Below are 57,671 nucleotides of genomic sequence, written 5' to 3'. Positions count from 1 at the left end.
CCAGGCGAGCTCCGCGTCCTCGAAGCCTGTGAAACCTCCGAGCGACGGCGAGATCGCCTTGTAGAGACTTTCCTTGAGGGAGAAGACCAGCGTCGCCCCCTCCTCGAAGGAGGTTCCCGCAAGGCTGGCAATCCCTCGCCGGTCGGCCGGGCGGAGCACGAGGTCGGATATCTCTTCCGCGGCCGCGCCCGTCATGACGATTTCGTAATCGAGCCCGATCCCCCGGCAGGCGGCGGCGCGGATCGCGGCGGCGGCGGCCGTCCTGCCCGCATGGGTGATCGAACCCCGAAATCCGGCCGGCCAGACCGGCGCGCCCGAACGGTCCCGCCCAACCAGAGATTCGCCCGCTCCTGCCGCACGCAGCGCCTCCCGGGCACAGACCCGCCCGGCGAGATGGGCCGCACGGCGCATCGGGACGGCCTCGACCAGATCCTCCGGCATCGGAATGCCGGCGGCAGCGAAATCGCCCGGCTCGGAGATGCGATGCTCGAAGACCGCCTCGGCCATGGCCACCTGCAGCCCCAACTCCGGGAAAGGCCAGGATGCCGAGGGCGCTGGAATACCGGGCATACCTTCCCCTCCATTCGCTTTCGGTAGCGACACCTTGTCGCAAAATATTCTGACAACCTAGCGCATCGCCTGCTAAACTTCTGCAATTCTTGAGTTTTACATCGATCAACTCCGGGGATAGACGAACATCCCGAAGGAGGCCGGGTGCCAGCGAAGATCATCACCTTCGTCACCATGAAAGGCGGAAGCGGCAAGAGCACGTCCGCGATGTGCCTCGGCGCCTATTGGCACAAGCAAGGCGCAAAGGTCGCGCTGATCGATGCCGATCCGGCCGGAACGCTCGTGCGCTGGATCGAGGCGGGCGAGGATCTGGCCGATCTGGCCGCAGCCACCGCCGGCCCCGGCACGGTCGAGAAACAGATCGATGCCTTTCTCAAGGACGGGTTCGACACCATCATCATCGACACGCCCGGTTTCCAGTCCGAAGCGACGGACGCCGCGATCCGCCGGGCGGATCTGCTGCTGATCCCGATGCGTCCCTCGCCGATTGACTATCAGGTGGCCGCCGACACGGCGGAGCATGTGGCGCGGCTCAGCACCGCGCCGGTGCGCTTCGTCCTCAGCCAGACGACACGGGGCAGTGTGATCGCGCGCCACATGCGCGCGCAGATGGAAGACGCCGGGCTTCAACCCATGAATGTGGAATTTCCGGCCCGAGTCGCTTATGGTGAAGCCGCTCTGGCGGGAACCACACCGAGCTATTACCAGCCGCGCGGCGCAGCCGCTGCGGAAATCGCGGAATTCGCGGCCGAGACCGACAAACTGCTGTCCCGCCGCCGCGCCAAGGCAGGAAAAGCGAGCGAGACGGTATGAGCAAGAAACTCCCGGAACTGCGCCGTACGCAACGGCCCGGCACCTCGTCCCGAACCGCCGGACGCACGACAGCCCGGCCTGCAGCCGCCACGCAGGGAACAGCAAAGAGCGCCGCGAAATCCGGGGCCAAGAAACCCGCCGCTGCGAAGAAATCCGCTGCGGCGGCCGCCTCCGGAGCCGCGACGCGGAGCACGGCTGCGAAGCGCAGCGCACAGCCATCTACCAGAACCACCGACAAGCGGCCGGAAAAGGCCGCGGCCTCTTCGTCATCAACGTCACAAACAACCACAGCAGGTATTGCCATGACTGCAGAAACCGAAGCCGTCGCTTCCGAACCCGTCGTCGCCAATGTCGCCGCCAAGCGCCAGCAGGCCCAGGCCATCGTCTCCAAATATGCCGCCTGGTCCTCGGCCTTCGGCGTGCTGCCGATCCCGTTTGCCGACATTGCCGGGATCTCCGGCACCCAGGTCGCCATGGTGGTGGCGCTCTGCAAACTCTACGGCGTGAAATTCTCCGAAAGCTGGGTCCGCACCATTCTCAGCGCCATCGCCGGCGGTGTCGCGCCCTGGGCCGTCACCAGCGGTGTCGTGACCACGTTCCTCAAGTCCGTTCCGGGCTGGGGTCTCGGCGTCGGCTTCGTCGGCATGGCCGGGCTCTCCAACCTCGCGACCCGGACCATCGGTAAGTTGTTCATCGAGCACTTCGAAGCCGGCGGCACCCTCTCGGATGTCGACACGGACGCGATGAAGGCATCTCTGTCCGACGAGATGAGCAAGAAAAAGAACTGAGCCGTCTTTCCAGGCTCAGGCAAAAAGCCGCGGCACCCGCCGCGGCTTTTTCATATCCGGCCGCCCGATCCGGTCAGAAGGTAAGACCGAGCGCCGCGTTCTCCGCCCGGCCCTTGGAGCCGGCGAAGCTGTGCAGTCCGGCATCGAGATCGTGCCGCGTGCCTTCCATGACCAGCGACATCACCCGACCGCGCTCCTCGAACAGCAGCCCCAGCTCCTGCAGATAGGCGAGACTGTCGGCATTCATCTCGCGTGCCTTGGTGAGCGCCTGCGGCGTCTCCAGTGCGCGCAGCAGTTCGACGTCTGGATCGTCGAGCTCGTGCTCGACCTTGTGGCCGGTGCGCTGATCCTCGACCAGCCAGCCATAATCGTCCTCGATCAGGCGCAGACGCGGCGCGCCCGCCTCCGATTCCCAGCGCGCGCGCCATTTCGTCACCGCCTCGCGCAGATGCGCCAGATGCTCGGCGAGGTCGACCTGGTAGGGCGCGTCGATGTTCCGGTCGCGGAAATAGTAGGCCATGTTCCAGACCACCTCTTCCGGGAAGGGATAGTTCAGCTCGTGATAATCGAGCGGTTCGAGGTCGAGCCCAAAGCTGTCCGCTTGGGTGAAATAGGGGCTGAAACGGTCGAACCGCACCGGGAAGACGCCGGAGGGCGGCGGCAGGTGGGTCAGCCGCGGCAGGTTCTTGCGGTACATCTCGAAGGTCTCGGCGGACTCGCCCGGAAAGCCGACCAGCAGGTTCCAGACCGGCTTCACCCCCTCGGCCGCGCAATCGGCGAGGAAGCGGATATTGTTGAAGGCGGTGGTGCCCTTGCGCATCAGCTTCAGGGTTTCGGTCGCGATGGACTCGACTCCCGGCTGCACCTCGACCACGCGCGCCTTTGCAAGAGTCTTCAGCTGCTCGCGGGATAGATCCGCCTTCACCTCGTAGAACAGGGTCACGTGGCCCGGCACCTTCAGTTCCGGCAGCAGGTCGTCGGTGTAGGATTTCGGGATGATGTTGTCGACGCTGGCGAAGCGCGTCACGCGATCCGCGTATTTGTCGACCATCTCCTGGATCGTCTTGCGGGCGAGATCGACGCCCATCTCGCGGAACTTCATCGTCGCGCCATTGAGTCCGCAAAAGGTGCAATGCGCCTTCTCGCCCCACCAGCAACCGCGCGAGGTCTCGAACAGCAGCTCGACTTCGTCGGCGCGATAGTCGCCGAAATGGCGCTTATAGGACTCGAGATAGACCTCGTAATCGAGCGGCACGTCGCTGTTGAGCGAGCGCTCCGGTCCGTCCACCTTGATGCCGTCCACCTGCAGCTCCGGCTTGGCATCGCTCGGCCGCTTCGCCTTCACCGACGGATCGAGCGCCGTGATGGAACGGCTGTTGGTCCGGCTGAAGATCCCGTCGATCCTCGACATCACCTCGGTCTCGCCGGCCCGGAAGGCCTCGAGAAACTTCGGGAAATTGACCAGCGCATGGCCAGAGAAGACATAGTCGAGCCAAGGTACGTTATTGACGATCTCGATGCCCATATTGCCTTCGCAATTGGCCCCGCCCATCAGCACCAGCGCCTTCGAGCCGGTTTCCTTCAGCCGACGCGCCAGAGCAAAGCTCGGCATGTTCTGGAAGAACATCGAGGTGAGACCGACGATATCCGCATCGGCCAGCCCGTGGGTCTCGATCATCTCGTCGAGGATGCGCGGAAGGTCGGCGCGAACCGGCGCCAGCTCGCGGTGATAGCGCTCGACCTGCTCTTTTCCGAAATGGTGCAGGTAGCGGGCGAAATAGGCCTCGGTATTGTCGCCATGCTCCGGGAAGGCGGCATGGCGGAACAACCATTCGCCGAAGCCGCAGGTATGGCCGGCGAGACTCTCCGAGATCCAGGCGTAGAGGTCCGGCCCGACCTGGGCGCCGAAATCATGGTTCAGGTAATGCACGCTGGTCTCGGCGTCGGCGAACTTCTCGCGGACCACGGTTTCGAGCTGATGCAGCGCGATCGAGGGGATCTGCAGCGACGAGAACGGCATGTTGACGAGCGCAATGCGCATGGACGGCCTCCCAGCCTCTTCTGTCTCGCGGCCTATTCCGCCGCGCCCGCGATCTGCTCCAGCTCGGAATGCATCCGGCCCATGCTGACCAGCACCCGGCGCGAGCCGGTGAAGGGCCGCCGGGCATGCGAGGCCAGCATATTGTCGACCAGCATGACGTCGCCCGCTTGCCAGTCGAACTGCCGGGCCTCTTTCTGAAAGGCCGCACGAACCTTCTCCAGCACCTCGCCCGGGATCGGCGCGCCGTCGCCGTAGCGCGCATCGCGCGGCAGCCCGTCCTCGCCGAAGATATCGACCAGATCCTCCAGCACGTCCTCGCCGAGTGCTGAGGCATGGAAGAGATGCGCCTGGTTGAACCAGAGCCGCTCTCCGGTCACCGGATGGCGCGCGGTGCCCTGGCAGGTCTGCGCCGTCTTCAGGTGACCGTCCGCAGTCCATTCGAAGTCGATATCGTTTTCCCGGCAGAAGCGCTCGACCTCACCCCGGTCGTCGGTCTGGAACACAGTCTTCCAGTCAAGGTCGAAGCCCTCGTGGTAGTTCCGGATGTAACGGATGCCCCGGCGCTCGACCTCGTCGAGGATCTCCTCGCCGATATCCCGCGTGACCTTGCGCACGTCGGCCACCGGCGTCTGTCCGCCCGTCTCCGCCGGTTTGATGCAGCAGAAGACCAGACGCAGTGGCCAGTCACGCTGGTAGGCGTTCTCGCAATGCATCAGGATCTCTTCGCTCGCCGGATATTCCGTCGCGGTCAGCACGCCTTCGAGCACTTCGGTACGCGGCGTCGAGCGATAGACATAGTTCGCCGGGCGGCCGACCAGAAGGTCGCGCACCGGCGGAAAGCCCTTCTCGTCGGACAGGCCGATGCCGCGCAGGACCACGACCGGATGCGTCTTCGCCAGCTCCTCGATCCCGGCGAGATTGGCCGAGACCCAGGACGCGGCGTTGCCGCTCGTGCCGTCCGCCTCGACGAGGACCGCGAAATCCTCGCCCTCGAACAATTGCCGTACGGTTCCGTCCAGCGTAGCCATCCCTATCGCTCCCCTTGCTCGTGCCAAAGCAATTCGATCAGCTTTGTCAGCTCCGCAAGGTCGCCCTCGCGCAGCAATGTCTGATGTGTCCCTGCAGCCTCTTTTACGGTCAGGCGGTCGAAGATCGCCGCCCAACCGAGCCCTTCGTCCATTCCGGGACGTTCGGTGCCTCTGGCCCTGATAAGGGCGGCCATCCCCGCCGCCGGATAGAACCGGTGCTCCGCTGCGATACGCACATTGTCCCGCGCGCGGGCCACAATCTCCGCATCCGCTCCTGCTGCGGCCGCCGCAGCCTCGATTTCCGCCGCATCGATTGCGGCATCGCCCGCCACCGGTGCGGCGGCATCCAGCAGCACCAGCCTCACATCCCGGCCCGTTTCGCGCAACCATGCTGCGACAGCGGCCGCGATGACAGCACCGAGCGACCAGCCCGCCAGCAGGATGGGCGCAGTCTCGTCCGCCGCGTGCGAGATGACGTCCGCATAAGCGTCCGCCTGGTCCGCGAGGGTCTCGAAGCCGGTTCCCTGCTCGACCGCGACGATGCGGCGCTCACCAGCCCAGGCATCGGCAAGCTTCCGATAAACCGCTCCGGACCCGTCGACCGGGTGGACAAGATAGGCCGCCGGCTCCGCACCTTCGCGCAAGGTCCGTAACAGGCACGGACCGCGCTCCTCCGGTTGCCCCATGACCAGCGCGGCAAGGCCGGCGGCCGTCGGGTTGGCAAAGACGAGCGGCAGCGGCAGTTTGCAGCCGAGCTTCTCGCCCAATCTCGCCGCCAGACGGACCGCGAGGAGCGAGTGGCCACCAAGGGTGAAGAAGTTCCGGGTTCGTCCCGGACGCTTCTCGAGCGAAAGCACCTCGCGGAAAATGTCGAGGATGTCCGCCTCTGTCCCGGAGCGCGGCGCCTCGTCCTCTTCTGCCGTGGCGGCTTGAGGCAATACCAGCGCGGTGCGGTCGATCTTGCCCGTGACGGTCCTCGGCATCGCATCGAGCACGTTGAGGAAAGCCGGCAGCATGGTCTCGGGAAGTTTCTCTCCGAGCAACTTTCGCACGTCGCTGGCGGCGGCCGGCGCAGGTCCGGTCAGCCAGGCCGCAAGCGCCGGGCGCCCGTCCGCGCCCGGAACGGTCTTCACCGCCGCCTGCGCGACGCCGGCCACATTGCGCAGCGCATGCTCGATCTCGTCGAGTTCGATGCGTACGCCGCGGATTTTGACCTGCCGGTCTTCGCGCCCGACGAACTGGATCCGTCCGTCACCGGTAACCCGCGCCATGTCCCCGGTCCGGTACATCCGCGTTCCGTCCGGTCCGTCGACGAACTTTTCCGCCGTCGCTTCGTCATCGCCGAGATAGCCGAGCCCGACGCCGATCCCGCCGATGACGATCTCCCCCACCGCTCCAGGGATCGCGGGCTGTCCATAGCGGTCTGCCATCGTAACGATCATTCCGGCAATCGGCGTACCGATATCCGGTGCGGCTCCGGCCGCGCAGAGCCCGTGCGTCGCGCAGACAGTCGTCTCGCAGGGCCCGTAGGCATTCAACAGGCGCCGTCCCGGCGCCCAGAGATCCGCGAGATCGGCCGGCAGCGGCTCGCCCGCCGCGACCATCGTCCGAAGCTTGGGAAAGTCGCTCTCGCCGAGCGCAGCCAAGGCAGACGGTGTGATAGTGACATGGCTTACCAGACGCTCCATCAGTGTTGCCGCCAACGGCGCACCTGCCTGCAGTGCCTCCCTCTCCGCCAGAACCAGCGTCCCGCCCGCGCCGAGCGTGGTGAAGACCTCCCAGACCCAGGCATCGAAGGCCGGCGCGGCCAGTTGCAACACCCGGCTGCCCGGACCGATTTCGAGATCCCGGCCGATGGTCCGGATCAGGTTGGCCAGCCCGGCGCGGCCCAGCAGCGCCGCCTTCGGCGTGCCGGTCGATCCGCTGGTGAACTGGGCATAGGCTCCGTCCGTTCCCTCCGGCACCTCGGCGAGCGTCCGGCGCATCTGTTCCCTGCGCGCTTCCGGCAGCGCAGGGTCGATCAGAGCCAACACCTTGCCCGACAGCAGAGCGGCCAAGGCTTCGACAACCCGCTGGACAGGATCGTCCATGGCGACTATCGCGACCGGGCCCGGTACCGGCGTGACGGCGCGCGCCCGCGCTTCGAGCTCGGCATAGCTGAGTGTTGTCCCGTCGAAATCGAGCGCGGGAAGATCGGCGTGCTCGGCAAGGCTCTGCGCCAGCAGCAGCTCCAGTTCGGGAAGCTCTCCCGCATCCGGGCCTTGCAGCATCGAGCGCGGCAGGTCTTCCGCGGCGACCGTGGGCAAGGTTCCGACGGATTGTCCGAGCCCACCGACCAGCCCCTCGAACAGCGTCGTGAAAGAACGCGTCCAGGCGGCGACGGTGGCCTCGTCCAGCAGGGCGCCGTCATAGATGAAGCCGCCGGTGATCCCGCCTTCCGCATCGCGGGCGAGGCTCGCGGCGAGGTCGAACGGCGCCGTCGCCACCGGCAGCGGCACCAGCTCCGCTTTCAGCGCGTCGCCGGTCGCCGCCTCGCGCCAGTCCAGCACGGTCTGCAGCAGGGGCGTGCGTCCGGAATGGCGTTCCGGATTGACCGCCTCGACGATGCGCGCCAGCGGCAGGCCCGCATGACTCAGCAGTTCCGTCATACCCTCGCGGACACGGCCGAGCAGGTCCGCGCCGGTCTCGCCGCCGTTCAGGGACAGGCGCAACGGCAGCGTGTTCAGAAAGAGTCCCGCGACCTCCTCGAACCCGTCCGGCCGGTCGCTCACCGGAATGCCGAGCACCAGATCGTCCGCCCCGGTCAGGCGATGCAGGAACAGCGCATAAGCAGAGACCAGCAAGCCCTGCAGCGTGCCGCCCTGCTCCCGCGCCAGTGTTTCTGCACGTTGCGCAAGTTCCGGATCGATCCGCAGCGTCACCGAGGCGCCGCGCGCCCGGTGCCCCGGGCGCCGGGGACGGTCCGACGGCAAGGCCAGCGGGCCCGGCGTTTCGGTCAGCTTCGCTTTCCAGAACGCTGTTTCGGTCTCTTCCGTCGCGCACACCTGATCGCCGCGCCATTTCGCATAGGCGCGGTAATCCGCCTGCGGTACGGCCGGCACCTCGCCTTTCAGCAGCGCCACGAAGTCTCTCAGCAGCAGCGCCAGGGTCGTTCCGTCAGAGACGATATGATGAAGCGAGAGCACCACCACGCCGCATCCCTTGCCATCCGCGATATAGGTGAGCCGTGCGGTCTCGCCCTCCTCGATGGCAAAGCGGGTTTCCGCATCGGCCCGCGCCGCCGCCTTGACGGAAGCGTCGAAATCATCGCCTCCCGCAAGGCATCTGATCGCCGGCCTCGGCGCTTCGGCGATCGCGACCGAGGCACCCTCCGCACCGCCCGGATAGGCCGTGCGCAAGACCGGATGCCGGTCGGCCAGCCTGACGAAAGCGGATGCGATTTCCGTTTCCGGATCTTGCAGGGCAATGCGAACCGCGGCCTGCATGACATAGGCGCTCTCATCGGCGCCGAGCGCGTGTTCGAGCCAGAGTTGGGCTTCACCGGGGGAGGCGACCGGCATTTCGCCCTTGGTCAAAGTCAGCGCCGGCCCCTTGTCCGTCGCCGTCGAATCCGTCTCACCGATCAGCTTGGCAATGCCCGCCGGGGTCAGCCCGCGATGGACGACGTCGTTCGCAACCTCGCATCCAAGTGCGCGTTTCAGCCGTGCGACGATACGGATCGCGGCAAGCGACGTACCACCCGAGCGGAAGAAATCCGCATCCGCGCCGAGATCCGGCTGCTTCAATACGATCCGGACAATCTCCAGCACCTCCGGCAGAAGCGCCGGTTCCTCTTCCTCGGCCCCGCCGAAGAGGCGCGCGGCGAGCGCCGCCGGGGTCGGGGCGGCGGCGAGATCGGCGAAACTCGTTTCGACCCCGAAGTTCCGCTTCAGACGCGCGATCAGCCGGATCGCCGCGAGTGAAGTTCCTCCGGACTTGAAGAAATCGGTTCCCGCGTCCGCTGCGTCGTTCTTCAGAACCGTCCGCCAGAGTTCGACGAGAGCCGCGCATTTCTCGGGATCGGCACCGGTCGCCCCTTCGTCTCCAGCGAGCACAGACGACTGTTCCGCCGCGAGCGCCGCGAGTTGCCGCCGGTCGATCTTGCCGCTCCCGGTCAAAGGTAGCGCGAGGTGTTTCTGGATCTGGTCCGGCACCATATGCGCGGGCAGTAGGGCCGCGAGGCGCGCCCGGCACTTTTCGGGATCGGCCTCTCCGGTCACGAACGCGACCAGCCGCTTGTCGCTGCCCTCACCGACCGCGATCACCGCCGCGTTCTGAACCCCCTCGATGGAGCGGAGACCGGCCTCGATCTCGCCCGGCTCGATCCGGAAACCGCGGACCTTTACCTGTTCGTCCGCCCGGCCGAGATAGTCGAGCGTGCCGTCGGCGCGCCAGCGCACGAGGTCACCGGTCCGGTACATCCGCGCGCCGGGTTCCGATGCGAAGGGATCGGCGAGGAAGCGCTCCGCCGTCAGGCCCGGCCGTCGCCAGTAGCCCCAGGACACGCCCGCGCCACCGACATAGAGCTCACCCGTCATGCCCGCCGGCAGCGGATCGAGATTGCGGTCGAGGACATAGAGCCTCGTATTCCAGATCGCTTTGCCAATGGGCTCCGCCGCACCGCACGACACGGCCGCCTCGTGCCAGGTGCAGCCGACCACGGTCTCGGTCGGACCGTATTCGTTCATCAACCGGATATCCGGAGCGTCGCGGCGCCAGGGCGCGGTCGAGGCCACGGCGAGCGCTTCGCCGCCGATCACGAACATCCGCGCACCCGCCTTTTGCGCCGCGACCGGCTTCAGTTCCGCCAGAAGATCGAGATGGGCCGGCGTCATCTTGACGAAGCCGTAATCTGCACCGGCGGCCAGCCGTTCGGCCAGTTCTTCGACCGCGCCTTCCTCGGGCAGGAGATGCACCGGCTTGCCCGCGACGAGCGGCAGCCAGAACGAGAGCACCGTCGCGTCAAACGCCGTCGCGGTCAGCACCGCCGTGCCGTCACCCTCGTCGACGGTGTAAGCGTCGCGCGCCCAGGCGAGGTAATTCATCACCCCGCGATGCGGCACCATCACGCCCTTGGGCCGGCCGGTGGAGCCGGAGGTATAGATCATGTAGGCGAGATCGTCCGGCCGCGCCGCGATCCGCGTTTTCGCCGGACCACCGCTGCTGACCGGCCGGAAAACGGTTCCGTCCGCTTCGAACAGGGCAACCGTGTCCGGCAGTGCCTCAGTGAGCATCGCAGCTGCGCCCGGCGCACAGATCAAGACCGAAGGCTCCGCGTCCGCGACGACATCCTTCAGCCGCTGCTCGGGGACGCCGGGATCGACCGGCACATAGGCTGCAGCGGTCCTGAGCGCGCCGAGCATCGCCGCCGGAAGGGCGAGGCCGCGCGGCAGCAGAACGAGAACCCGGTCGCCGCGCCCGGTACCTGCGGCAGCGAGCTGCCCGGCAAGTGTTTCGGCCGCAGCGACCAGCTCACCGAACGTCAGGCTGCCGTCCGGCGCGGTGACCGCGATGCCGTCCGGATCGCGTTCCGCCGCGGCGAGGACAGCACCGTCGAGTGTATCGTCCTGAACAGCCCGCACCTGCCCCGTTCCAAGCGTCTCGACCCTATGGCTTTCGCCCGTCTCAAGGAGCGGGAACTCGGAGAGCACCGGGTTCCCCGTCGCGCAGAGCCAGTCCAACGCACGCCGGAACCGGTCCGGAACCGAGCGCGCGACCTCCATCGGCAGGACGCCGAGCGCATGATCGAAGCCGGCGCGGATGCCGTCGCCGCTCCGCACCATGGACATCATCAGGTCGAACTTGGCCGTGCCCCGGTCGCAATCGAGAATCTCCGGCGTCAGCCCGGGCAGATCCGGAGGAGCTATCCCGGCATCGTCGAAATTGAAGAAACAGCGCACCGCCGGCGCCGTGTCGCCGCGCTTCTCGGCCAGACCGCGCATGATCTGCTCGAACGGGATCTCCCGCGCGTCGAGCGCATCGACCACGGCCTCCCGCATCCCGGCGAGAAAGCCATCGCGTGTGAGCGACGGCGCGAGATCGACAATGTAGGCCACCGTATTGACGAAACATCCCGCCGTACCGTGCACCTCGCTCCGGTCGCGGAGCGCCACGGGCATGCCGAGGGCGAGCCGCTCACGGTCGCACAGCCGCCCGATCACGAGGCCGTAGGCGCCGGAAAGCAGGGCATAGAGGCTGACACCGAGACGCCGCGCCGTTTGCTCGGCCCGGCCGACAGTCGCGCCGTCCAGTTCGAAGGACAGCATCTCGGCGCCGTTATCCGCCTCATCACGCAGGGCCGGACGCGGCGGAAGACCGAGATCCTCCCCGATGTCAGCGAGCCGGTCGATGGCGGCCCGGCGCAGGTTGCCCGCCTCCGGCCGAGCAAGCTTCTCCTGCTGCCAGGCGCCCCAGTCCGCATATTGCAGGTCCGGCTCCGGCAGATCCGGTGCGTCTCCGTCGAGGAAGGCACGATAGGCAAGCGACAGCTCGTCCAGCAGCAAACGCAGCGTCCAGCCGTCGACGGCGATATGATGGAAGACAAGGACGAGCGCCCCTTCGTCCGGCCCTGCTGAAATGAAGGCGGCACGCAGCGGAAGTTCAGCCTTCAGGTTGAAGACATGCCCCGCCTCCCGCCGTGCGGCAGCTCCGAGCGCCTCCGGACTTTCGACCGATGCGACCGTCAGAAGCTCCGGCACCTCCTCGGCGATGGCCTGGACGGGGCCGTCCGGACCGTCGCGATAGACCGTGCGCAGAACCTCGTGCCGCTCAGCCAACCAAGCGAGGGCCGAGCGCAGGGCCGCGAGATCGACCCGGCCGCGGACGCGAAAGGCGACAGGGACATTGTAGCGCGTGCTCCCGGGCGCCATCCATTGCTCGGCGAGGATGCCGAGCTGCATCGTCGAGAGCGGCAGGTCGGGTTCGAGGACAACATCCAGCCTGTCGCCGAGACCGTCGGGGCTCATGTCAGCTCCATGCCTTTCCTGCCGGACCGCCGCGTCCGGCGCTTGATCGGACCGTCGTCTCCGGCAGCCGCGGTTTCGCCGTCCGCCGGGCGCAGCGCGTCGACCGCCCGCGCCATGGCCCTGAGGCCAGGCTGCTCGAAGATCGCGCGCAGCGGCAGCGCGACGCCGAAACGCTCGCGGATCCCCGCGACAAGGCGGACGCCGAGCAGCGAATGGCCGCCCACATTGAAGAAACCGTCATCAGGCCGGAAGCTCCCCCCACCCAGAAGTTCGCTCCAGAGTGCGGCAAGCGCACGCTCGGTGTCCGTGGCATATGCCACCGGCCCCGCCGCCGACGGCTCGGTTCCGCCCTCAGGCACAGTGAGGGCGGATCTGTCGAGCTTGCCGTTCGGCGTCAGCGGCAGCGTGTCGAGCAGGGCGATACGCCGCGGGACCATCCAGCCCGGCAATCGTTCGGCGAGCGCATCGCGCCAGCGCCGCGTGTCCGTGCCCTCCGGCGCGACCGCCCAGCCATAGAGCGCCCGGTCGCCATCGCTTTCGCGCACATCGACGACAACCTGATCGACACCGGAAACCTCGCGCAGGGCCGCCTCGATCTCGCCCGGCTCGATGCGGAACCCCCGCAGCTTGATCTGCCGGTCGACGCGGCCGAGATACTCGACCGCCCCGTCGGCGCGGCGTCGGACGAGGTCGCCCGTCCTGTACATGCGGGCGCCGGGCTCGCCGGAATAGGGATCCGCCACAAAGGCCTCGGCGGTCTGCCCGGGCCGTCCGACATAGCCGTCCGCAAGCCCTGTGCCGCCGATATAGAGCTCGCCCGCAACGCCGCGGGGCACCGGCTCCAGATGGGCGTCGAGCACATAGAGCGCCGTCCCCCGGATCGGCCCGCCGATCGGCACGTTGCCCGCACCCTGCGGCACCCGGTCCACGGGAAAGTGAGAGGCAAAAGTGGTGGTCTCGGTCGGACCGTAGACGTTGGATATCCTGAGCCCCGGCCAGCGATCCAGCGCCGTGCGCATCGCGTCCGGATCGACCCGTTCGCCGCCGACCAGGATCTCCTCGACCCCGGCGAACACATCCGCTTCGGACGCAGCCGCACGATTGAAGACCGCCGTCGTAAGGAACATGGAATGCGGCCGCGCCGTGCCAAGTGCCGCTGCGAGCGCATCCGGATCGTAGGTCGCTTCACGTCCCACGACGACCGTGGTCGCGCCGTTCAACAGCGCGCACCAGATCTCGTAGGTCGCGGCATCGAAGGCCGTGGTCGCGATCTGCGCGACGCGCTTGCCGGGGTGGAATGTCGCGAAGCCGGGCTCGACGGCGAGCCTAAGGACCGCGCGGTGCGGCACGCGGATGCCTTTCGGCCGGCCGGTCGAGCCGCTGGTGAACATGATATAGGCCGCGTCCGCGCCAAGGGTCGCGGGACAGTCGACCTTGCCGCCCGCAACCGCGAGGCCCTCGAATCCGACGGCTTCGATCCCGCCCGGCAGCCAATCGGCCGGTGCGCCGTCTGTCACGACCAGTGCGACGCCCGCATCCTCGGCCATGTCCGCCAGCCGCGCACCAGGCTGTTCCGGGTCGAGCGGGACATAGGCCCCGCCCGCTTTCAGCACCGCGAGGAAGAGCGCGATCTGGTCGGCTCCGCGCGCCATGCTGACCCCGACCGGCGTCCCGCGGCCGACGCCGCGCGCCGCGAGACCGGCGGCCACCTCGTCCGTCAGGCGGTCCAGTTCCGCATAGCTGAGCGACCTGCCGTCCTGGCCTTCGAGTGCCGGCAGAGATCCGTGCGCCGCCGCCATGTCCGCGAAGCGGGAGACCACCGTTCCTTCAGGGGCGCCCCGCGCGTCGACGACCACGTTCCCGGAAACCTCCGCCGCTCGCTCGGACGAACCGGTCGCGAAGAGGGAGACCGCCGACAGCTCCGCGTCCGGCTCGGACACGAGATCGGAGAGCACCTTCTCGTAATAGCGGGCGAAACGGCGGGCACTCGCCTCGCTGAACAGGTCGGCGGCGTAATGCACCACGAGCCCGAGCCCCTCGCCGAGATCGTCGAAGGCGAAGGTCAGGTCGTAGCGCGCGCTGACCGCATCGACATGCAGCGGCGTCACCGTCGCACCGTCGAGCGCGAGCGCCATGCGATCGGCCGGCTGCAGAACCAACATGACGCGGAAGAGCGGCGTCCGCCCCGCAGCGCGGTCCGGGCCGAGCGCCTGCACCACCCGGTCCATCGGCAGATCCTGATAGGTGAAGCCTTCCAGCACCTCGCGCCGCGCGATCTCGATCGCCTCATCGAGCGATCCGGCGTCTTCCAGACGCAGGCGCAGCGGCACCGTATTGACGAAATAGCCGACCAGATCCTGAACCTCGCCGCGGTCGCGTCCGGAGGCCGGCGCGCCGACCACGATGTCGCCCTCTCCCGACAGTCTCTGAAGCGTGACGCCGAGCCCGGCGAGCAGCAGCATGAAAAGCGTCGCCTGCTTGTCCCGCGCCTTTCCGCGCAAGGCACGGGCGAGCTTTCCGGGCACCGGCAGATGCAGCATGGCCCCTTCGAAGCCCTGCGGATCCGCACGCTGGTAATCTTCGGGCAGGGCGAGCGTCTGAGGTGCGCCGGCCAGCCGTTTCGCCACCCTCCCGACATTCTCCGCCGTCTCCGGCGCGGCCATGCGCTCCCGCTGCCAGGCCGCCCAGTCGAAATACGCGATGGAGAGCGGCGGCAGGGCGAGCGCCCGCCCGCGGCAGCGGGCGTGATAGGCCATGGTGAGATCGCGATAGACCACCGGGGCCGAGCCGCCGTCGGTCGCGCTGTGATGCATCACCAGCGCCAGCAGGTGCCGTCCATCGGGCAACGCCGCGACCGAGGCGCGGACCGGGATATCGCGGCCGAGATCGAAAATCTCAAGCCCCTTCCGTTCGAACCAGGCGCGGATCGCCGCCTCGTCGGTGCTTTCCAACGTCTCGACCGGAACCGTAACCGGCGCAGGCGGCCGCACTTTCGCGATCAGGCGTCCGTCTTCCTCGACGAGCAGGGTGCGCAGCGCTTCGTGCCGGGCGACGATATCGGAGACCGCGCCGGACAGGGCCGACAGGTCGAGCGGCCCGTCGATGACGAAACCGTCCGGCACGTTGTAGGCATTGGAGCCTTCGAGGCTGGAGAGGAACCAGAGCTGTTCCTGGCCGAGTGACGGCAGCACGGTCTCACGCTCCACCTTCACGATCGGCTTCTCGTCCGCCCGCTTTGCGTCTCTGACATGTTTAGCGAGGTCACGTGCTGTGGGGTGTGCGAAGACGGCGTTGGCGGGCAGCTCTATGCCGAGCGCCTTGCGCAGCCGTCCGACCACTTGCACCGCCAGCAGCGAGTGACCGCCGAGCGCGAAGAAATTGTCCTCAGCCCCCACCTCCTCGCGTCCCAGCACACCCGCCAGAACCGCGCAGCACACTTCCTCCTCCGGACCCCGCGGCCGGCCGCCCAGCCCCGCCGCCGTCAGCTCCGGCGCCGGCAAGGCATTGCGGTCCAGCTTCCCGTTCGCCGTGATCGGCAGCGCCTCGAGAGTGACCCAGTCCGACGGGACCATGTGCTCCGGCAACCGCTCCCTGAGCTTCGGACCCAGATCCGCCGGAATCACATTGCCTTCCGCAACCAGATACCCCACCAGACGCGGATCGCCCTGACGGTCCTCGCGCAGAAGAACGGCAGCTTCTTTTATCGAGCCGTGGCTCATCAGCGCCGACTCGATCTCGCCCAGCTCGATCCGGAAGCCCCTGAGCTTCACCTGGAAGTCGCTTCGCCCGAGATAGACCAGCGCCCCGTCCGCGCGTCGCCTCGCGATGTCCCCTGTCCGGTACATCCGTGCGCCGGGCTTGGGTGAGTAGGGATCCGCGATGAAGGTGGTGGCCGTGAGGCCTTGCCTGCCGAGATAGCCGCGCGAGACCTGAACGCCGCCGATCCAGAGATCGCCCGCGACACCCACCGGAACAGGCTCCAGCGCACTGTCCAGCACATAGAGGCTCGTGTTCGCGATCGCATGGCCGATCGGCAGAGGATCCTCCGCCGGGCTGCCGCACCGCCAGTGCGTCACGTCGATCGCCGCTTCCGTCGGGCCGTAGAGATTATGCAGTTCCGCGTTGCCTGGCTTCAGGCTCTCGAACCGTTCCACCAGACTCGGAGAGAGCGCCTCACCGCTGCACATCACATAGCGCAGGGAGTTGCACTGATTCAGTCTGGCAGCCGAGCCGCCATGGCCGAGGAAGGCCTGCAGCATCGAGGGCACGAAATGCAGGACGGAGATCCCCTCCTCCTCCATCAGACGCGCCAGATAGTCCGGGTCCTTGTGTCCGCCCGGCTTCGCCACCACGAGACAGGCGCCGCACATCAGCGGCCAGAAGAACTCCCAGACCGAGACGTCGAAGGTATAGGGCGTCTTCTGGAGGACCTTGTCCCCGGCGCCGATACCGAAGCGCTCCTGCATCCAGAGGATACGGTTGGCGAGCCCCCCGTGCTCGTTCATCACCCCCTTGGGCAATCCGGTCGAGCCCGAGGTGTAGATCACGTAGGCGAGGTCGTTCGGGCCGAGCTCCACATCGGGATTGCCGGCATCGGCACCGCGCCGGCTGCTCCTGCCCGCATCGTCGACGCAGATCGTCCGTCCGTCATGCACCGGCAATGTCTCGAGCAGGCCCGTCCGCGTGACCACAACCGGCGCCGCCGCGTCGCCGATCATGAAGCCGAGCCGGTCCGCCGGCAGTTCCGGGTCGAGCGGCACATAGGCCCCGCCCGCCTTCATCACCGCCAAGAGCGCCACCACCAGATCGGCAGAGCGCTCGAGCGCCACACCGACGCGCACGTCCCGTCCGACGCCCGCCCGCAAGAGACGCCGCGCCAGCGCGTTCGCGCGGGCGTTCAGCTCGCCGTAGCCGAGCTCCGCGCCTTCGAACCGCAGCGCCGCACGCGACGGGTCTTCCGCCGCCACTCGCTCGAAGCCACGGATCACCGGCTCGAAGGATCCGTAATCCCGCGCAGTCGCGTTCACACCCTCCAGCAACCAAGAACGCTCCGACGCATCCACCAGCGGTACCGACGACAGACGGCCAAAACCGCCAGATGCAAACCAAGATAGAACTCGGGAATAGCGCGCGGCGAGAGACGTTGCCGTTTCCGCCGTGAAGAGATCGCTCGCGTATTCGAGCGCCCCCGTCAGGCCACCCTGCTCGCGAAGGATCTGGAGCTGCAGGTCGAACTTCGCGGTGCCGGGATGCACGTTGAGCGGGCGGCCGTCGATACCGCCGAGGCTGAGGCGCGGCTGCGCCTCCTCGTTATAGGCGATCATTGCCTGGAAGAGCGGCGTCCGACTGGTATCGCGCTTGAGGTCCATTGCCTCGATCAGCCGGTCGAGCGGCGCCGGCTCGGAAAGCGCGCGGGCCAGTTCGTCACGGACACGGAGAATGAGTTCGGAGGCCGACGGATCGTCATCCATGCGGATACGGATCGCGGCGGTATCGGCGAAGAAGCCGACAAGATTGTCCGCTTCCGCAACCTCGCGGCCGTCGAAGGGAATGCCGAGCACCAGATCGTCGGTCCCGGCGGTCCGGGCCAGCAGCACGGCATAGGCGGCGACCATCACTGCGAAAGGCGTCGCGGAGAGGCTTTGCGCCCGCCCCTTCATTGCCGTCTCAAGTGCCGGGTCGATGGCGAACGGCACAACGCCGCCCAAATGGGTACGCTGGGCCGGGCGCTGGGAGTCGGTCGGCAGATCGAGCAGCGGCGGCGCCCCATCGAGTACCTCGTGCGCCCGGGCGAGCGACGCCGCGTCTCGCGCCGATCGGGCATCGCCCTCGCGCCACGCGACCCAGTCGCCGTAGCGGAAGGAAAGCGGTTCCGGCAGTCCACCGTTGTAGAACGCCGCCAGATCGCGGAGCAGCACCGGCACCGAATGGCCGTCGACCGCGTTGTGATGCAGCACCAGCACGAGGGCGGAGCGACTGCCGGCGAAGTCGAGAAGGCTCGCGCGGAGCGGCAGATCCGAGGCGAGATGGAACGGCTCTTTCGCCAGTCCGCGCGCCATCTCTTCCGCCGTCTCGCGTGCCTCTTTGGCATCCGCCGCGGCCAACCGCTCATGCTTCAGCACCAGATCGTCGACCGGCAGAAGCACACCTTCGACCCGCTCGCCGATGCGGATCGCCGTGCGCAGGGGCTCGTGCCGCGCGGCCAGCCGGCGGAGCGCATGCTGCAGTTTCTCCGAATCGGGCACGCCCTCGAAGAGGGTGACGACCGGCACCGTGTAGGCGATGCCGGAGCCGTCGATCCGGTCCATCAGGGCAAGGCGGCGCTGCATGGCGGAAGCCGGCCGGAACTCGTCCGGCCAGTCCCGCGCGATCGGCCGGTCCTCGTCCGTGCCGCCGAGCGCGTCGATTTCCGCCGCCATCTCGGCGAGACGCGGTTTGGCAAAGATTGTCTTCAGCGGCAACGCGGCGCCGAAGCGCGCGCGGATCTGCGCCGCAAGGCGCACGCCGAGGAGGGAGTGTCCGCCGACGGAGAAGAACCCGTCCTCGGGACGGAACGTCCCGCCACCGAGAAGATCGGTCCAGATACCGGCGAGTGCCTGTTCGGTTTCGGTCGCGTATGTGACCGGCGCGTTTTCTTCGGAACCTTCATCTTCCGGCACCGCAAGGGCGCCGCGGTCCAGCTTGCCGTTCGGCGTCAGCGGCAGGGCGTCGAGCACCGCGATCCGCCGCGGCACCATCCATCCCGGCAGCCGTTCGGCGAGGGCATCGCGCCAGCTCCGTTGATCGTCTCTGTCAGCACCGGTCACCCAGCCATAGAGCGCCCGGTCGCCATCCGTCTCTCGCACGTCCACGACGGCCTGGTCGGCCCCGGAGACCTCGCGCAAGACCGCCTCGATCTCGCCCGGCTCGATGCGGAAGCCGCGCAGCTTGATCTGCCGGTCGACGCGGCCGAGATACTCGACCGCCCCGTCTGCACGGCGCCGGACGAGATCGCCCGTCCGGTACATGCGGGCGCCCGGATCGCCGGAGAAGGGATCGGCGAGGAAGACTTCCGCCGTCTGCCCGGGACGGCTGACATAACCGTCGGCGAGGCCAACGCCGCCGATATAGAGCTCGCCCGCGACGCCACGCGGTACCGGTTCCAGATGGGCATCGAGAATATAGAATGCGGTGCCCCGGATCGGGCTTCCGATCGGGATGATGCGGGCGCTCTCCGGTTCATTATTCGAGAAATGCGTCGCGGCGAAGGTCGTCGTCTCGGTCGGGCCGTAGCCGTTGACGAAGCGCACGCCGGGCCAGCGTTTCACCGCCGCGCGCACTGCGTCCGGATCCGCCGCCTCGCCGCCGAACATCACCTCCTCGAAACCGGAGAAGGCGTCAGCTTTGGCAACGGCCGCGCGGTTGAAGACCGAGGCGGTGAGGAAGGTCGAATGGACCTGCGCCCTTGCGAAGGCTTCGGCGAGTGCCTCGGCCTCGTAGGCCGCCTCGCGCCCGACGACGACTGTGGTCGCGCCATTCAGCAGCGCGCACCAGATCTCGTAGGTCGCGGCATCGAAGGCCGTGGTCGCGATCTGTGCGACGCGCTTGCCGGGGGGGAATGTCGCGAAGCCAGGCTCGATGGCAAGCCGCAGGACCGCGCGGTGCGGCACGCGGATGCCTTTCGGCCGGCCGGTCGAGCCGCTGGTGAACATGATATAGGCCGCGTCCGCGCCAAGGGTCGCGGGACAGTCGACCTTGCCGCCGGCAACCGCGAGGCCCTCGAATCCGACGGCTTCGATCCCGCCCGGCAGCCAATCGGCCGATGCGCCGTCTGTCACGACCAGTGCGACGCCCGCATCCTCCGCCATGTCCGCCAGCCGCGCACCAGGCTGTTCCGGGTCGAGCGGGACGTAGGCCCCGCCCGCTTTCAGCACCGCGAGGAAGAGCGCGATCTGTTCGGCTCCGCGCGCCATGCTGACCCCGACCGGCGTCCCGCGGCCGACGCCGCGCGCCGCGAGACCGGCGGCAAGCTCGTCCGTCAGGCGGTCCAGTTCCGCATAGCTGAGCGACCTGCCGTCCTGGCCTTCGAGTGCCGGCAGAGATCCGTGCGCCGCCGCCATGTCCGCGAAGCGGGAGACCACCGTTCCTTCGGGCGCGCCGCGCTCATCGACGATCTCGGCTCCGGAGAGTTCCGCCGACCGCTCAGGAGAGCCCGAAGCGAAGAGCGCGACGCGCCCGACCTGTTCCTCCGGCCGGTCCGCAACCGTCTCCAGGATGCGTTCCAGCGCCTCGGCGAAGCGCGCCGCACCGCCCGGCGGGAACAGGCCGGCGGCATGTTCGATGGTGATTTCCATCGCAGCGCCGTCATCGGCCACCAGCAGGACCAGATCCATCTTCGCCCGCGCCTGCGGCAGGACCCGGACCGTGACCTCCGCCTCGCCGAGCCGCAGCGCGTCCAGATGCGGCGGATGGGTGGTGAGCAGAACCCGGAAAAGCTCGTCCCGGCTGTCTCCCGAATGCGCCGTCGCGATCCGGTCTAGCGGCACCCAGGCGTCGGCGAGCCCGGCGATCAGCGTGTCGCGCGCTTGTTCGGCCAGAGCGCCGAGAGTTGTTTCGCCGTCCACGGACAGCCGGAGCGGGATCGAATTCAGCATCATGCCGACGGTGCGCGCGAAAGCCCCGTCGGCGCGCTGGCTGACTGGCGTGCCGATCACGATCTCCTCGCCGCCGCCGAAGCGGTGCAGCCCGACCGCAAGCGCCGTGTGGAGCAGCATGAAGGGCGTCAGACCGGTGTCCCGCGCCCGGGCCGCGATGCGGCGGCGCAGGCCCGGCTCAACGAAGAGTTTCTCGACGAGAGCGGGAGCTGCGGGCTGTGCTTCTTCCGCCCAGTGAAGAGCGGGGCCGCCCGCGATTCCGGCAAACCGTCCGGCCCAGCGCTCGAGCGCCGCGGCATCATCTCCGCGGGAGCCGAAATCAAGCCCGTCCTCGATGGCAAGCGGATCGAGACCCGGAGCCGGCAACCGTGCCGAGATATCGGCGGCATCGGCCTCTGGCGCCGCCAGCGCCTCGCGATAAGCCAGTTCGAGATCGCGGCCGACGAGCGCGATGGAGTCGGCATCCGCCGCGATGTGATGGAACGCGATCAACACACGCCAGAGGTCCCTGCCGAGATCGAGGATCCGGGCCCGGAACGGCAGCTCGGCATCAAGCCGGAACGGCGTTTCGGTCTCGGTACGTTCGATCTCCGCCGCGGCCCCGCTGCTCTCCAAGCGCCGGACATCGGGCGCCGAAACCAGATCGCGCCGGGGCACAACCGCGAGTTCTCCGTCCGTCTCGCGGAAGAGGCTGTGCAACAGGGGATGACGAAGCTGCACGGCCATGAGCGCGCGCGCCATCGCGGCGGCATCGAGCGCGCCGTGAATGTCGATGGCGCCGGTCATGTTGTAGGCGGTGTCGTCCAGGTCACGCTGCTGCAGCACCCAGAGCCGCGCCTCGGCGGAGCTCGCCGGACGAACAGCTTCCGGGTCCCGGCGGATAGCGGTTACGGTCGCAGTGCGCTTTGCGTCTCTGACATGTTTAGCGAGGTCTCTTGCGGTGGGGTGAGCGAAGACGGCGTTGGCGGGGAGCTCTATGCCGAGCGCCTTGCGCAGCCGTCCGACCACTTGCACCGCCAGCAGCGAGTGACCGCCGAGCGCGAAGAAATTGTCCTCAGCTCCCACCTCCTCGCGCCCCAGCACACCCGCCAGAACCGCGCAGCACACTTCCTCCTCCGGACCCCGGGGTCTGCCGCCAAGACCCGCCGCCGTCAGCTCCGGCGCCGGCAACGCCTTCCGGTCCAGCTTCCCGTTCGCCGTGATCGGCAAGGCCTCCAGCGTCACCCAGTCCGACGGGACCATGTGCTCCGGCAACCGCTCCCTGAGCTTCGGACCCAGATCCGCCGGAACCACATTGCCTTCCGCAACCAGATACCCCACCAGACGCGGATCGCCCTGACGGTCCTCACGGAGCAGCACCGCCGCCTCCTTGATGGAGCCGTGGCTCATCAGCGCGGACTCGATCTCGCCCAGCTCGATCCGGAAGCCCCGGAGCTTCACCTGGAAGTCGCTGCGGCCGAGATAGATCAGCGCCCCGTCCGCGCGCCGTCTGGCGATATCCCCCGTCCGGTACATCCGGGCGCCGGGAGTCTTCGAGTACGGGTCGGCGATGAAGGTGGTCGCCGTCAGGCCTTGCCTGCCGAGATAGCCCCGCGAGACCTGTACCCCGCCAATCCAGAGATCGCCCGCCACACCCACCGGAATAGGCTCCAGCGCGCTGTCCAGCACATAGAGACTGGTGTTCGCGATCGCATGGCCGATCGGCAGCGGATCGTCGGAGGGGGACGAACACTGCCAGTGCGTCACGTCGATCGCCGCTTCCGTCGGACCGTAGAAATTGTGCAGTTCGGCGGTGCCGGGCTTCAGGCTCTCGAACCGGTCCACCAGACCCGGGGACAGGGCCTCCCCGCTGCACATCACGTAGCGCAGGGATGTGCATTCGCTCAGCCTGGCGGCCGAGCCGCCATGGCCGAGGAAGGCCTGCAGCATAGAGGGCACGAAATGCAAGACGGAGATCCCCTCCTCCTCCATCAGACGCGCCAGATAGTCCGGGTCCTTGTGTCCGCCCGGCTTCGCCACCACGAGACACGCGCCGCACATCAGAGGCCAGAAGAACTCCCAGACCGAGACGTCGAAGGTATAGGGCGTCTTCTGAAGAACCTTGTCCCCTTCCCCGATAGCGAAGCGCTCCTGCATCCAGAGGATACGGTTCGCCAGCCCCCCGTGCTCGTTCATCACCCCCTTGGGCAGGCCCGTCGAGCCCGAGGTGTAGATCACATAGGCAAGGTCGTTCGGACCGAGCTCCACATCGGGATTGCCCGCCTCCGCACCGCGCCTGCTGCTCCTGCCCGCATCGTCGACGCAGATCGTCCGTCCGTCATGTACCGGCAATGTGTCGAGCAGGCCCGTCCGCGTGACCACAACCGGCGCCGCCGCGTCGCCGATCATGAAGCCGAGCCGGTCCGCCGGCAGTTCCGGGTCGAGCGGCACATAGGCCCCGCCCGCCTTCATCACCGCCAAGAGCGCCACCACCAGATCGGCCGAGCGCTCGAGCGCCACACCGACGCGCACGTCCCGACCGACGCCCGCCCGCAGCAACCGACGCGCCAGCGCGTTGGCCTTGTCGTTAAGTTCGCCATAGCCGAGCTCCGCGCCCTCGAACCTCAGCGCCGCACGCTCCGGATCTTCCGCCGCCACGCGCTCAAAGCCACGGATCACAGGCTCGAAGGGCCCGTAATCCCGACCCGTCGCGTTCACACCCTCCAACAGCCACAAACGCTCCGATGCATCCACCAACGGAACAGACGACAAACGACCCAAACCGCCAGATGCAAGCCAAGATAGAACTCGGCTGTAACGCGTCGCGAGGGCACGGGCTTCGTCCGGATCGAAGGCGCCGAGCGAAAGATCCAGATCGACCTCGACCTTCTCCCCGTCACCGTATTCACGCACGAATATCTCGACCGGCGTGCGCTCAACGCCGTTCAGCAGCACGCGCGGGACCCCCGCCGTCGCTTCGCCGAAGGGCAGTTCGCCGAATTCGACCCGCTCGTAGGAGATGTTGAGATCGAAGAGCTGCAACACCCGCCGGGCCGCCAGACCGAGCGTGCGGTTGATGCCGGAGAGCGGATAGCGGTGATGGCGCATCGCGCCGCGCATCGCCCTGCTCAGTTCGCCGAGGAAGGCATCGATGCCGTCCTCCGGATCGAGCCGCACCCGGGGCGCCGTGGTCAGCGAGAAAAGACCGAAGGTTTCCTTGTCGCGGGCTGTCGGGCGGTTCAGGACCGGCATCCCGAAAACCATGTCGGTCGCGCCGGACTCCTTATGGAACAGGATCAGCGCGGCGGCGATGAAGAGCTGTGCCGGGCTCGCGCCCTTTTCCGCGGCAAGCGCGCGCAGCTTCTCCATCGTTGCTGCGTCGACACCGATCCGGCAGAGCGTCGTGCCTTGCGGCGGCTTGCCCTCCAGCACGCTCGGAACCGCATCGACCAGCCGGTCAGGGAGCGTGCGGTAAAGATCGGCCCAATATTCGGCGGCCTTGGCGTACCGGCTGCTGTCGAGGAAAACCGCGTCGTTGGCAACGGCATCCTCGAAGGACGGCGCATCCGGCAGATCCGGCTCCCCGCCGCGCACGAGAGCTCCGTAGATCCCGGCCACGTCCCGCATCAGGATGCCGTTGGCCCAGGCATCCATGTTGATGTGGTGATAGCTCATCACCCAGATATGCCGCTCCGGCGCAAAGCGGATCAGATCGAAACGGAAGGTCGGCCCGCCATCGAGGGGAATCGCCCTGCGGCCGAGTTCGGCTGCCAGCTCTTCGGCCGCGGCCGCGGGATCCACCGCGCCGGAAACATCGTGCAGATTGAGAAAGCGCTCCGGCGCGCCGACCTCGATCTGGACCGGCTCCATGTCCTCGGCAAAGACCCAGGGCGTCAGCCGCAGGGCCTGATGCCGCTCCCAGACCCAGTTCAGCGCCTTTTCGAACAGCGCCACATCCAGCGGCCCCGAGAGGACACTGCGCGCGGAAACGGTGTGCACGGCCGCCGCCGGAAAAAGGGCATGCTCACGCCAGATTTCTTGCTGCGCCAATGATAGCGGAAAAGTGTGTGTATCGGTCCGATGCAACTCAACCATCATTCCACTCACACTTCATTTTTCGGATCGCCCACCCGATCCTAAACCAAATTCGAAAAGCTGTCGGCTTATGCTATTCAGCCGCCTCTTTCCAAGACGACATGACCGCCCGGAACCCATTGTGAACAAATAATTTATCCATTGCAAACGCCTTCCCGGCATTTCATAGTGGAGTTGCGTTGGATGGAAATCACCTCCTGGTTCGGACGCTGGTTTCGGGGCGGGCTCCGCGCTCCCGCGACACGCAAAAAATACGTATTCATGGTTACGGTATTTCGATGCCCTTCGCTGTCGCCCTTCTGAAACTGGCCCTGTTCGTCATGTGGGCGCACCCGACCTATAAGATGACGGTCGACATGTATGAGAGACGGGAACGCCGCCTCGGAATATTGCCGAAGGAAGAGGAGTCTCCGGACGAGGCAAATGGCCGCACGGAGGCCGGTGGCGCCGACAAGAAGCAGACGAGGAAAAAATGAGCAGCATGTCCGAGAAAACGCCCGAGCCGGCTGAAAGCGCAGCGGCCACCCATCAGGTGTTGCTCAACGCGGAAGAACAATATTGCCTCTGGCCGGCCGCGAAAGCCGTTCCGGCGGGCTGGCGGTCGGTCTTTACCGGCTCGCGCGAGTCCTGCCTCGCCCATGTCGAAGAGGTCTGGACCGACATGCGCCCGAAGAGCGTGCGCGACTGATGCACGGGCAGGCACGCCCCTTGGCGGCCGCGACGCCATGGCTGCCTGCGCAGCGGCGCGCCGGTCCCAAGGCAGGTCCAGCCCCCGTCCTGATCTGCTTTCCTCCAGCCGGCGCCGGGGCCGGGTTCTTTCGCGACTGGCCCGATGCTCTGTCTGACATACGCATCGTCCCCGTCCAGTTGCCGGGACGCGAGGAACGTTTCGGCGAACCGGCCGAAGAGGATGCTTTCGCGATCGCGCGCGAGGTCTCGGCCGCCATCGTCCGCGAGGGATGGGAGCGGCCCCTGTTGCTCGGATACAGCTATGGCGCCTTGCTTGCCTTCGAGACCGCTCTTCAGCTCGAACAGTCGGGTCACGAGGTCGCGGGCGTGATCACACTCGCCCGCGCGGCGCCGCAGACGGAGCCAAAACCTTCGGTCGCCGACCTGCCCGACGATGCGTTCCTCGACTATGTGCGCCGCCTCGGCGGGCTCCCTCCCGAATTCGACGAAATGCCGGAGCTGGCGGAACTCCTGCTGCCGGTCATGCGGGCGGATTTCCGGGCCAACGACGGATATGCGCGCTCCCCGGACATGCGCCTTAAATGTCCGATCGCAACCATTGCCGGCACCGTGGATCCGGCGACGGCGGACGGGCGGGATGCCGCCTGGGCCGGGCGATCAGAGGCGGATCACCGGCTGATCCAGATCGAGGGCGGACATTTTTTTATTCACGAGACGCCCGGCCTTGCCTTCACCCAAATCGCCGATGTGATAGTCTCCCTCAACGACGTGGGCAGGAGCGGACGAACATGAAGTGCCTGAAAGCGCTTGCCGTATTCACTCTCTTTCTCGTGGCCTCCGCCTGCCCGGCGATCGCGCAGACTTCGGGCAAAGCCGCCGCGACGACCACGGGGAACAAGCCACCGGCCTCATCGCTCGTTGACCGCGATGAGGCCTTTCCGTCGAGCGGGCTCGGCGCTCGGACGATCGGCCAGCGTGTCCTGTTGTTTCAGGACGGAACCTGGAAAATCGATCAGTACTATTCCTCGGACGCGGTAACAGCGGTCAGCGACCACGGCCGTATCATCAGCCTGACGCGCACGATCGACCCGCAGACCAAAGAGCCGGTCCTGAAGTGGGAATATACGACAGGCCATGGCGGCCCGCTCCAGATCGTCGTTTCACGCGCGATCACGACGGATCGCAGCGAGCACAGCAAGAACGACAACTGCATCCCGGTCGTCACCGTCCGAAACCTGACGAATCTCGGGCTGTTCCGGATCGTTGCCGAATTGCAGTTCGACGGCGCGAATGACGCTCATGCCGCGACCAGCGTCATGGCGGGCCCTCTCGACGACGGCGAGCAGGGAGATTACCTGTCCAGCCCGCTCTTCGTCAGCACATGCACCGGGCTGACAGCCAAATTGCACGTTCCGTTCTGCCAGTTCGATAACGGGCTGGATTGCCGGGACGTGGTGACCGCGTCCGCCTTCGGAACGATCCCGACCGTGCTCGCACCGAAACAACAGGATTCCGGGACGGTAAAATCGAACTGACCGAATAGGGGGCGTCGCCGCTGCCCATGAAGGGGATGGGCCGGCTGACCATCGGGGGGATGAGTGAATGACCGAAACAGCAACGAGTGCCAGCTATCCGGCCGCCGCGGCAAAGCGCCTGCGGCCAGGGATCGCGGCCGGGATGACGATCCTCGCCGGGGCCTGCATCGCTTTGCCGGCAGCGGCGCAGATCGCTCCGCTTCCACCGGTTCAGGGATTCGAGCAGCCGTCGGGCCTCACCTTTGGCGGGTTCGAATTCTTCACCCGGGCGCAAGCGGGCATGCAGCTGACGGACAATATCCGCCTCGACCCGACCGAAGAGACGGATTTCAAACGCATTTTTGCGGTTAACGCGGTCGCCCGATCGACCTGGAAAGAGCATGCGCTGGCGGCGACCGTCGGCTATGTCGACCAGCAGGCGCTCGACATCAGGGACCAGAAGAGCACCGCGCTCTCCGGCACGCTCAGCGGGCGGTACGACTTCACCGAAGAGCTCAATCTGCGGGCCGGCCTGCTCAGCGAAGAGAGCATCATCGGCAAGAACGACCCGTTGCAGTTTAACGGCAACCTGAACGGAACCACGCAGACAAACACGCTTGAAGCGGCGCTCGGCTGGGACAACAAGAAATATTTCGTCAACTTGCTCGGCCGCTTTCAGGACATCTCGAACGATACGGACATCGACGTCACTGTCGTAAGCCGCGTGCAGTCGCAGGACCGCGAGGAGAGCAATCTCACGCTCGAAATCGGCCAGCATCACAGCTGGGGCAAGACCTCCGTATTCGGCGGTCCCATCGGCATTACCTATACCGGCTCCTCGGTCATTCTGCCGGAGGACCGGGACTCCGAAGGCGCCCGGTTCGGCTTCAGCGCCGAGTTTCAGCATGGCAATTTCAGCGGCCTGGTGCGCGCCATCGGCTTCGCACAGTATTTCAACGCCCCGACGATCGGCGAAGTTGTTTCCGCCGTCGGAACCGCCCAGGCGTCCTACAGGATCGACGACACCTGGAGCGTCGGAGCGGTCATCGAACGGACGTTTGATGAAACCAACATCGAAACGTCCGGCGGCCTCTTCACCAACCTTGCCGGCGCCGCCGTCCTCTACAAACCGGCCGACGACATCTACGTGAAGATCGGCCCGACTGCGCGCTACTATGAAATCGAGGGAACGACCTACACGGCAAAGAGCCTAACACTCGACATGACCGCTGCCTGGCAGGTGCACGAAAGGGTCGAGCTCATGTTCAATGCCACCGCATCGAACCAGCTGGTGAACGATGCGTTCCTTGAATCCGTCCAGTACAGCGAAACTGCGGCGACAGTGTCCGTCGTTGTCACGTTCTGATACGGGAGGTGGACATGACGAAATCGATCATTCGCATGGCTTGCGCTACAACCATATGTGGCGCGTTTCTGAATTTCACGTCCACGGCCTCGGCCGATGAGCGCTACATCTTTCTCGGTGACAGCCTGGTCGACAACCAGAACAGCTTCATCGCCACCACGCTGATCACACCGACGAACGTGGTCCCGCAAAGCCCGCCTTACTTCAGCGGGCGCTTCTCGAACGGCCTGAACTGGACCGACCGGCTGGCGCCGACGCAGCTCTACTACATGGACTATTATTTCAGCGAACCCAACTGCGCGACGGAGAACGCCTCCAAGGGGCTCTCGAGCCTCTGCGGCTCGACCACCAACCCGGGGGCGCAGGAAGGGGTCAGCCTCAGTTTCGCTTTCGGCGGCGCCAAGGCGGGAACGGAAGACCTGCCGAGCAATGCGCCCGGCCTGATCACCGTGCTCGACGACTTGACGGCCTACAATTCCGCCGGCACCGTCGCCAATGTACGCGGCGCGACCTTCGCCATCCTGACCGGCGGCAACGACTACACCAATTACGCCAACGGCACGACGAACGGCCTCACCGAACAGGGCATCGTCGACCAGACCCTCGGCTTCATACGGACCGGCCTCGGCACCGCGTCGGGTCTCGGCGCCAGGCGCGCGATCGTGCTCAATCTGTTCGACCTGACCCGGGTGCCGACGCTGGTCTCTGCCTTCTCCGCCGATCAGCTCGCCCAGTCAGGACGGCTCTCTGCCCTGCACAATGCCGGCCTTCCGGGATATCTCGCGAGCGCCCGCGCCAGCACCGGGATGGAGATCATCCTGGTCGATCTGGATGCGCTCTATGACGATATCGACGCGCGGGCAAGCGCATACGGCTTCACCAATCTGACCGGCCAGTGCATCAGTTCGAACGTCGCGACGGGACAATGCCCGGACGCGGCGAGCGAGAACGCCACGCTCTACTGGGACGGACAGCACCCGACCACGGCGGCGCATGGCTATATCTACGAACTGGTGAGCGCCACCCTGCAGGCGGTCGACACGGACGGCGGAAGGCTGGCGGCGCTCGCGGATTCCGGGCTGGTCCAGCAGCGTTCGGTTCTCGCCGCGCTGCGTGGCCAATTCCGCGGTGGGCAAGACGCTCCCGGGGCCACCGGCGGCTCAGCCACGCCGGTGACGCAGCAGATCGGCAACAGCACCTTCTTCATGATCGCAGAAAACGGACTCGGAAGCCGTGACGCCGACGGCGACTTTTCCGGCTACGACTACGACAGCCAGATGGCGCTTGCCGGGATCGCCTATCGGCCGCCGGAAATGGCCGAGGATTTCATCTTCGGCGCCCAGATCGGCTACTCCAAGCTGGACTCCTCCTTCAATGGCGGTGGCTCGTTCCAGAACGATGCGGTGACCTTCGGCGGCTTCGCCGACTGGCGGCGCGGCCCGTTCGGTCTCGGCATCCAGGCAAACGTCTCCTACCACACGCTCGACGACATCGAACGCGATACCGGCTTCTCGGTGATGCCGACGGCGCGAAGCGACACCGAGGGCTGGGGTGCCTCCACCGAGATCGAGGCGCGCTGGGACCGCTCCACCCGCGTATCCGGCCGGCGTATCGGCTATGCCGTGAGCGGCCGCCTCGGGGCCGGCTGGTCCTCGGTCGACGGTTTCACCGAAAGCGGGGCGCAATTCCTCAATCTCACCGTCGATGACAGTAAGGTCGCGGAGGTAAAGGCTGGGATCGACCTGACGCTCTGGACCGACGTCGAGACCCGGAACGGCCTGCTGCAACCCTATCTCGGGTTCGGCTACGAGCATGACCTGCTGGACGACAAGCGCGAGATCGACGGCCGGCTGTCCTCCGGGCAGACGATCGAAGCGGATTCAAGAGCCGCGGCGAAGAGCCTGTTCAATATCGCCGCGGGTCTCAGATACCTGGCGGACAACGGACTGCGCGGCGAACTGCGCGTCGCCGCCTCCGTCGGTGCGGGGGGCGAGGAGAGCTTCATCATGCCGCAACTCAGAATCGCTAAAACCTTCTGAGCGGTTGTGCTCGGAAGGGCTGTCGGATATGCTTGAAATAATTGATAAAGGCCTCCGACGGACTGGGCGCACAACGTTGCGGAACGGCCGCTCTGGCGACCACTTAGTGCGAAACAGTGCTTCATCATGTCTGGAGAAAAATCATGACTGAAGAAGAAATGGCCGCTCGGCGCGTCGAAGCCTCGAGCATCGTGAACACCTATATGGGCTGGTCCGCCGGCGCGAGCTTCATCCCTCTGCCGTGGGTGGATCTGGCCGCGGTCACCCTCGTTCAGATCAAGATGGTCGGCGATCTCGCCAGCCTCTATCAGGTGCCCTTCTCCCGCAATGTCGTGAAGACGATCATTGCCGGCCTGCTTGGCAGCCTGGTTCCGGCCGGCCTCGCCCGCGGCGCCTCCAGCCTGCTGAAATCGGTCCCGGGCATCGGCACCATTCTCGGCGTACTGACGGCTCCGGTTTTCACCACGGCCTCGACCTATGCGATCGGCAAGGTGTTCATCCAGCATTTCGAAGCGGGCGGGACCGTCCTCAACTTCGATCCGGATGCCATGCGCGAGCACTTCAAGGAAGAGTTCGAGGAAGGCGTCTCCAAGGCTTCCGGCAAGAGCGGCTCGAAAGCCGCGGCCTAAGTCAGGCGGCCCCAGACACTTGCGCCTGTTTGGCCGGACGGCGACCCGTCCGGCCCGAGACGTAATGTCGACGCGCCGATAACGGACAGACCTCATGCAACTTCTGCCCATCGCGATCTATCTGCTGCTTTGCCTGGTTCTCGCCATCGCCGGCCGGCGCAGCCGTATCGGGGCCTTCGGGGTCTTCCTCTGCTCGGTGATCTTCACGCCCTTGCTCGTTGGGCTCATTTTTGCGCTCCTCAGACCTTTCCCGAAGAAAGCGTCCTCCGGCTCATCGGCCGATAGCTAGGCGCACCGGGAAGGAGTATCGCGATGGAGACCGGTTCCGCCGCCGCCGATCTGGTCGCGTCCAACGGCCTGATCAAGTTCCTGCGCCGCGAGGCCACGCTCTCGCCACGCCGGGCACTGACCGTCGCGACCGTTGCCGGCCTCAGCAACGCGATGATCCTGGCGATCATCAACTCTGCGGCCGAGCACGCGGAACAATCCGAATCCCGGCCGCTCTACGCCGTCTTCTTCGCCGCGGCGATGCTGCTCTATGTCGTCGCCCAGCGTTGGATCCTGACGCAGGCCGCCGAACAGGTGGAGGCGATGATCCACCGGGTGCGGATGCGCATCGTCAACCAGCTGCAATATTGCGAACTGCTCGATGTCGAGCAGCTCGGACGGGCGGTGATCTACAGCGGCATCGCCCGCCACATGCAGACCCTGTCGCAATCCGCCTCGACGGTGACGATCGCGGTGCAGATGGCGATCCTGATCCTGTTCACCACGCTCTACATCGCCTGGATCTCGCTCACCTCCTTCATCGCGCTGGTCGCCTTCATGACCGTGGCGCTGATGGTCTACTGGAAGAAATCCTATTCGGTCCGCACCGATCTCCGCGGCACGCTGGAGATGGACAACGACGTCTACACGACGATCGACGATCTGCTGGACGGCTTCAAGGAAGCCAAGCTCAGCCGTTCCAAGGCGCGCGCGATCATCAAGCGGATCGAGGAGATCAGCGAGCGCGCCTCGGAAATGCGCGGCAATACGCAGATCATGCTGGCGAAGAACTTCGTCTTTTCGCAGACCGCCTTCTACCTGCTGCTCGGCACCATGGTCTTCGTCGTTCCGATGATGACCTCGGGCTATTCCGACGTGGTGCAGAAATCGACCACCGCAGTGCTCTTCATCATCGGCCCGATCTCCGGCCTGATCGGCTCGATCCCGATCTTCGAGAACGCGTCGGCCGCCGCCGAGGCGATCATGGATCTGGAACGGCATCTGAAGAAGCTCTCTGGCGTCGAGCTGGAAACCGACGAGGAAGGCCGGCCGATCGCCGATGCGGGACCGGCGGAACGCTCGCGCTTCGCTAACTTCAAGACGCTGGAACTGCGTAAGGCGGTCTTCCGCTACCACCCGCCCAACGGGGATCCGAACGACAGCTTCGCCATCGGACCGATCGACCTGACCATCACCCGCGGCGAGGTGCTGTTCATAACCGGCGGCAACGGTTCCGGAAAATCGACCCTGCTACGGGTTCTGACCGGTCTCTATCCGCTGCATGAGGGCCAGATCCTGATCGACGGGAAGGTCCTGCGAGAGACCGAGCTGCAGGAGTTCCGGGAAATCTTCGCCGCGGTGTTCGGAGACTTCCATCTGTTCTCGGAACTCTACGGGATATCGGACGAGGCGCGCGACGAGGCCTATGACTGGATTTCGACGCTCGAGATCCTCGGAAAGGTCAAGTTCGACGGACAGCGCTTCTCGACCGTCGATCTCTCGACCGGGCAGCGCAAGCGTCTCGCTCTGCTGGCGGCAGCGCTGGAAAAACGCCCGATACTGGTACTCGACGAATGGGCTGCCGACCAGGATCCGATGTTCCGGCGCAAGTTCTACCGGGAGATTTTGGGTATGCTCCGTTCGGGCGGAACCACTATAATCGCCGTCACCCACGACAACCGGTTCTTCGACGCGGCCGACAGGCAGATGCACATGGAAGACGGCATGATGGCGGCCTACGATCCGGAGTTCTTCCATGATTAGGCGCTTCTTCGACGGGCTGTCGAACTGGACGAACAGGCACTGGGTCGAGTTCTTCGCCACCGGCGCGGTCTTCCTGCTGCTGATCGTCGTGCTCTGGCCGCTGATCGTCTACACCGTCCCGCCGGGATCGGTCGGGGTGATGTGGTACAGGTTCTTCGGCGGCACCGTGACGACACCCGGGCGCGAGCTGCGCGAAGGCATCCACTTCATTCTGCCCTGGGACAAGATCTACATGTACGATGCGCGCCTGCAGCGCATCAACGAGAGCGTCAAGGGCCTCAGCATCGACGGCCTTGAGATAACTGTGAATGTCTCCAGCCGCTTTGTGATCAACAGCCAATATGCCGGTTACCTGCACAAGAGCCTCGGGCCGCAATACAAAGACACCCTGATGCACCCGCAGCTCAGGACGCTGATCCTGACTTATATCTCGGAGAACGAGGCGTCCGACCTCTACTCGACCCGGCGCGAGCGGGTGCAGACCATCGTCCAGACCCGGTTCCAGAGCAAACTCGCCAACATTTCCTCGAACGTTCCCTTCGAGGAGGCCTATGTCGATCTCGAGGACGTGCTGATCGAGGAGATCACGCTGCCGAGCTTCGTGCGCAACGCGATCGAGCAGAAGGAACGCGTGCGCCATATGAGCGAGGCCTACGATTTCCGGCTGCGTCTCGAGGAAAAGGAACGGCAGCGCAAGCGGATCGAGGCCGAGGGTATCCGGAGCTTCCAGGAGATCGTCGCCCCCGGCATCACCCCGAGCTACCTGCGCTGGCGCGGCATCGAGGCCACCCTGCAGCTCGCCCAGTCGAACAATGCGAAGGTCGTGATCATTGGCGGCGAAAACGGCCTGCCGATCATCCTCAACACGGAATCCGGCCTCGACAAGATCGGCACAGACCAACTGAAGAAGGGAGCCGATACCGGCACCCAGAGCGATCCGGCCCAGATCGGGCCGCGCAGCGATCTGCTGAAGATGCCGTCCCTCGCCGGCCCGCCACCTCTGACCGCGTCCGGAGCCGCCCTGAATCAGACCTCCGCGGCGCCTCCGGAAGTTCCCCAGGCGCAACACGGCGCCACAGGATCCACCGCACCGTCCACGGCCGGAGATCTGCCGCTTGCCGATCCGAACGCCGAAGGCGAGCTCAGTCAGTGGCTGAAAAAGCTGACCGGTGAAGGATCCGGGGACAGTCAGCCACCAAAACAGTGACCGGCGCGTCTCGCGTCAGGCCCGGAGCAAACGGCCAGGCTCGGGAAATGCGGTTGCGTGCGGCATAGAACCGCAACCTATCCGTCTTCTCCGGATAATTGCTATCTGCTATTAATCTTATGCCTACGGGGCGCTGAGCTGTCTCAGACCGGTAAGGCCGTCGGTTGCCCCGTCATACATTTCATGGCAGGGAGCCGTTATCATGAAAACGCTTCATCTTCTCCTGCCCGCCTTGCTGCTGGCATTGGGCATATCCGCTCCGGGAAAAGCCGGCGCCACGGAAGCGATCGCCAAGGAGCTGAACGCCTATCACGAGTCGATCATTGTTCTTGATACCAAGTCGAAAAAGACCTGCAATATCGAGTGGCAGGTCAAAGACTATCAGAACCATCTCGACGCCCAGCTGGCCTCGCTCGGGGTTGTTGACGACGAGAAATCCGGTCTCGCGGCAGTCCTTCTGATCACCAGTCAGAACTTCGCCATCGCCGGGAGCCACTGTGCGCTCCATGTCGACCTGTCATTCCAGACGCGCATCCCGCCGGAGATGTTCACCCGGCTGACCGATGCCCAGAAGGCGGCCCTGAACCGGATCGGTTCGCTGCCGGTCACGATCTGGAGTGCGTCGGCCATGGCCGTAGTGCCGCTTACCCAGCCCTCTGCCGGCGGGGAGAGCGACATGGCGCAGAAAGCGGTGGTCCGCCTGATCGACGCGATCATCGACCTGCTGCGCGCACAACGCTCCTGACCATGGGAGCCTGTTCGCGGCGGCCTAGACCCGCCGTTTGGGCCGACGATGAATGTGCGGCAGGTCGAGTTCCTCGCCGCATTCGTGGAAGAAAGTTTCCAGGCGCCGGGCGACATAGGACGTGATTGGCCCCTTCCCGTTAAGGATACGGCGCATCTGTCCTGCCGATAGTCCGGATTGCCGTGCGAGACGCGCGGTCAGGAACAGTCGCGCCCCATGATGGTGCCGCGCTGGATCGCTTTTTTGCTCGCTCCAGCCGTCGGGCTCCCGTTCCTTCCCTTCGCTGGCCTGCTCCCGCTCCTCAGCCAGCCATGTGACGATCTCCCGCCGAGCCTGGGCGAATTCCTCGTCGCAACGATCAAACTCGTTGAGCAAGCCGGGATCTTCACGCCGGGCATCGTCCAGCACGCGTAGATCGAGGGCAACCGACCTGCTTCGTCTCTCGACCATTCGATGTCCTCCCGTTCTGAAAGGAAGCGGCCAGTTCTTGGCCACATTCGGGCAGTGTTCGCCCGAAGATCATCATACTGTCCCTCCGGCCGACGTTCCCGCCCGCCGAAAGCGTTGATCGCGTTCATCATACATAAGTATGACCGACAATTTAATACGAATTTCGAAATGCTTTTTCTATTTTTCGACTGACCCTGTTGAATGACGGGCATGTTTGCGGCGGACCTGCGGCCAGACGAGACCGCCCGGCTGGAAAGAGCCGGGCCGCATCCAGGCTTGTCGTGCAGGCACGAGCGTGCTCATCAGCGCTCCGGTATCAGCCCCTTCGGCGCGAACCGCATGACCAGCAGCAGGATCGCGCCCATCAGCAGGTAGCGCATATAGACCGACCCGGCCATCAGGTGCTTCGCGAGGCCGGACTCTTCCGGCAGCGGCATGGTGATCACGGTCATGAACCAGGCGCCGAGCGGTTCCGCCTGCACCCAGAGGAACCAGATCACGAAGCCGCCCAGCACCGCGCCCCAGTTGTTGCCGGAGCCGCCGAGGATCACCATCACCCAGATCAGGAAGGTGTAGCGCAGCGGGATGTAGCTGGTCGGGGTGAGCTGGCCGTCCAAGGTCGCCAGCATGGCACCGGCCACGCCGCAGACCGCACAGCCGAGCACGAAGACCTGCAGATGCCGGGCCTTCACGTCCTTGCCCATCGCGGCGGCCGCATCGCGGTTGTCGCGGATCGCCCGCATCATGCGGCCCCAGGGGGATTGCAGCGCCCGCTCGGCAAGCCACATGATGATTGCGAGCACGGCGATGAAGAGCAGCGCGTAGCAGATCTTCACGAAGATTCCCGCAGCGTCCGAGACGTCGCTGACACCGAACGTCGAGGCGAGCGAGAGGAACCAGTCCGCCTCGACGAGATCGACCTCGTAGGGCACCGGGCGCGGAATGCCCGTGACGTTCTTGACCCCGCGGGAGAGCCATTCCTCGTACTTGATCACCGCGATGATGATCTCGGAGATGCCGAGGGTGGCGATGGCGAGATAGTCGGCACGGAGCCCGAGGGAGATCTTGCCGATCAGCCAGCCCGCGCCCGCCGCGACCAGTCCGCCGACGGGCCAGGCCAGCAGGATCGGCAGGCCGAGGCCGCCGAGATAGCCGGAGAGCGCCGGATCGATCGCCTCGATCCGGTCGGTCGCCGGGAGGAAAAAATGCGAGATCAGGAAATAGCCCGCGATCAACAGCAGCACCGTCACATACGGGCGCAGTGCACGTGCAACCTTGCGGCGGGCGAAGACGATCGCGGCCACCGTTGCGGCAAGGCTCAGCAGCGAGAGGGCGAGATCGCCGCCCGCAACGGACCAGGCCTCGCCGACCGGCGCCATGGAGACCAGGACGGCGGCCAGCCCTCCGAGCGCGGTGAAGCCCATGATCCCGACATTGAAGAGACCGGCATAGCCCCACTGCATGTTCACGCCGAGCGCCATGATGGCGGAGATCAGGCAGAGATTGAGGATGCCGAACGCCACCGCCCAGCTCTGGAACAGACCGACGGCGATGAGGATCAGCCCCATCGCGCCGTAATAGAGGGGGACCTTCTTCGTCATATGACCTTACCTCGAATGATGCCCGTCGGCCGCACAAGCAGCACCGCGACCAGGATGACGAAGGACACCGCGAACTTGTAATCGGTGGAGAGCAGCTGCACGAGACCTTCCGGCACCCAGCCGTCCGGCCCGAGATAGGCGAGGAAGCGCTTGAAGGCGTAGGTCACCGTCACTTCGGAGAAGGCGACGATGAAGCCGCCGAGAACGGCGCCGACCGGCTGGCCGATGCCGCCAAGGATGGTGGCGGCGAAGATCGGCAGCAGGATCTGCAGGAAGATGAACGGCTTGTAGGTCTTGTCGAGGCCGTAGAGCGTGCCCGCGATGGCGGCGAGCGCGGCCGAGATGACCCAGGCGATCATCACGATCTTCTCCGGATTGATGCCCGAGAGCAGCGCCAGATCCTCATCATCGGAATAGGCCCGCATCGCCTTGCCCCAGCGCGTCTTCTGCAGGAACCAGAAGAGCGCGGCGACGACGACGAGGGCGACGACGACGGTGATGAGCTGGGTCTGCTTGACGCCGATCCCCTGCTCGAGACCCGTCGCCGCCTTGAAATCGCGCACGGTGAAGAGGAAGCGCGCGCCGTCGGCGAAGCTCTGGTCGTCCGGCCCGATAACGATGCGGATGAGGCCGGCCATCACGAACATCACGCCGACGGAAACGATGGCGAAGACGATCGGGTTCGACCGTTTCTTGCGATAGAAGCGGAAGACGAAACGGTCGGTCAGCAGCGCCATCGCCACGGCGGCGAGAATCCCGACGGGCAGCGCCAGAAGCGCGGTCGGCAGCGGGGCGATACTCACCCCGGCGGCCTGCAGGCCCCAGGTGGCGAGGATCGCCGCCATGGCACCGAACGACATCATCTCCCCGTGCGCGAAATTGGCGAAGCGCAGGATGCCGAAGATGATCGTGACCCCGAGCGCGCCGAGCGCGAGCTGCGCGCCGTAGGCGATCGCCGGCACGATGACGAAGTTGCTGAGAAGCGCGAACGCGTTGGCGATATCCATGGCTCAGCCCCCGAGGAAGGAACGGCGAACTTCCTCGTTCGCCAGAAGGGCCTCGCCGGTATCGGTGAAGCGGTTGGAGCCCTGCACGAGGACGAAACCGTGATCGGCGATCTCGAGCGCCTGACGTGCATTCTGCTCGACCATCAGGATGGCGATGCCGGTGCGGGCGACCTCGACGATCTTGTCGAACAGCTCGTCCATGACGATCGGCGAGACGCCGGCGGTCGGCTCGTCCAGCATCAGCAGCTTCGGCTGTGTCATCAGCGCGCGGCCGACCGCGACCTGCTGGCGCTGGCCGCCGGAGAGCTCGCCCGCCGGCTGATTGCGTTTCTCGGCGAGGATCGGGAAGAGCGAGAAGACCTGCTCCTTCGATTCCGTGATGTCGTCCTCGCGGATGAAGGCGCCCATCTCGAGGTTTTCCTCGACGGTGAGCGAGACGAAGACGTTTCGGTTCTGCGGCACGAATCCCATGCCGTGGCGCACCCGCTCCTGCGGCGCCATGCGCGTGATGTCCTCGCCGTCGAAGACGACGCTGCCCTCGCGCAGGTTCAGCATCCCGAAGACGGCCTTCATCGCCGTCGACTTTCCGGCCCCGTTCGGGCCGACGACGACGGCGACTTCGCCGCGTTCCACGCTCAGATTGCAGTCGGTCAGGATATCGGCCCCGCCATAGCCGCCGGTCATCCCGGTCGCGGAGAGAAAGCTCATTGATCCGACACCCGCTTGTGTTTCCGGCCGGTCCCGAGATAGGCCTCGATGACCTCCTCGTTGTTCATCACCTCGTCGACGGAGCCCTGGGTCAGCAGCTTGCCTTCGGCCATGACGATGACCGGGTCGCAGAGCCGGGCGATGAAATCCATGTCGTGCTCGATCAGGCAGAAGGTGTAGCCGCGCTCCTTGTTCAGGCGCAGGATCGAGTTCGCGATGGTCTGCAGCAGCGTACGGTTCACGCCGGCGCCGACCTCGTCGAGGAAGACGATTTTCGCGTCCACCATCATGGTGCGCCCGAGCTCCAGCAGCTTCTTCTGGCCGCCGGAGAGATTGCCGGCGAGCTCGTTCTCGAGATGCGGGATTTCCAGAAATTCGATTACGTCGCGGGCGCGCTCGCGGACCTTTTCCTCATGCGCGCGCACCGCGGCGAAATTGAACCAGGAATGTTTCAGCTCCTCTCCGGGCTGGCCGCCCGGGACCACCATCAGGTTCTCCAGAACCGTCAGGGAGGAGAATTCATGCGCGATCTGGAAGGTGCGCAGCAGCCCCTTGTGGAAGAGCTGGTGCGGCTCGAGCTCGGAGATATCCTCGCCGTCGAGATAGATCTTCCCCGACGTCGGCGGGAAAGCGCCGGCGATGATGTTGAAGAGCGTTGTCTTCCCCGCTCCGTTCGGGCCGATCAGGCCGGTAATGGAGCCTTGCTGGATTTCCAGCGACACGCCGTTGACGGCGTGGATGCCACCAAAGCGCTTGGTGACGTTTTCTACTTTGATCATCCGTTAGCCCATATAGGCAAAACGGTCAGGCTCGCGCCCGACCGTTTCCCCGTAAACGTCTCAGCTCGACCGATCAGTGGTAAGCAACGGTCTTCCACTTACCGCCTTCGACCGTGGTCTCGCGGAAGCTGCCCGCGGACTCGCCCGGCGCGATCAGTTCGAGCGCGGTGCCGCCGACATAATCGATGTCGCCGCCATCGGCAAGAATCTTGAGCGCTTTCGAGAGTTCGCCCGGATAGATCTTCTCGCCCGGAGCGTTGGCGACCTTCTCGATCATGCCCTTGTACTTGGCCGGATCGGTGCTGTTGGCGGCCTGCATGGCGAGCAGCAGGATCGCGGAGGCGTCATAGGCTTCCGGGACATAGGGATCGTCGCCCTTGAAGCCCTTGCCTTCGGCCAGCTTGGCAAGCTGGGCCGCGCCCGGGCTGTCGGTGCCCGGGTTGGTGCCGATGGAGCCGTCGAGGGAGGCGCCGAAATTGTCCGTCAGCGCTTCGCCGACCATGCCGTCCGGCAGCACGAAACGATCGAAGGCGCCGGTGTCGAGCGCGGCCTGGATCATGCCCTTGCCGCCTTGGTCGAGATAGCCCGCGACGATCAGGATGTCGCCGCCCGCGGCCGCGAGGGTCGCGACTTCGGCGGAGTAGTCGGCCTTGCCGTCTTCATGCGCGGCGACGGCGGTGATCTTGCCGCCCTTGCCTTCGAAGGCGGACTGGATCGAATCCGCGAGGCCCTTGCCGTAGTCATTGTTGGTGTAGGTCAGCGCGGCGGTCTTGATGCCCTTGGCAACGAGGATCTCGCCGATGATCTGGCCCTGGCGGGCGTCGGACGGCGCGGTCCGGAAGAACAGGCCGTCATCCTCGATCGTGGTCAGCGCCGGCGAGGTGGCGGACGGGGAGATCATCACCATGCCGTTCGGACGGGCGACGTTGTTCAGAACCGCAGTGGTCGCGCCGGAACAGGTCGCACCGACGATGCCGTTGACCCCCTCGGACGTGATCAGACGGTTCGCGGCAGCGGTCGCGGCAGCGGCGTCGACGCAGGTGCTGTCGCCGCGCACGGAGACAACCTTCTTGCCGCCGAGGAAAATGCCGCTGTCGGACACTTCCTGGATGGCCAACTCGCCGCCGAGCGCCATCGGCTTGACGAGAGATTCGGTCGGGCCGGTGAAGCCCTGCAGCATGCCGACTTTAACGGTATCCTGGGCCTGTGCCGCGGTCGTCGTCAGAACGGCTGCGCACAGCATCGGTAGCAAGCGTTTCATGTTCGCTCCCCCTGTGTGTAGGTTTTGTGATTCCGCACACTATACAGAGACGCGTGCCGCGGGCAACGGGAGCGAAACGGGAACAGCCGGATTCTTCGCCCCCGCCGGCAGGCGCCGGATACCGCGTCAGTACTCGTCGTGCAGGCGCACCCAGCTCATGGTCCCGTCGGTCTCGTTCCGCCCCTTGGGCGCAAGGTCGAGCCAGTTGAAGGCGCCGATGAGCAGCTCCGCGCCCCGGCTGAAGGTCGAGTAGGTGTGGAATACCGCACCATCCTCGTCTTTCACGAAGATGCTGGCTCCGAAGAGATCCCGGGCCTTCTCGATCACCGCACCGTAATTATAGATCGCCCGGCCGGAGGCGAGTTGCTCCTCTGTGAAAGAGACGCCGAAATCGTAATTGAAGTCGCTGCCCTCGGACGAAACCCAGGGGAAGTTCCAGCCCATCCGTGCCTTGACCGCCTCGATCCGCTCGAGCGGCACACGCGACACCGCCGCGAAGGCGAGATCGGCCTGCTCGAAATGCCGGCGGGCGGCATCGACATGGTCGGAGATGAAGGAGCAGCCCGGGCAGATATGGTCGGAGCCCGGGCTCAGCATGAAATTGTAGATCGCGAGCTGGCTCTTGTCGCCGAAGAGGTCCGGGAGCGAGACCTCGCCGTCCGGTCCCTTGAAGCGGTAGGGTTTTTCGATCTTTACCCAGGGCATCTGCCGGCGCTCGGCGCGGAGCGCGTCGAGCTCATGGGTCAGCGCCCGCTCCTTCGCAAGCAGCGCCTTGCGGGCCGTGAGCCAATCCTCGCGGGAAACGACGTTATGCGCATTCATGTTCTGTCTCCTTGGTTCGGGAAAAGGGTGTCTCCGGCCTTCCGCGTGTGGCCTCTGGCGAGCTTCAGCCAGGGCGGAAGGTGGAACAGGCTCATCAGCAAATACATCCAGACCATGCCGCCGATCGGCAGACCACCGCTCCCCGCCATGCAGAGAGGGGATTGTGGGCTGTTCGACTCGAGCAAAGCCATGAGCGCGAAGGTCGGCGACGCCGCCAGACCGAGCCAAGCGGCACCGCAAAGCGAACGGGCCGTCCGCCATTTTGCTCGGATCCAGGTTGTCATTTTCGCGCTCCCGTTGAATGGTGGCCGTCACCGGCCGCTGCAGAACCCGGATCCGGTTTAGGACGGGGCGAACGGCGGGTGGGAGTGACAAGTCTGACGGGATTTGCATGGACTCGCTGATCACTGCCGCGTCGCAGGCGCTGACCGCGGGCGATCCGCTGGGGGCACTGAAGCGGGTCGCCCTCCGCGAGGATGCGCCCGCGCTGGCCCTGCGCGGCATCGCGATGGCGCAGCTCGAGGACTTTCCCCGCGCACGCGACCTGCTTCGCCGCGCGGCGAAGGCTTTTGGCACCGGCGAGCCGGTCGCGCGGGCGCGCTGCGCCGTGGCGGAAGCGGAAATCGCTCTGGTCTCCCGCGATCTCGTCCGCACGTCGGGCGCGCTCGAGACGGCGCGTCTCACACTTGCGTCCCTCGGCGACGAAATGAACGCCGCTCATGCGGGGTACCTCCTCGCGCGCTGGCATCTTCTGACCGGAAAGCTCGACGATGCCGCCGCACTCGTCGCCGAAACAGACCGTACGGCCCTGCCGCCCGCGTCCCGGGTCGGGCTTGCGCTGGTCGCCGCCGGGATCGCCATGCGGCGGGTCAGGGCCGCAGATGTCCGAGACGCACTCGGCCAAGCCAGGCGCACAGCGAACAGCGCCGGGATCCCAGCATTGCTGGCAGAGGTCGGGCACGCCGAGCAGGCTTTCGCAGCTCCGGCCGCACGCATCATCACCGGGGGGACAAATCGACTGGCCGGGCTTGAAGAGGTCGAGGCGCTGATTGCCTCGGACATGTTGCTGGTCGATACCTGCCGCGACGCCATACGCAGCGGCCGGCATAAAGTGCGTCTCGCCGGACGGCCGGTGCTCTTCGCGCTCGCGCGCGCACTTGCAGAAGCCTGGCCGGACGAGGTGACGCGGGAGCAACTGCTCGCGTGCGCATTCGGGGCGAAACACGCGGACGAGTCGCACCGTGCACGGCTGCGCGTCGAGATCGGACGGCTCCGCAGGAAGCTGAGCGCGATGGCCAATCTCAAGGCGACCAAGGCGGGCTTCGTTCTTGAGACGCACACACATTCAGGCGTTGCGGTTCTGGCACCGCCCGCCGAAGAGAGACACGGCACCCTCCTCGCCCTGCTTGCCGACGGCGAGGCCTGGTCGAGTTCGGCGCTCGCGCTTGCGCTCGGCGTCAGCGCCCGGACAACCCAGCGCGCCCTCGAGGAACTGTCCTCGGAGGGCAAGGTCGAGTCCTTCGGGCGCGGCCGGGCCTGCCGCTGGGTCGCCCGTACCATCCCCGGTTTCCCGACATGCTTGTTACTCCCGGCCTTGTCGCCGAGAGGATAGGATCCCCCCCATGAAACGATCGAAAGCTGAAATCACGCGTGAATATGGACCCTTCCCGGGTACGGACGGCGTCGCCGGCGTCAGTTTCGACGGCGCCCGGATCTGGGTCGCAACCGGCAACAAGCTGAATGCCGTCGACCCGGAGAGCGGAGAGACCCTCCGGTCGATTGAGGTCGCCGCCCACGCGGGCACCGCGTTCGACGGCAAGCACCTCTTCCAGATCGCCGAGGCCGTGATCCACAAGATCGACCCCGAGACCGGAGCGATCCTCGCGACCATCCCCGCGCCCGCGAAGGGCGGCGATTCCGGCATGGCCTGGGCGGAGGGATCGCTCTGGGTCGGCGAGCATCGCGGCGCGAAGATCCATCAGATCGATCCCGAGACCGGCGCAATCCTCCGCACCATCGCCTCCGACCGTTTCGTCACCGGTGTGACCTGGGTCGAGGGCGAGCTCTGGCATGGGACCTGGCAGGAGGACAAGAGCGATCTCCGCCGGATCGATCCCTCGACGGGCGAGGTTCTGGAATGTCTCGAGATGCCGGACGGCAAAGGTGTCTCCGGTCTGGAATCCGATGGTGGAGAGCGCTTCTTCTGCGGCGGCGGCACCAGCCAGACCGTGCGGGCCATCAGGCGGCCCAGGGATTCCGGATAATTTGCCGTTTTCCGGCGGGCATAACCCGGTCACATATTTCCGGAATCGGGAAAGGGACGGTCAGGCGAGAATGACTCATTGACCAACCCTTTCTATTTGATGACCCACATCTAGGCAATCAGGAACGATCTTTCTATTTTCCACGAGATCGGGCCCGGTGCTTTTCCGAAAACATCCCGCGCCCTGGCTTCGATTGGACAAGACCATGAAGAAACTGATCGCATCCCTTTTCGCTTTGGTCATGATTGCCGGCGCGGCGCGCGCCGAAACCGTGACGCCGCTCGTGAGCATCGATTGGGTGAAGGCGCATATCGGTGAGCCCGGGATCGTCTTTCTGGACGTCCGCGGCGAGCTCGACGGGGCGACCAAGCAGACCTACCTCGACGGCCACATCCCCGGCGCGATCTGGACCGACTACCTGAAGGACGGCTGGCGCACCCAGGACGGCAACGGCACCATCGCCCAGCTCTCCACCGTCGACACGCTCGAGACGACGATCGGCAATCTCGGCATCGAGAACGAGCACCATGTCGTCATCGTTCCGGCCGGAAAGTCGGCGCTCGATATGGGGACTGCGACGCGCATCTACTGGACCTTCAAGGTCGTCGGCCACGACGCGGTCTCGATCCTCAATGGCGGCATGCAGGCCTATACCGCCGAGATCGACGAGAAGACCAAGCTTCCGGTGAATCCGCTCGAGCAGGGTGAAGTCAAACTGGAGCCGACGATCTTCTCCGCCGAGCTGCGCGAGGAAATGCTGGTCGACAAGACCGATATGGCCGCTGCCGCGACGGCCGGCGAGGTGATCGTCGACAACCGTCCGCAGGACCAGTTCCTCGGCCTCAACAAGCACGGCAAGGCAAAGCGCGCCGGGACCATTCCGGGCGCCCGAAACCTGCCGGAGAACTGGCTGACGCAGAACGGCGGCACCTTCCGCGACCGCGACACCATTTCGAAGCTCTACGCGATGGCGGGGATCCCGACCGAAGGCGCGCAGGTCAGCTTCTGCAATACCGGCCACTGGGCCAGCCTCGGCTGGTTCGTCTCCCAGGAGATCCTCGGGAACGAGCAGGCGAGGATGTATGACGGCTCGATGGTCGAATGGTCGGCGGACCCGAAGCTGCCCGTCGACTCCGCTCTGGACAATCAGACCGGCGGCGAGAAGCTGACGCAGCTCATTCAGTAGAAACGGCCGAGAACAGGACCCCGGAAAGCAATCGGTCGACCGGCGCGAAATCGTCGGTCAGGACCACCGGGGGTTCCGAACCGGGATCCATCAGATCCCCGATCGGGATCCGTTGCCAGGTGCGGCGGATCCCGAAGGCGGAATGGATCGCCGGGACCGGCGCGCCGGAGGCCGAAGCGACCACCTCGTAGGTTATCCGCCCCTCCGGGCTGACCCCGGTCTGCTCCCCCGCTTCCCGCCAGATCGCGACATCACCGAAATCCTGCGCCAGCGTATGCACCAGCGCGGCAAGGAAACGCGGGTTTCGGGCGCCGTCCACCACGTTGACCACATAAAAGCCGTCCGGTCTGAGACGCGCCGCCACCTCGCCGTGGAATTCACGGCTGACCAGATGGGTCGGCACCGAAATGTCATGGAAGGCGTCGCCGAAAATCACGTCGAACTGCGGTTCTTTCGGCAGGGACTGCAGCAAGGCGCGGGCGTCCCGGTGATGGATCTCAAGCCCCGGCGCCGACAGGTCGAGCCAAAGATGATCACGCGCCGCCACTGTCACCGCCGGGTCGATTTCCGCCACCACCAGACGCGCGGCCGGCACCGTCGCGGCCCAGGCACGCGGCAGGGAATATCCGCCGCCGCCGATGAAGAAGGCGGAGAGCTCCGTGCCCGCCACATCGAGAGGAAAGCGGCGGCGGGCATATTCATCGACGAAATGGATATAGGGACTGTAGAGCAGGCTCGGATCGTCCCGGTCGTTGATGCTGTGCACCAGGTTGTCGAGCACCATGAGCTTGCTCGGACGGCCGCTATAGGGCGCGAAATCGTCGATCACGATGCAGAAATAGTCGCTCTCCACCGTGCAGCGGGAGGTGAAGGCCCCGCGCGCGATACCTGTTCCGGCGAGGGGCACGGATAGCCCGACCATCGCGACACAGGCAATCAGCGCCGCTTTCCGGCCAGCGAGCAGGGCGCAGGCGAGCGCAAGAACCGCATAGAGCAGCGTCACTGCGATCAGCGTCCCGGCGGAGCCGACCCAGGAAATGAAGAAGTAGCCCGCCGACAGCGTGCCGGCGATGCTGCCGACCGTCCCGATGGCATACATCTGTCCGAGGATTGCACCGGTCCGTTCCGGCGCCTCGTCGACGGCAAGCTTGGTGACGACGGGCGCGACCATACCGACAAAGAGGCTCGGCAGCAGGAAGAGCGCCGTAGCAAGCAGCACCACGATGGTGACCTGCCCGAGCCCGGAGGAGAGCAGACCGACGGCGAGATCGTTCAGCAGCAGGAGCGCGAGCAGGCTCGTGGCGCCGGCGAGGGCAAGGGCGATTGCGAGGCGGCGCATGCCGCTGGTCCGATCCACCTCCGGGCCCGCCATCCGGCCGCCGATCCAGTGGCCGACCGAAAGGCCCGCCAGCACCACGGCGATGATCGCCGTCCAGGTATAGAGCGACATGCCGACATAGGGCGCGATCAGGCGCCCGGCGACGATCTCGACGACGAGACCGCCAGCGGAACTGAGGAACAGAACCGCCGCGAGGAAAAACCGGATCGCAAGAGTCATGAGGCCACCCGGCCGTTACCGAAAGCCGGTGTCCGCCGTTCCATCAGCCATTGGCAGGCACCCGAACCGAGCCACATGGCAAGCAGCGCGAGCCAGGCGGTCAGGGACAGGACAGACCCTCCGGTCACGCCCGCCCCGACCGCGCAACCACCCGCCAGCATACCGCCGAAGCCCATCAGCACGGCGCCGACGACATAGCGCACCATCCCGGTCGACTGGTCGAACACCTGGACATGGAACTCCTTCCGTAGCACGGCGGAGGCAAACGACCCGAGCGCGACGCCCGGCACGAGGCCGACGCCGAATTCGAGCGGGATCGCCGGCTGGGTGATGAGCGCCATCAGCGTATCCGCCGACGGGCCGGTGAAGGTCACGCTGAGGACGGAGACCGGCTCGAAGGAGACATGGGCGAGCGAGGCCGTCAGCAGCCATCCGAGGGTGATCGAACCGCCGAGGACGATCGAGATCAGGGTCCGTCCGGTCCCGAGGGCGGCGCGCCAGGCGAGGAAAACGGCAAGCGCAAGAAGCACGCCTCCGACGACCAGACCCGCATAGGCGGGCAGGTGCAGATTGAGATTTCGCGCGTCCGGTCCAACCGACCAGAGCGCGGAAAGCTCGAGGCGGAGGGGCGAGAGCAACCCGGTCAGCGCCGCCTGGGCGATCACGGTGACCAGCAATCCGGTCATCAGGGCACGGAGATTTCCGGTCGCCGAGAGCACGAGCAGCCGGCTTGCGCAGCCGCGCGCGAGGATCATCCCGACGCCGAACATCGCGCCGCCGATGATCGCGCCCGAGAGCGTGCCGGCGGAGGACAGCTGGCGCACCTCGTTAACTGGGAGGATACCGGACGAGAGCAGGATCTGGACGAAGAGGAGAGCGGAGCCGAAGACCAGCAGCCAGATCGCGAAGCTCGGCCCCGGCTTGCCGCCCCAGAACTCGATCGAGGCGCTTCTCAGGCAGAACCGGCTTGCCTGGGCGCAGGCACCGAAGACGAGCCCGACGAGGATGCCGCAGAGCGCGGCCTTGGCCGGATCCGATACGAGGTCCGTCGCGAGAAGATTTTCGAGAAACTCCATAACGCCCTCTCAGCCGACCGCCGGGGTCACGGACGGACGATGGTCCACCCGGCCTCGTCGGCCTCGATCAGCGCGACAACCCCGGTCTGGACGATTTCCGCGTCCTCGAGGATCGGGATCTTCTTGCCTTCCAGCCGCTCCATGGTGTCGATCGTGTTGCCGCAGGCAACGAAGGTGACGTTCGGCATGCTCATCCCGAAGCCCCGGACCCGCTTGGCCACATCCTCCGGCGCGGTGTCGGTCCGCAACAGGTGCAACCCGGCCTCGAAGGCGACGATGCGGATCTCCACCTCCTCGCCGATCCCGGAATAGTGCCGCGATACGTTGGCGGCGACGTTCAGGACGCCCATCATCTTGTGCGGATCGTTGTCGCTGATCTGCAGGACAAGCTTGTGAACCCCATCGTCCGCCCGCGAGGTTCCCGGTAAGGCAGATCCGATTGTCAAAAGACACATCAGGACGAGCACCCGGAACAGAAACGGCATTTCGCGTCTCCCTTTGAAATGGCCTGGCCCGCCTGCGCATTGTTCCCGCGCCGGAGCGGAGCCTCTCAAGATAGGCGATTAGCATTTTCTGACCGGACTCTTTCGTCACATTCTCGGCAGCGTTGCCGGGCAAGAGAGGCAACCGCGGCCCAAGGTACTTCGCCCGCAGGCCGCGGCATTGATGCGGATCAACCGAACATGTCGGTCGTGATGCCGGAGTACCAGCCAAGGCTTTCCTCGAAGGTCTGCTTGCGCAACGCGGCATCCTCGCCGGTCTGGCTGATGAAGCCGGAGGTCTTGGCGATCTTCTCCGGCGTCGCCTCGTAGGCCGCGCCGACCTTGACCCCGTTGTCGGTGTCGATCAGCGACCAGCAGGTGTTCGAGAACTTGGCCGGGAACACCTTGGAGCCGGTAAGCGCGCCGCGGATCGCATTGGCCGCGACCTTCGCCTGACTGTTGGCCGCGAAGCCGGATTTCGGCATGTCGCCCTGGTTGGTGGCATCGCCGAGCACGTGGATGTTCTCGTCCATCCGGCTCTGCATGGTCGCCGGCACTACCGGCGCCCAGCCCTTCTCGTCGGTCACACCGGCCAGCTCGGCGATGCGGCCGGCCTTCTGCGCCGGGATCACGTTGACCACATCGGCCTTCGTCACCTCGCCGCCGACGACCACTTCCATGCTGTCCGGCCGCGCCTCCTGCAACGGACCGGTGAAACTGGCGTCGAGCCAGTCCACCATCCCCGGATACCTTGCTTCCCAGCCTTCCTGGAACAGCCCCTGCTTGGAGAACTTGTCCTTCGGATCGAAGATCAGGATCTTTGCCTTCGGATTCTTCGCCTTCAGCACATGGGCCACCATGGAAACCCGCTCGTAGGGACCCGGGGGGCAGCGATAGGGGTTCGGCGGTGCGACCATCACAAAGACCCCGCCCTCGCGCATGGAGTCGACCTGCGCCTTCAGCAGTTCGGTCTGCGAGCCGGCCTTGTAGGCATGCGGCATCTTGTTCTGCGCGGAGATATCCCAACCCGGAACCGAACCCTCGACGAAATCGATGCCCGGCGACAGGACCAAGCGGTCGTAGGGCACGGATCCGCCGCCGGCGAGCGCGACGGTCTTCTTGTCCCGGTCGACGCCCACCGCCCAGTCATGCACGACGTTGATGCCGTACTCGCTGGCGAGCTTGCCGTAGCTATGGGCGATCGAGTCCAGCGTACGGAATCCGCCGAGATAGAGATTGGAGAAAAAGCAGGTGTAGTAAGTACGGGTCGGCTCGACCAGGGTGACGTCGAGTGCACCCTTGCTGTCCTTGGCGAGATACCGGGCCACTGTGGCCCCGCCGGCGCCGCCGCCGACAACAACCACCTTCGGCTTGCCGTGATTGGCGCCCATCACCATAGGCGCCGCGGTCAGCACGGCACCCGCTGCCGCACCTTTCAGGATCGACCTTCTACTCAGAGACATGGCAGTTCCTCCCGATTTGGGCCCCGTTCAGTCGAGGCCTTCGAAATACGCCGCTAGTCCGGCGATCTCTTCATCCGACAGCCGCCCCGCGATCATGCGCATGACCGGGTGCGGTCGGAGCTCTTTCTTGTAGGCATGCATGGCCACCACGAAATCGGCCTTCGGCCAGCCGGTGATCGAGGGAATGCCCTCGTTCGCTCCGCTCTTCTGGTGGCAGGTCAGGCACTCGCCCGACAGATATTCACCATAATCCGGATCGCCGACGATCGCGAGGATGGCCGGATCGAGATCGTGATCCGTCGCGGTCGCCGTCGGCGCCGCTTCCGGGATGTTGCTCGGCTTGTCGGAAAAAGCACGGAGATAGGCGAGGACGTGCGACCGGTCCGCCGGATCGGGCATGCCGGCAAAATTCATCCGCGTCTTGGAGACGAGGTTTTTCGGGTTTTCGAGATAGATATCGAGATTGTCGGCGTCCCAGACGAGACCGTCCGCGCCGGCCCGGACCAATCCCTCGGAATAGCGGAAACCTTCGACGGATCCGGCGACGCGGCCGAAAATCCGGTTCAGATGCGGGCCGACCGCGTTCTCCGCGCCCTCACCGACGCGGTGGCAGGATTTGCAAACCCGGAAGAGTTGCTCGCCGGCTTTTGCGTCTCCGAGCTCGACAGCGCCGACCGGTACGGCAAAGGCGGTGACGGTCAGCAGCATCGCGAGGCCCAGGGCCCGGATAATGCGTACCGTCACCGCCATCATGTCATGTCCTCATATTATTCGGACGTCGCCTTCAGGTAGGCTATCACAGCAGCCAGTTCGTCGTCCTTTTTCAGTCCAGCGAACGACATCTTGGTCCGCTTGATCATATCCTTCGGCTTGGCAAGGAAGGATGCGAGCGTCTCCTCGTTCCAGACGAGACCGTCCTCGCCGGCCTTCACCATATCCTTCGAATATTTGGTGAAACCGTCGGCGGTGCCGGCGGTGCGGTCGAAGACGCCGTTCAGATGCGGGCCGATCTTGTGCTTCGCGCCTTCGCCAACGGCATGACAGGCCTGACATTTCTTGAAGATCTTTTCGCCGGCTTCGACCAGCGCGGGATCGACGGCGGGTACCGCCGCGACTTCCGTCGCAGGTTCACTGGCCGGCTCGCCGGCCGGAGCCGCCGCTCCGGAACCCTCACCCATCGCGTCGGCCGCCGCGCCGTTGGCTTCGTCCGGCGTTACATCGATGACCGCCGCCCGTTTGGTGATCTTCACCTCCTCCTTGCAGTTCTCCATGCAAGGCGTGCGGTTCTTCCAGACGGCGGTCTCGGTCCGGTCGTCCGGATAGAAACCCTCCTCGTTCGGCAGCCGAACCTCGGTGAAATTCGCCTTCGAGAGCTCGAAATCGTCATCGACCAGATCGTTCAGATACAGGAGATAGGCCGTGATCGCGTAGGTCTCGTCATTGCTGAGCGACTGCGCATCGCCGAAAGGCATCGCCCGGTGGACGTAATCCCAGACGGTCGAAAGATACGGCCAGTAAGAGCCGATGGTCTTGACCGGGCGCGCACTCATCAGCGTGCCCTGCCCGCCGGCCAGGACCGGCCAGCGTCCGACCGCCTCGCCGAAATCGCCGTGGCAGACCGCACAGCGTTCACTGTAGATCGCCTCGCCGTCGGCCACCGAGCCCTTGCCTTCCGGCAGGCCTAGCCCGTCCGGGCGCACATCGATGTCCCAGGCCGCGACCTCGTCGGGGGTCGCGGCGCGTCCAAGGTCATAGTTCTCGGCCGAAGCCGGAGCCGCCAGACCGACGGCCAGGGCCAGCGCTGCCAGATTAAGAAATCTCGACATTTTCCGCCTCCCCTTTCTCGTTCACGTACCAGGTCTGGATGCCGTTGTTGTGGTAGATCGAATTCTCGCCGCGAACCGCGCGCAACTCGTTCTTAGTCGGCTGCACGTAGCCCGTGCTGTCGACCGCGCGCGACTGCAGCAGCAGCGGGCTGCCGTCCCAGTCGAACTCGTAATAGAAGCGGTGCATCGACTTGTTCCAGGAGGGGCCGTCGATCCGCGCCTGCCGCCAGTTGCGGCCGCCGTCGGTCGTCACGTGGACTTCCTTGATCGTGCCGCGCCCGGACCAGGCGACACCGGTAATGATGGTCTGGCCCTTGCCGTGGGTGATCGGTGCCTGCGGGCTCGGATTGGTGATGACGGACTTGGCATCCATCTCCCAGGTAAAGCGCCGCGCCTTACCGTTCTCCATCAGGTCGGTGTATTTCGAGGTTTCCTCGCGGTGATGCCAGGGCATGTCGCCGACCTCGATCCGGCGCAGCCACTTGACCCACATGTTGCCTTCCCAGCCCGGAACGACGAGCCGGACCGGATAGCCCTGCTCCGGCCGCAACGCCTCGCCGTTCATGGCGAAGGCGACGAGGCAATCGTCGAGCGCCTTCTCGATCGGGATCGAGCGAGTCATCGCGGAGGCATCGGCGCCTTCCGGGAGGATCCACTTGCCGTTGGTCTTGACGCCGGCCTGCTCGAGGATCGTCTTCAGCGAGACGCCGGTATAGATCACGTTGTGGATCATGCCATGAGTGAACTGGCAGCCGTTAAGCTGCGCACCGCGCCACTCCATGCCGCTGTTGGCCGCGCATTCGAGGAAGTAGGCCCGGTTCTCCCGCGGAAAGCGCTTCAGATCCTGCAGGGTGAAGACCATTTCCTTCTCGACGAGACCGTTGATCATCAGGCGGTATTTCGCCGGATCGATATCGGCCGTGCCGCCGTGATGCCTCTCGAAGCAGAGCCCGTTCGGCGTGATGACGCCGTCCAGTTCATGCAGCGGCGTGAAGTTGACGGAGCTGACCGGATCGGCGGTCAGCCACGGCACGTCGCGGCGACGGACATGCGCCTCGTATTTCGACGGCATGCCGTAGGGAGCGACGTCGACGCCTGCGCCGAGCTGGTTCGCCCAAGGCTGCACCTCGGTGATAAGGGGATCGCCCGCGGCCAGGGCCGGGGCCGCGGCCAGCGCACCGCCGGCGGCGAGGCTGCCCTTGAGGAAATTTCTGCGTGAAGTGGGTGTCTTTTCGGTCATCGTTCCAGTCTCCGGCCTATCCGGCGATTGTCTTGACGGCGGTGTTCGGGGTGATCTCGATCGAGCCCTTGCGTTTGATGTACTGCTCGACGAGGTCGTAGATCGGCGGGCCCTCGGTACCTTCATTCACGGAGGCCCAGCCGGAAACCACGTAGGTCTTCGCGGGATCGATCTTCTCCCCGGTCTTCAGCAGGGTCATATCGGTGATGCGGCTGCCGATCGGCTTGTTGATGTCGATCGTGTAGCCCATGCCCCCGACGCGAACCATGTCGCCGCCCTGCTGGTAGTAGGGATCCGGGTTGAAGAGGTTGTCGGCGACATCCTCGAGGATGGTGTGGATGAGCTCGCCGGTCATCTCGCTGCGATAGGCGTTCGGATAGGACATCGAGGTCGCGGAATAGATGTCCTCCCGCGTGATCGGGTCGCCCGGCAGAATGCTGGCGCCCCAGCGGAAGCCCGGAGAAAGCGCGATATCGGCCTCCCGTTCCTCGAGCAGGGCCTGGCAGATCAGGTCGTCCCAGGTGCCGTTGAAATTCCCACGGCGATAGAGCAGCGACTGGGTCGTGCCGATGGCTTCCTCCAGCTCCGCCTTGAACGGCGCGCGCTCGGCATCGACGAGAGCGGTCATTTCCGGGTCCGGCTGGATCACATCGGAGAAAATCGGGATCAGGCGGTACTTGTAGCCCTTGACCCCGCCGTCGCGCACGTCGAGATCGATCCGGCTGACGAACTTGCCGTGCGATCCGGACGCGATGATGAGCGTGTTGCCGACCTGCACCGGTTCCGGCAGGGCATCATGCGTGTGGCCGGAGAGAATGACGTCGATCCCCTCGACCTGGCTGGCCATCTTGCGGTCGACGTCGAAGCCGTTATGCGACAGAAGCACGACGAGCTCGGCGCCGTCCGCGCGGACCTCATCGACCACCTCGCGCATCCGTTCCTCGCGGATGCCGAAGGAGAGATTGGGGAACATCCAGCGCGGATTGGCGATCGGCAGGTAGGGGAAGGCCTGGCCGATGACGGCGACCTTCACGCCACCGCGCTCGAACATCGCGTGCGAGTCGTAGGCCGGTTCGTTCCACTCGTTGTCGAAAATGTTGGCGCCGAGGAACGGAAACGGCAAGGTTTCGACGATTTCCTTCACCCGGTCGATGCCGTAGGTGAATTCCCAGTGCGAGGTCATCGCGTCCGGCTTCAGGGCATTCATGATGTTGACCATGTCCTGCCCGGCGGTATTGAGCGCCGTGTAGGAGCCGTGCCAAGTGTCGCCGCCGTCGAGGAACAGGGCATCGGGACGGTCGGCGCGGATCGATTTCAGGACGGTCGAGATCCGGTCGAAGCCGCCGACACGGCCGTATTCGCGCGCCAGGGCGACGAAATCCTCCGACGTAAGCGCGTAGGCTTCCGGAGAGCCGGCTTCAAGGCCGTAGGTGTCGAGAAACTTCTTGCCCGAAATATGCGGAGGCTTTCCCTGCGCCTCGCCGACCCCCAGATTGATCGACGGCTCGCGGAACCAGACCGGTTTCAGATGCGCATGGCAATCGGTCAAATGCACCAGCGTGACATTGCCCGTGGTCTCGAAGTCCAGCAGCTGCTCCTGGGTCAGGCGCTGCTGTGCGGCCAGCCGGGCCCAGTTACCGAAACCGCTGGCACCGACAATCGCGGAGGCGGCAAACGAGGCCTGGAGGAAATCGCGGCGCGACAACATGGCTACTGGCTCCTTCAAACGTCCCGGGAAACAGATCCCGGGTTCGGGACAAAGCTCTCCCGTCCGCGGCCATTTTCCGCCTCGGCGAACCGGAGTGAAAAAGAACTGTCAGGTGCCGGCCGTGCCCGGGATCGAAATCCTCCCGGGCACGATCACGGCTTGCTTAGTTACGCAGCGCCGGCGTTTCGACCGAGAGGCCCTGGCCGCGCGATGCGAGATACAATTCGAGGGCGGTGAACTCGTCCGAGCCGCGCTTGTACGGCGTGGCGCGGATGTTATCCATGCAGCCCTTGAAGCGGCGATGGATCGAGCCCATGCCCTGCCATTTCAGACGGTAGACCGGAAAACCGTTGATCTGACCCTGGCTGAGATGGTCGGCCCGGACCATGTTGCCGTAGTTGTTTTCGTGGCAATGGGCACAGGACATATCGAGCTGCCCGACGCGGGTATAGTAAAGCTCCTTGCCCTTTTCCCACCATTCATGTGCCGGCCCGTCGGTCTTCACATTGACGGGCATGCCGCGGGACTGCAGGCCGATATAGGCGGTCATCGCCACCATCTCCTGGCTTTCCCACTTCCACGGCTTGGCTTTCTGGTGCTCTTCGCGGGACCAGTTGATGTGATCCTCAAGCGTGAAGAGGGTCTTCTTGCCCTCGTGCCATTTCGGCATCTGGGCGCGGATCCCCTTCATGCTTTCGGACGCATCGCCGTGACAGTCGGCGCAGGACTTGCCGTCCGCACCGTCTGCCGTGCTCCAGAGCTCCTCGCCGTACTGAGCGGAGATCATGGCCGGATTCTCGAAATCATCGAGCTGCAGGGCCTGGGTCTCGTCGGTGCGGAAGCGCCAGCCGGACAGGATCTCGTCAAAGGGCGAGTCGGCAGGCGCCTTCAGCTTGGTGACGAAGGTCTTGCCGTCTATGACCAGTTCGGCGTTCTCGTCGGCCATGACGCTCTGAGCGCCGACCGCGAGGAGGCCGACCAGCCCCAGTGCCAAGAGTTTCCTCATATCTTCCTCCCCTTTGTCACCATTCGTTCAAGCGACGGTGATCTTGTTCTCGATGTCGTAGACGGAGCCGTCATCGTCGGTCCATTCGAACCGCATGGTTCCCGACTCCGACAGCTTGACCGAGAACTCGATATAAGGGTTCGCGGCAATGGCCGGCAGCAGGTCCATGGAGAACGCTTCCTTGCCGTTATATGTCGCGACGAACTTGTTGATGATCTTGCGCGGGATCAGCTTGCCGGTCTTGCTGTCCTTGCGCTGACCGGATTCCATCGGGTGGCTGATCAGCGTCTTGATCACGATCGCTTCGCCGGCCTTGGCCTTCTTCGGCACTTTTACGCGGGGTTTAATCTTAGCCATTTCTTGATCTCCTAAGCCTCAGCCGCCGCAGCCGCCGATCGTCACCTTGACTTCGCGCCGGGCCATCTTGGTCGACCCGTCCGCCATCTTCGCTACAGCGACCACGTCCTGGGTCTTGGCCAGGCGGATTCGCGTGGAAGCGCGGCTCTCGGCGCACATCTCGGTGAAGTGGAACGTACCGACGCCCGGGTTCGGGTTGCCCGCAGCGAGGAGCATGATCGAGGTCGCGCCGTCGGCGAAGACTTCGATCGGAACGGTGTTGCCGTTTTCAGCGATCTCCGGTGCGCCGATCTCGACACCGCCCGTCTCGGGCATGCCGCCGGCGAATTCCTTGATCGCCGCTTCGACCGCATCAGTGCTCGCATCAGCCGGGAGACTGATCAGACCGGCGGCGGCCAGACCGGCCGCAAGCGCGAACAGGTCACGCCTTGTCATCTGCATTTTGGATTCCTCCGTTTGGTAATAGCCATGTCCGCTGGCGTTTCCCGCCTGCGGTCACTTTTCCTTCAGGGTCGTGAGATAAGCGATGACATCCTCGACCTGCTGGGCCGTCAGGATCGTCTTGCCGGCAAACTTCTCGGCGACGCGATTGAAGCCGGTGTCGCGATAGAAGCTCGGCATGATCGTATCCGGCGACAGCGCTTCTTTGGAATTCACCAGGATCGCCCGGAGCTCTTCCGGCTTCCACCGGTCGGCCACACCGTCGAGCGCCGGCCCGACCTCACCATGATAGGGCTCCTTCGCCATGTCCGCGTTGACATGACAGGCCAGGCAGTTTCCGAGCTTGCGCCCGAGGAACCACTGGCGACCCTTTTGCGGATCGCCGGGCTGGTCGGTAAGGGGCGTTGTGACGACCCCGTCGACAATCTTGACCTCGCCGGGCTTCATGGCTCCCGCATGGGCGCCCGAGACGCCAATGAGCAGAGCCAGAGCGGTGGTGACAACAATTCTCATCACCGATTCTCCTCCCACTTTCTTTTGCCGGTGCAGCTCTGATGCTGACCGTTCGCTTCAGAAGACCGGAAAACCGGCCCAAACGCAACAACAAATTCAAAGATATGAATTTGTTGTTGCGATACAAACACGTGACCGGTTCCGGCCGCCTCAGACCACATATTACTGGGTCTTCTGCCGTTCCTGGATCCGGCGCGCGTGATATTTCTGGAAATGCTCGTCGCTCTGGTAGCCCTTTTCCTTCACCCAGGTGAACATGTCGAGCGTGGTGCCGTTGCCGAAGGCGCCCGGCATGGTCGCCACCGCGGCCCGGCCGGCATTATCCCCCTCGGGAACCTGTTCCGGCATGAAGAGAATGGTCGGCGTGAACACCACACCCCAGCGCTTCGCCATTTCCTTCTCCGGCAGTGCAGTGCCGTCGAAATCGGTGACCTCTTCGTCCCCGAACAGGTTGTATTGCACGACGACGAAGTTCGACTTGATGAAGTTCGCGATATCGGGGTTCGAGAGCGGCCCCTCGTGCAGCCGTTTGCAGTAGATGCAACCGCGCTGCTCGAAAATCATCGCCAGCCGTTTGCCCTGCTTCTCCGCGTCGCGGATATCCTCCGCGACATCCTTGAAGGTGACCGTGAACCATTCCTTCTTGTGCAGACCGTCCTCACCGACTTCCGCCAGCGCCGCCTGGCCAAGCAGGAGGACCGCGACCAATCCAAAGACCAAGTGCCTCATCACTTCACCTCCCTAACCGATG

43 protein-coding genes (2 of these 43 cut by a window edge) are annotated in these 57,671 nt (G+C 65.4%); 16 read left to right on the top strand and 27 right to left on the bottom strand.

Annotated elements, in window-relative coordinates:
- Positions 1-570: the 5' portion of a 4'-phosphopantetheinyl transferase family protein gene (locus tag IG122_RS19370; protein ID WP_193187617.1), read on the bottom strand. Its footprint begins 129 nt before the window's first position; the window shows 570 of its 699 coding nt (coding positions 1-570); it begins with the start codon at positions 568-570; its stop codon lies off the left edge, out of view.
- Between the two features lie 144 nt (positions 571-714).
- Here IG122_RS19370 and IG122_RS19365 point away from each other — a divergent pair, with 144 nt between their 5' ends.
- A complete protein-coding gene (locus IG122_RS19365) occupies positions 715-1,383 on the top strand; it encodes an AAA family ATPase (RefSeq protein ID WP_193187615.1) in 669 nt (222 codons plus the stop codon).
- A gap of 302 nt (positions 1,384-1,685) precedes the next feature.
- A complete protein-coding gene (locus IG122_RS19360) occupies positions 1,686-2,171 on the top strand; it encodes a YcjF family protein (RefSeq protein WP_193187613.1) in 486 nt (161 codons plus the stop codon).
- A gap of 73 nt (positions 2,172-2,244) precedes the next feature.
- On the opposite strand, the gene IG122_RS19355 is transcribed toward IG122_RS19360, so the two are convergent.
- From IG122_RS19355 to IG122_RS19340, 4 genes are read right to left on the bottom strand one after another with little or no spacing between them, the layout of a single operon-like run.
- Positions 2,245-4,212, bottom strand: coding sequence for a RiPP maturation radical SAM C-methyltransferase (locus tag IG122_RS19355; protein ID WP_193187610.1), 1,968 nt, complete (start codon positions 4,210-4,212; stop codon positions 2,245-2,247).
- Positions 4,213-4,244: 32 nt separating this feature from the next.
- Positions 4,245-5,240: a TauD/TfdA family dioxygenase gene (locus tag IG122_RS19350; protein ID WP_193187608.1), complete on the bottom strand. Its 996-nt coding sequence runs from the start codon at positions 5,238-5,240 to the stop codon at positions 4,245-4,247.
- Between the two features lie 2 nt (positions 5,241-5,242).
- Complete coding sequence (locus IG122_RS19345; protein ID WP_193187606.1) at positions 5,243-12,244, bottom strand: non-ribosomal peptide synthetase; 7,002 nt, start codon at positions 12,242-12,244, stop codon at positions 5,243-5,245.
- Positions 12,241-24,951 (bottom strand): non-ribosomal peptide synthetase, encoded by a 12,711-nt coding sequence (locus tag IG122_RS19340; RefSeq protein ID WP_226893766.1) that lies wholly within the window; start codon positions 24,949-24,951, stop codon positions 12,241-12,243. Before IG122_RS19340 ends, IG122_RS19345 begins: the two co-directional genes overlap by 4 nt.
- 278 nt (positions 24,952-25,229) lie before the next feature.
- On the opposite strand from IG122_RS19340, the gene IG122_RS19335 reads away from it, so the two are divergent.
- From IG122_RS19335 to IG122_RS19285, 11 genes are all read left to right on the top strand, one after another.
- Entirely contained in the window at positions 25,230-25,427 is a 198-nt protein-coding gene (locus IG122_RS19335; RefSeq protein WP_193187602.1) for a hypothetical protein, read from the top strand.
- 5 nt (positions 25,428-25,432) lie between these two features.
- Positions 25,433-25,639 carry an MbtH family protein gene (locus IG122_RS19330; protein WP_193187987.1) on the top strand — a complete coding sequence of 69 codons (207 nt, stop codon included), beginning with the start codon at positions 25,433-25,435 and terminating at the stop codon, positions 25,637-25,639.
- The gene (locus IG122_RS19325; RefSeq protein ID WP_193187599.1) at positions 25,639-26,433 is read left to right on the top strand and encodes a thioesterase II family protein; all 795 of its coding nucleotides are present in this window, start codon (positions 25,639-25,641) and stop codon (positions 26,431-26,433) included. The genes IG122_RS19330 and IG122_RS19325 overlap by 1 nt, the downstream gene beginning before the upstream one ends.
- Positions 26,430-27,176, top strand: a complete 747-nt coding sequence (locus IG122_RS19320) for a hypothetical protein (RefSeq protein ID WP_193187597.1) — start codon at positions 26,430-26,432, stop codon at positions 27,174-27,176. The genes IG122_RS19325 and IG122_RS19320 overlap by 4 nt, the downstream gene beginning before the upstream one ends.
- A gap of 67 nt (positions 27,177-27,243) precedes the next feature.
- Complete coding sequence (locus tag IG122_RS19315) at positions 27,244-28,521, top strand: outer membrane beta-barrel protein (protein ID WP_193187595.1); 1,278 nt, start codon at positions 27,244-27,246, stop codon at positions 28,519-28,521.
- A 14-nt stretch (positions 28,522-28,535) separates the two neighbouring features.
- Positions 28,536-30,560, top strand: a complete 2,025-nt coding sequence (locus IG122_RS19310) for an autotransporter domain-containing protein (RefSeq protein WP_193187592.1) — start codon at positions 28,536-28,538, stop codon at positions 30,558-30,560.
- 143 nt (positions 30,561-30,703) lie between these two features.
- The gene (locus IG122_RS19305) at positions 30,704-31,189 is read left to right on the top strand and encodes a YcjF family protein (protein WP_226893765.1); all 486 of its coding nucleotides are present in this window, start codon (positions 30,704-30,706) and stop codon (positions 31,187-31,189) included.
- Between the two features lie 94 nt (positions 31,190-31,283).
- Positions 31,284-31,478, top strand: a complete 195-nt coding sequence (locus IG122_RS19300; RefSeq protein WP_193187590.1) for a hypothetical protein — start codon at positions 31,284-31,286, stop codon at positions 31,476-31,478.
- Positions 31,479-31,501: 23 nt separating this feature from the next.
- Positions 31,502-33,220 carry a cyclic peptide export ABC transporter gene (locus IG122_RS19295; RefSeq protein ID WP_193187587.1) on the top strand — a complete coding sequence of 573 codons (1,719 nt, stop codon included), beginning with the start codon at positions 31,502-31,504 and terminating at the stop codon, positions 33,218-33,220.
- Positions 33,213-34,427, top strand: a complete 1,215-nt coding sequence (locus tag IG122_RS19290; protein WP_193187585.1) for a prohibitin family protein — start codon at positions 33,213-33,215, stop codon at positions 34,425-34,427. Before IG122_RS19295 ends, IG122_RS19290 begins: the two co-directional genes overlap by 8 nt.
- Positions 34,428-34,629: 202 nt before the next feature.
- Complete coding sequence (locus IG122_RS19285) at positions 34,630-35,172, top strand: hypothetical protein (protein WP_193187583.1); 543 nt, start codon at positions 34,630-34,632, stop codon at positions 35,170-35,172.
- Between the two features lie 24 nt (positions 35,173-35,196).
- Here the strand turns inward: IG122_RS19285 and IG122_RS19280 are convergent, their stop codons facing one another.
- The 8 genes from IG122_RS19280 to IG122_RS19245 all read right to left on the bottom strand — a co-directional run bounded on the left by IG122_RS19280 (position 35,197) and on the right by IG122_RS19245 (position 42,084).
- The gene (locus tag IG122_RS19280; RefSeq protein WP_193187581.1) at positions 35,197-35,622 is read right to left on the bottom strand and encodes a hypothetical protein; all 426 of its coding nucleotides are present in this window, start codon (positions 35,620-35,622) and stop codon (positions 35,197-35,199) included.
- A gap of 302 nt (positions 35,623-35,924) precedes the next feature.
- Positions 35,925-37,223 (bottom strand): branched-chain amino acid ABC transporter permease, encoded by a 1,299-nt coding sequence (locus IG122_RS19275; RefSeq protein WP_226893764.1) that lies wholly within the window; start codon positions 37,221-37,223, stop codon positions 35,925-35,927.
- A complete protein-coding gene (locus IG122_RS19270) occupies positions 37,220-38,230 on the bottom strand; it encodes a branched-chain amino acid ABC transporter permease (protein ID WP_193187579.1) in 1,011 nt (336 codons plus the stop codon). The genes IG122_RS19275 and IG122_RS19270 overlap by 4 nt, the downstream gene beginning before the upstream one ends.
- A 3-nt stretch (positions 38,231-38,233) precedes the next feature.
- On the bottom strand, positions 38,234-38,938 hold the full coding sequence (locus tag IG122_RS19265) for an ABC transporter ATP-binding protein (protein WP_193187577.1): 705 nt from the start codon (positions 38,936-38,938) through the stop codon (positions 38,234-38,236).
- Positions 38,935-39,717 (bottom strand): ABC transporter ATP-binding protein, encoded by a 783-nt coding sequence (locus tag IG122_RS19260; RefSeq protein ID WP_193187575.1) that lies wholly within the window; start codon positions 39,715-39,717, stop codon positions 38,935-38,937. Before IG122_RS19260 ends, IG122_RS19265 begins: the two co-directional genes overlap by 4 nt.
- Positions 39,718-39,790: 73 nt before the next feature.
- Entirely contained in the window at positions 39,791-40,978 is a 1,188-nt protein-coding gene (locus IG122_RS19255) for an ABC transporter substrate-binding protein (RefSeq protein ID WP_193187573.1), read from the bottom strand.
- 126 nt (positions 40,979-41,104) lie between these two features.
- On the bottom strand, positions 41,105-41,800 hold the full coding sequence (locus tag IG122_RS19250) for a DUF899 domain-containing protein (RefSeq protein ID WP_193187570.1): 696 nt from the start codon (positions 41,798-41,800) through the stop codon (positions 41,105-41,107).
- Positions 41,797-42,084, bottom strand: coding sequence for a hypothetical protein (locus tag IG122_RS19245; RefSeq protein ID WP_193187568.1), 288 nt, complete (start codon positions 42,082-42,084; stop codon positions 41,797-41,799). Before IG122_RS19245 ends, IG122_RS19250 begins: the two co-directional genes overlap by 4 nt.
- A 107-nt stretch (positions 42,085-42,191) precedes the next feature.
- Between IG122_RS19245 and IG122_RS19240 the strand changes: the two genes are divergently transcribed.
- The 3 genes from IG122_RS19240 to IG122_RS19230 all read left to right on the top strand — a co-directional run bounded on the left by IG122_RS19240 (position 42,192) and on the right by IG122_RS19230 (position 45,250).
- Positions 42,192-43,412, top strand: coding sequence for a helix-turn-helix domain-containing protein (locus tag IG122_RS19240; RefSeq protein WP_193187566.1), 1,221 nt, complete (start codon positions 42,192-42,194; stop codon positions 43,410-43,412).
- 10 nt (positions 43,413-43,422) lie between these two features.
- Entirely contained in the window at positions 43,423-44,064 is a 642-nt protein-coding gene (locus IG122_RS19235; protein WP_193187563.1) for a Vgb family protein, read from the top strand.
- Between the two features lie 205 nt (positions 44,065-44,269).
- Entirely contained in the window at positions 44,270-45,250 is a 981-nt protein-coding gene (locus tag IG122_RS19230; protein WP_193187561.1) for a sulfurtransferase, read from the top strand.
- Here the strand turns inward: IG122_RS19230 and IG122_RS19225 are convergent.
- From IG122_RS19225 to IG122_RS19160, 14 genes are all read right to left on the bottom strand, one after another.
- On the bottom strand, positions 45,240-46,808 hold the full coding sequence (locus IG122_RS19225) for a fused MFS/spermidine synthase (RefSeq protein ID WP_193187559.1): 1,569 nt from the start codon (positions 46,806-46,808) through the stop codon (positions 45,240-45,242). The genes IG122_RS19230 and IG122_RS19225 overlap by 11 nt on opposite strands.
- Positions 46,805-47,884: a YeeE/YedE family protein gene (locus IG122_RS19220; RefSeq protein WP_193187557.1), complete on the bottom strand. Its 1,080-nt coding sequence runs from the start codon at positions 47,882-47,884 to the stop codon at positions 46,805-46,807. The genes IG122_RS19225 and IG122_RS19220 overlap by 4 nt, the downstream gene beginning before the upstream one ends.
- Before the next feature lie 26 nt (positions 47,885-47,910).
- The gene (locus IG122_RS19215; protein ID WP_226893763.1) at positions 47,911-48,369 is read right to left on the bottom strand and encodes a DsrE family protein; all 459 of its coding nucleotides are present in this window, start codon (positions 48,367-48,369) and stop codon (positions 47,911-47,913) included.
- Positions 48,370-48,557: 188 nt separating this feature from the next.
- Positions 48,558-49,829, bottom strand: a complete 1,272-nt coding sequence (locus tag IG122_RS19210; RefSeq protein WP_193187555.1) for an NAD(P)/FAD-dependent oxidoreductase — start codon at positions 49,827-49,829, stop codon at positions 48,558-48,560.
- A 27-nt stretch (positions 49,830-49,856) separates the two neighbouring features.
- Entirely contained in the window at positions 49,857-50,579 is a 723-nt protein-coding gene (locus IG122_RS19205; RefSeq protein WP_226893762.1) for a c-type cytochrome, read from the bottom strand.
- A 17-nt stretch (positions 50,580-50,596) separates the two neighbouring features.
- Complete coding sequence (locus tag IG122_RS19200; RefSeq protein WP_193187553.1) at positions 50,597-51,655, bottom strand: c-type cytochrome; 1,059 nt, start codon at positions 51,653-51,655, stop codon at positions 50,597-50,599.
- Positions 51,639-52,895: a sulfite dehydrogenase gene (soxC, locus tag IG122_RS19195; RefSeq protein WP_193187551.1), complete on the bottom strand. Its 1,257-nt coding sequence runs from the start codon at positions 52,893-52,895 to the stop codon at positions 51,639-51,641. The genes IG122_RS19200 and soxC overlap by 17 nt, the downstream gene beginning before the upstream one ends.
- A gap of 16 nt (positions 52,896-52,911) precedes the next feature.
- Positions 52,912-54,603: a thiosulfohydrolase SoxB gene (soxB, locus tag IG122_RS19190; protein WP_193187548.1), complete on the bottom strand. Its 1,692-nt coding sequence runs from the start codon at positions 54,601-54,603 to the stop codon at positions 52,912-52,914.
- Between the two features lie 163 nt (positions 54,604-54,766).
- Positions 54,767-55,609, bottom strand: a complete 843-nt coding sequence (gene soxA / locus IG122_RS19185) for a sulfur oxidation c-type cytochrome SoxA (protein ID WP_193187547.1) — start codon at positions 55,607-55,609, stop codon at positions 54,767-54,769.
- A 27-nt stretch (positions 55,610-55,636) separates the two neighbouring features.
- Positions 55,637-55,966 (bottom strand): thiosulfate oxidation carrier complex protein SoxZ, encoded by a 330-nt coding sequence (gene soxZ / locus IG122_RS19180; RefSeq protein ID WP_193187544.1) that lies wholly within the window; start codon positions 55,964-55,966, stop codon positions 55,637-55,639.
- 18 nt (positions 55,967-55,984) lie between these two features.
- Positions 55,985-56,407: a thiosulfate oxidation carrier protein SoxY gene (gene soxY / locus IG122_RS19175; protein ID WP_193187542.1), complete on the bottom strand. Its 423-nt coding sequence runs from the start codon at positions 56,405-56,407 to the stop codon at positions 55,985-55,987.
- Between the two features lie 54 nt (positions 56,408-56,461).
- Entirely contained in the window at positions 56,462-56,920 is a 459-nt protein-coding gene (soxX, locus tag IG122_RS19170; RefSeq protein WP_193187540.1) for a sulfur oxidation c-type cytochrome SoxX, read from the bottom strand.
- Between the two features lie 162 nt (positions 56,921-57,082).
- Positions 57,083-57,649 carry a thioredoxin family protein gene (locus IG122_RS19165; protein ID WP_193187538.1) on the bottom strand — a complete coding sequence of 189 codons (567 nt, stop codon included), beginning with the start codon at positions 57,647-57,649 and terminating at the stop codon, positions 57,083-57,085.
- 12 nt (positions 57,650-57,661) lie between these two features.
- On the bottom strand, positions 57,662-57,671 hold the 3' portion of the coding sequence (locus tag IG122_RS19160) for a cytochrome c biogenesis CcdA family protein (RefSeq protein WP_193187536.1). 725 nt of this gene lie beyond the right edge of the window; only the last 10 of its 735 coding nucleotides appear in the window; its start codon lies off the right edge, out of view; its stop codon occupies positions 57,662-57,664.

This window comes from Nisaea sediminum, from assembly GCF_014904705.1.
GTDB lineage: Bacteria > Pseudomonadota > Alphaproteobacteria > Thalassobaculales > Thalassobaculaceae > Nisaea > Nisaea sediminum.
This window is presented reverse-complemented; position numbering and strand designations above follow the sequence as displayed.

Coding starts and splice junctions, on each gene's coding strand:
- IG122_RS19360 (WP_193187613.1), top strand. CDS start 1,686: ATGACTGCAGAAACCGAAGCCGTCGCTTCCGAACCCGTCGTCGCCAAT.
- IG122_RS19355 (WP_193187610.1), bottom strand. CDS start 4,212: ATGCGCATTGCGCTCGTCAACATGCCGTTCTCGTCGCTGCAGATCCCC.
- IG122_RS19350 (WP_193187608.1), bottom strand. CDS start 5,240: ATGGCTACGCTGGACGGAACCGTACGGCAATTGTTCGAGGGCGAGGAT.
- IG122_RS19345 (WP_193187606.1), bottom strand. CDS start 12,244: ATGAGCCCCGACGGTCTCGGCGACAGGCTGGATGTTGTCCTCGAACCC.
- IG122_RS19340 (WP_226893766.1), bottom strand. CDS start 24,951: ATGGTTGAGTTGCATCGGACCGATACACACACTTTTCCGCTATCATTG.
- IG122_RS19335 (WP_193187602.1), top strand. CDS start 25,230: ATGCCCTTCGCTGTCGCCCTTCTGAAACTGGCCCTGTTCGTCATGTGG.
- IG122_RS19330 (WP_193187987.1), top strand. CDS start 25,433: ATGTCCGAGAAAACGCCCGAGCCGGCTGAAAGCGCAGCGGCCACCCAT.
- IG122_RS19325 (WP_193187599.1), top strand. CDS start 25,639: ATGCACGGGCAGGCACGCCCCTTGGCGGCCGCGACGCCATGGCTGCCT.
- IG122_RS19320 (WP_193187597.1), top strand. CDS start 26,430: ATGAAGTGCCTGAAAGCGCTTGCCGTATTCACTCTCTTTCTCGTGGCC.
- IG122_RS19315 (WP_193187595.1), top strand. CDS start 27,244: ATGACCGAAACAGCAACGAGTGCCAGCTATCCGGCCGCCGCGGCAAAG.
- IG122_RS19310 (WP_193187592.1), top strand. CDS start 28,536: ATGACGAAATCGATCATTCGCATGGCTTGCGCTACAACCATATGTGGC.
- IG122_RS19305 (WP_226893765.1), top strand. CDS start 30,704: ATGACTGAAGAAGAAATGGCCGCTCGGCGCGTCGAAGCCTCGAGCATC.
- IG122_RS19300 (WP_193187590.1), top strand. CDS start 31,284: ATGCAACTTCTGCCCATCGCGATCTATCTGCTGCTTTGCCTGGTTCTC.
- IG122_RS19295 (WP_193187587.1), top strand. CDS start 31,502: ATGGAGACCGGTTCCGCCGCCGCCGATCTGGTCGCGTCCAACGGCCTG.
- IG122_RS19290 (WP_193187585.1), top strand. CDS start 33,213: ATGATTAGGCGCTTCTTCGACGGGCTGTCGAACTGGACGAACAGGCAC.
- IG122_RS19285 (WP_193187583.1), top strand. CDS start 34,630: ATGAAAACGCTTCATCTTCTCCTGCCCGCCTTGCTGCTGGCATTGGGC.
- IG122_RS19280 (WP_193187581.1), bottom strand. CDS start 35,622: ATGGTCGAGAGACGAAGCAGGTCGGTTGCCCTCGATCTACGCGTGCTG.
- IG122_RS19275 (WP_226893764.1), bottom strand. CDS start 37,223: ATGACGAAGAAGGTCCCCCTCTATTACGGCGCGATGGGGCTGATCCTC.
- IG122_RS19270 (WP_193187579.1), bottom strand. CDS start 38,230: ATGGATATCGCCAACGCGTTCGCGCTTCTCAGCAACTTCGTCATCGTG.
- IG122_RS19265 (WP_193187577.1), bottom strand. CDS start 38,938: ATGAGCTTTCTCTCCGCGACCGGGATGACCGGCGGCTATGGCGGGGCC.
- IG122_RS19260 (WP_193187575.1), bottom strand. CDS start 39,717: ATGATCAAAGTAGAAAACGTCACCAAGCGCTTTGGTGGCATCCACGCC.
- IG122_RS19255 (WP_193187573.1), bottom strand. CDS start 40,978: ATGAAACGCTTGCTACCGATGCTGTGCGCAGCCGTTCTGACGACGACC.
- IG122_RS19250 (WP_193187570.1), bottom strand. CDS start 41,800: ATGAATGCGCATAACGTCGTTTCCCGCGAGGATTGGCTCACGGCCCGC.
- IG122_RS19245 (WP_193187568.1), bottom strand. CDS start 42,084: ATGACAACCTGGATCCGAGCAAAATGGCGGACGGCCCGTTCGCTTTGC.
- IG122_RS19240 (WP_193187566.1), top strand. CDS start 42,192: ATGGACTCGCTGATCACTGCCGCGTCGCAGGCGCTGACCGCGGGCGAT.
- IG122_RS19235 (WP_193187563.1), top strand. CDS start 43,423: ATGAAACGATCGAAAGCTGAAATCACGCGTGAATATGGACCCTTCCCG.
- IG122_RS19230 (WP_193187561.1), top strand. CDS start 44,270: ATGAAGAAACTGATCGCATCCCTTTTCGCTTTGGTCATGATTGCCGGC.
- IG122_RS19225 (WP_193187559.1), bottom strand. CDS start 46,808: ATGACTCTTGCGATCCGGTTTTTCCTCGCGGCGGTTCTGTTCCTCAGT.
- IG122_RS19220 (WP_193187557.1), bottom strand. CDS start 47,884: ATGGAGTTTCTCGAAAATCTTCTCGCGACGGACCTCGTATCGGATCCG.
- IG122_RS19215 (WP_226893763.1), bottom strand. CDS start 48,369: ATGCCGTTTCTGTTCCGGGTGCTCGTCCTGATGTGTCTTTTGACAATC.
- IG122_RS19210 (WP_193187555.1), bottom strand. CDS start 49,829: ATGTCTCTGAGTAGAAGGTCGATCCTGAAAGGTGCGGCAGCGGGTGCC.
- IG122_RS19205 (WP_226893762.1), bottom strand. CDS start 50,579: ATGGCGGTGACGGTACGCATTATCCGGGCCCTGGGCCTCGCGATGCTG.
- IG122_RS19200 (WP_193187553.1), bottom strand. CDS start 51,655: ATGTCGAGATTTCTTAATCTGGCAGCGCTGGCCCTGGCCGTCGGTCTG.
- soxC (WP_193187551.1), bottom strand. CDS start 52,895: ATGACCGAAAAGACACCCACTTCACGCAGAAATTTCCTCAAGGGCAGC.
- soxB (WP_193187548.1), bottom strand. CDS start 54,603: ATGTTGTCGCGCCGCGATTTCCTCCAGGCCTCGTTTGCCGCCTCCGCG.
- soxA (WP_193187547.1), bottom strand. CDS start 55,609: ATGAGGAAACTCTTGGCACTGGGGCTGGTCGGCCTCCTCGCGGTCGGC.
- soxZ (WP_193187544.1), bottom strand. CDS start 55,966: ATGGCTAAGATTAAACCCCGCGTAAAAGTGCCGAAGAAGGCCAAGGCC.
- soxY (WP_193187542.1), bottom strand. CDS start 56,407: ATGCAGATGACAAGGCGTGACCTGTTCGCGCTTGCGGCCGGTCTGGCC.
- soxX (WP_193187540.1), bottom strand. CDS start 56,920: ATGAGAATTGTTGTCACCACCGCTCTGGCTCTGCTCATTGGCGTCTCG.
- IG122_RS19165 (WP_193187538.1), bottom strand. CDS start 57,649: ATGAGGCACTTGGTCTTTGGATTGGTCGCGGTCCTCCTGCTTGGCCAG.